The 57,671-nt window shown below is 36.9% G+C and carries 53 protein-coding genes (1 of these 53 running past the window's edge); 27 read left to right on the top strand and 26 right to left on the bottom strand.

All coding sequences use genetic code 11. From position 1 onward, the window contains the following. Positions 1-16: 16 nt before the first annotated feature. From G7050_RS13040 to G7050_RS13070, 7 genes are all read right to left on the bottom strand, one after another. Positions 17-835 carry a hypothetical protein gene (locus G7050_RS13040; RefSeq protein ID WP_166116102.1) on the bottom strand — a complete coding sequence of 273 codons (819 nt, stop codon included), beginning with the start codon at positions 833-835 and terminating at the stop codon, positions 17-19. A gap of 510 nt (positions 836-1,345) precedes the next feature. Further along, positions 1,346-1,933, bottom strand: coding sequence for an outer membrane beta-barrel protein (locus G7050_RS13045; protein ID WP_166116104.1), 588 nt, complete (start codon positions 1,931-1,933; stop codon positions 1,346-1,348). A gap of 165 nt (positions 1,934-2,098) precedes the next feature. Beyond that, positions 2,099-3,079, bottom strand: coding sequence for a 6-phosphofructokinase (pfkA, locus tag G7050_RS13050; RefSeq protein WP_166116106.1), 981 nt, complete (start codon positions 3,077-3,079; stop codon positions 2,099-2,101). 116 nt (positions 3,080-3,195) lie between these two features. Beyond that, positions 3,196-4,077 (bottom strand): 4-hydroxy-3-methylbut-2-enyl diphosphate reductase, encoded by an 882-nt coding sequence (locus G7050_RS13055; RefSeq protein ID WP_166116108.1) that lies wholly within the window; start codon positions 4,075-4,077, stop codon positions 3,196-3,198. Beyond that, on the bottom strand, positions 4,074-4,766 hold the full coding sequence (gene cmk / locus G7050_RS13060) for a (d)CMP kinase (protein WP_166116110.1): 693 nt from the start codon (positions 4,764-4,766) through the stop codon (positions 4,074-4,076). The genes G7050_RS13055 and cmk overlap by 4 nt, the downstream gene beginning before the upstream one ends. A gap of 90 nt (positions 4,767-4,856) precedes the next feature. Further along, entirely contained in the window at positions 4,857-5,861 is a 1,005-nt protein-coding gene (porQ, locus tag G7050_RS13065; RefSeq protein WP_166116112.1) for a type IX secretion system protein PorQ, read from the bottom strand. Positions 5,862-6,122: 261 nt separating this feature from the next. After that, positions 6,123-6,596 carry a hypothetical protein gene (locus tag G7050_RS13070; RefSeq protein WP_166116115.1) on the bottom strand — a complete coding sequence of 158 codons (474 nt, stop codon included), beginning with the start codon at positions 6,594-6,596 and terminating at the stop codon, positions 6,123-6,125. Between the two features lie 263 nt (positions 6,597-6,859). Here G7050_RS13070 and G7050_RS13075 point away from each other — a divergent pair, with 263 nt between their 5' ends. The 8 genes from G7050_RS13075 (at position 6,860) to G7050_RS13110 (ending at position 16,257) form a co-directional block, all read left to right on the top strand. Further along, positions 6,860-8,104, top strand: a complete 1,245-nt coding sequence (locus G7050_RS13075) for an ABC transporter permease (RefSeq protein WP_166116117.1) — start codon at positions 6,860-6,862, stop codon at positions 8,102-8,104. A 168-nt stretch (positions 8,105-8,272) separates the two neighbouring features. Further along, complete coding sequence (locus G7050_RS13080; protein ID WP_166116119.1) at positions 8,273-8,743, top strand: PepSY-like domain-containing protein; 471 nt, start codon at positions 8,273-8,275, stop codon at positions 8,741-8,743. Between the two features lie 82 nt (positions 8,744-8,825). Next, on the top strand, positions 8,826-9,803 hold the full coding sequence (locus G7050_RS13085) for an aminodeoxychorismate synthase component I (protein ID WP_166117726.1): 978 nt from the start codon (positions 8,826-8,828) through the stop codon (positions 9,801-9,803). Then, on the top strand, positions 9,800-10,405 hold the full coding sequence (locus G7050_RS13090) for an aminotransferase class IV (protein ID WP_166116121.1): 606 nt from the start codon (positions 9,800-9,802) through the stop codon (positions 10,403-10,405). The genes G7050_RS13085 and G7050_RS13090 overlap by 4 nt, the downstream gene beginning before the upstream one ends. Positions 10,406-10,488: 83 nt before the next feature. Next, positions 10,489-11,088, top strand: coding sequence for a hypothetical protein (locus tag G7050_RS13095; protein WP_166116124.1), 600 nt, complete (start codon positions 10,489-10,491; stop codon positions 11,086-11,088). A 20-nt stretch (positions 11,089-11,108) separates the two neighbouring features. Continuing rightward, positions 11,109-12,545 (top strand): DUF5723 family protein, encoded by a 1,437-nt coding sequence (locus G7050_RS13100; protein WP_166116126.1) that lies wholly within the window; start codon positions 11,109-11,111, stop codon positions 12,543-12,545. A 710-nt stretch (positions 12,546-13,255) separates the two neighbouring features. Beyond that, entirely contained in the window at positions 13,256-13,726 is a 471-nt protein-coding gene (locus tag G7050_RS13105; protein WP_166116128.1) for an AraC family transcriptional regulator, read from the top strand. Between the two features lie 749 nt (positions 13,727-14,475). Further along, positions 14,476-16,257 (top strand): hypothetical protein, encoded by a 1,782-nt coding sequence (locus G7050_RS13110; RefSeq protein WP_255499145.1) that lies wholly within the window; start codon positions 14,476-14,478, stop codon positions 16,255-16,257. 94 nt (positions 16,258-16,351) lie between these two features. On the opposite strand, the gene G7050_RS13115 is transcribed toward G7050_RS13110, so the two are convergent. After that, positions 16,352-16,918: a flavin reductase family protein gene (locus tag G7050_RS13115; protein WP_166116133.1), complete on the bottom strand. Its 567-nt coding sequence runs from the start codon at positions 16,916-16,918 to the stop codon at positions 16,352-16,354. A 131-nt stretch (positions 16,919-17,049) separates the two neighbouring features. Then, entirely contained in the window at positions 17,050-19,311 is a 2,262-nt protein-coding gene (locus G7050_RS13120) for an excinuclease ABC subunit UvrA (RefSeq protein ID WP_166116135.1), read from the bottom strand. Positions 19,312-19,628: 317 nt separating this feature from the next. Between G7050_RS13120 and G7050_RS13125 the strand changes: the two genes are divergently transcribed. The 4 genes from G7050_RS13125 (at position 19,629) to G7050_RS13140 (ending at position 23,098) form a co-directional block, all read left to right on the top strand. Further along, positions 19,629-19,985 carry a helix-turn-helix domain-containing protein gene (locus G7050_RS13125; protein WP_166116137.1) on the top strand — a complete coding sequence of 119 codons (357 nt, stop codon included), beginning with the start codon at positions 19,629-19,631 and terminating at the stop codon, positions 19,983-19,985. Positions 19,986-20,564: 579 nt separating this feature from the next. Next, on the top strand, positions 20,565-21,368 hold the full coding sequence (locus tag G7050_RS13130) for a hypothetical protein (protein WP_166116140.1): 804 nt from the start codon (positions 20,565-20,567) through the stop codon (positions 21,366-21,368). Positions 21,369-21,404: 36 nt separating this feature from the next. Then, the gene (locus tag G7050_RS13135) at positions 21,405-22,271 is read left to right on the top strand and encodes a hypothetical protein (RefSeq protein ID WP_166116143.1); all 867 of its coding nucleotides are present in this window, start codon (positions 21,405-21,407) and stop codon (positions 22,269-22,271) included. Between the two features lie 14 nt (positions 22,272-22,285). Continuing rightward, the gene (locus G7050_RS13140; RefSeq protein WP_166116146.1) at positions 22,286-23,098 is read left to right on the top strand and encodes a hypothetical protein; all 813 of its coding nucleotides are present in this window, start codon (positions 22,286-22,288) and stop codon (positions 23,096-23,098) included. A gap of 87 nt (positions 23,099-23,185) precedes the next feature. Here G7050_RS13140 and G7050_RS13145 read toward each other — a convergent pair whose 3' ends face one another. From G7050_RS13145 to G7050_RS13165, 5 genes are all read right to left on the bottom strand, one after another. Further along, on the bottom strand, positions 23,186-23,629 hold the full coding sequence (locus G7050_RS13145) for a DUF2118 domain-containing protein (RefSeq protein WP_166116148.1): 444 nt from the start codon (positions 23,627-23,629) through the stop codon (positions 23,186-23,188). Positions 23,630-23,647: 18 nt separating this feature from the next. Continuing rightward, complete coding sequence (locus G7050_RS13150; RefSeq protein ID WP_166116150.1) at positions 23,648-23,824, bottom strand: hypothetical protein; 177 nt, start codon at positions 23,822-23,824, stop codon at positions 23,648-23,650. A gap of 25 nt (positions 23,825-23,849) precedes the next feature. After that, a complete protein-coding gene (locus tag G7050_RS13155; protein ID WP_166116153.1) occupies positions 23,850-25,409 on the bottom strand; it encodes an acyl-CoA carboxylase subunit beta in 1,560 nt (519 codons plus the stop codon). 107 nt (positions 25,410-25,516) lie between these two features. Further along, the gene (gene mce, locus G7050_RS13160; RefSeq protein ID WP_110308908.1) at positions 25,517-25,927 is read right to left on the bottom strand and encodes a methylmalonyl-CoA epimerase; all 411 of its coding nucleotides are present in this window, start codon (positions 25,925-25,927) and stop codon (positions 25,517-25,519) included. 255 nt (positions 25,928-26,182) lie between these two features. After that, a complete protein-coding gene (locus tag G7050_RS13165) occupies positions 26,183-26,734 on the bottom strand; it encodes a DUF4251 domain-containing protein (protein ID WP_166116155.1) in 552 nt (183 codons plus the stop codon). A gap of 873 nt (positions 26,735-27,607) precedes the next feature. Here G7050_RS13165 and G7050_RS13170 point away from each other — a divergent pair. Next, positions 27,608-28,762, top strand: a complete 1,155-nt coding sequence (locus tag G7050_RS13170; protein WP_166116158.1) for a PAS domain-containing sensor histidine kinase — start codon at positions 27,608-27,610, stop codon at positions 28,760-28,762. Between the two features lie 125 nt (positions 28,763-28,887). Here the strand turns inward: G7050_RS13170 and G7050_RS13175 are convergent, their stop codons facing one another. From G7050_RS13175 to dnaK, 6 genes are all read right to left on the bottom strand, one after another. Further along, a complete protein-coding gene (locus tag G7050_RS13175) occupies positions 28,888-29,712 on the bottom strand; it encodes an epoxyqueuosine reductase (RefSeq protein WP_166116160.1) in 825 nt (274 codons plus the stop codon). Between the two features lie 54 nt (positions 29,713-29,766). Then, positions 29,767-30,498, bottom strand: coding sequence for an ABC transporter permease (locus G7050_RS13180; RefSeq protein ID WP_166116163.1), 732 nt, complete (start codon positions 30,496-30,498; stop codon positions 29,767-29,769). 1 nt (position 30,499) lies between these two features. Then, the gene (locus G7050_RS13185) at positions 30,500-31,510 is read right to left on the bottom strand and encodes an aliphatic sulfonate ABC transporter substrate-binding protein (protein WP_166116165.1); all 1,011 of its coding nucleotides are present in this window, start codon (positions 31,508-31,510) and stop codon (positions 30,500-30,502) included. Between the two features lie 52 nt (positions 31,511-31,562). Beyond that, a complete protein-coding gene (locus tag G7050_RS13190) occupies positions 31,563-32,366 on the bottom strand; it encodes an ABC transporter ATP-binding protein (protein WP_166116168.1) in 804 nt (267 codons plus the stop codon). Positions 32,367-32,744: 378 nt separating this feature from the next. Next, positions 32,745-33,944: a cation:dicarboxylate symporter family transporter gene (locus tag G7050_RS13195; protein ID WP_166116170.1), complete on the bottom strand. Its 1,200-nt coding sequence runs from the start codon at positions 33,942-33,944 to the stop codon at positions 32,745-32,747. Positions 33,945-34,445: 501 nt separating this feature from the next. Continuing rightward, complete coding sequence (gene dnaK, locus G7050_RS13200; protein WP_166116172.1) at positions 34,446-36,347, bottom strand: molecular chaperone DnaK; 1,902 nt, start codon at positions 36,345-36,347, stop codon at positions 34,446-34,448. A 389-nt stretch (positions 36,348-36,736) separates the two neighbouring features. Between dnaK and G7050_RS13205 the strand changes: the two genes are divergently transcribed. Further along, the gene (locus G7050_RS13205) at positions 36,737-37,153 is read left to right on the top strand and encodes an ester cyclase (RefSeq protein ID WP_166116175.1); all 417 of its coding nucleotides are present in this window, start codon (positions 36,737-36,739) and stop codon (positions 37,151-37,153) included. Positions 37,154-37,229: 76 nt separating this feature from the next. Here the strand turns inward: G7050_RS13205 and G7050_RS13210 are convergent, their stop codons facing one another. Then, positions 37,230-37,838: an OmpH family outer membrane protein gene (locus G7050_RS13210; protein ID WP_166116177.1), complete on the bottom strand. Its 609-nt coding sequence runs from the start codon at positions 37,836-37,838 to the stop codon at positions 37,230-37,232. Positions 37,839-38,150: 312 nt separating this feature from the next. Here G7050_RS13210 and G7050_RS13215 point away from each other — a divergent pair, with 312 nt between their 5' ends. The 3 genes from G7050_RS13215 (at position 38,151) to G7050_RS13225 (ending at position 41,953) form a co-directional block, all read left to right on the top strand. Next, the gene (locus G7050_RS13215; RefSeq protein ID WP_166116180.1) at positions 38,151-39,611 is read left to right on the top strand and encodes an aminoacyl-histidine dipeptidase; all 1,461 of its coding nucleotides are present in this window, start codon (positions 38,151-38,153) and stop codon (positions 39,609-39,611) included. A 127-nt stretch (positions 39,612-39,738) separates the two neighbouring features. Next, positions 39,739-40,470 (top strand): DsbA family protein, encoded by a 732-nt coding sequence (locus tag G7050_RS13220; RefSeq protein WP_166116182.1) that lies wholly within the window; start codon positions 39,739-39,741, stop codon positions 40,468-40,470. A gap of 22 nt (positions 40,471-40,492) precedes the next feature. Continuing rightward, complete coding sequence (locus tag G7050_RS13225; RefSeq protein ID WP_166116184.1) at positions 40,493-41,953, top strand: choice-of-anchor Q domain-containing protein; 1,461 nt, start codon at positions 40,493-40,495, stop codon at positions 41,951-41,953. Positions 41,954-42,040: 87 nt separating this feature from the next. On the opposite strand, the gene G7050_RS13230 is transcribed toward G7050_RS13225, so the two are convergent. Then, entirely contained in the window at positions 42,041-42,793 is a 753-nt protein-coding gene (locus G7050_RS13230) for a creatininase family protein (RefSeq protein ID WP_166116185.1), read from the bottom strand. Between the two features lie 840 nt (positions 42,794-43,633). Here G7050_RS13230 and G7050_RS13235 point away from each other — a divergent pair. The 4 genes from G7050_RS13235 to G7050_RS13250 all read left to right on the top strand — a co-directional run bounded on the left by G7050_RS13235 (position 43,634) and on the right by G7050_RS13250 (position 48,715). Next, positions 43,634-44,062, top strand: a complete 429-nt coding sequence (locus tag G7050_RS13235) for a dCMP deaminase family protein (RefSeq protein WP_166116187.1) — start codon at positions 43,634-43,636, stop codon at positions 44,060-44,062. A gap of 124 nt (positions 44,063-44,186) precedes the next feature. Further along, on the top strand, positions 44,187-45,905 hold the full coding sequence (locus G7050_RS13240; RefSeq protein ID WP_166116190.1) for a S41 family peptidase: 1,719 nt from the start codon (positions 44,187-44,189) through the stop codon (positions 45,903-45,905). Positions 45,906-45,945: 40 nt separating this feature from the next. After that, complete coding sequence (locus G7050_RS13245; RefSeq protein ID WP_166116192.1) at positions 45,946-46,506, top strand: 5-formyltetrahydrofolate cyclo-ligase; 561 nt, start codon at positions 45,946-45,948, stop codon at positions 46,504-46,506. A 139-nt stretch (positions 46,507-46,645) separates the two neighbouring features. Beyond that, positions 46,646-48,715 carry an alpha-L-fucosidase gene (locus G7050_RS13250; protein ID WP_166116194.1) on the top strand — a complete coding sequence of 690 codons (2,070 nt, stop codon included), beginning with the start codon at positions 46,646-46,648 and terminating at the stop codon, positions 48,713-48,715. 90 nt (positions 48,716-48,805) lie between these two features. On the opposite strand, the gene G7050_RS13255 is transcribed toward G7050_RS13250, so the two are convergent. Further along, the gene (locus tag G7050_RS13255; RefSeq protein ID WP_166116196.1) at positions 48,806-49,177 is read right to left on the bottom strand and encodes a carboxypeptidase-like regulatory domain-containing protein; all 372 of its coding nucleotides are present in this window, start codon (positions 49,175-49,177) and stop codon (positions 48,806-48,808) included. Between the two features lie 762 nt (positions 49,178-49,939). Between G7050_RS13255 and G7050_RS13260 the strand changes: the two genes are divergently transcribed. The 4 genes from G7050_RS13260 to G7050_RS13275 are packed head-to-tail and all read left to right on the top strand — an operon-like array spanning position 49,940 to position 53,143. Further along, positions 49,940-50,530, top strand: coding sequence for an RNA polymerase sigma factor (locus tag G7050_RS13260; RefSeq protein ID WP_166116198.1), 591 nt, complete (start codon positions 49,940-49,942; stop codon positions 50,528-50,530). Further along, entirely contained in the window at positions 50,517-51,788 is a 1,272-nt protein-coding gene (locus G7050_RS13265) for an energy transducer TonB (protein ID WP_166116200.1), read from the top strand. Before G7050_RS13260 ends, G7050_RS13265 begins: the two co-directional genes overlap by 14 nt. Positions 51,789-51,832: 44 nt before the next feature. Further along, complete coding sequence (locus G7050_RS13270; protein ID WP_166116203.1) at positions 51,833-52,459, top strand: viroplasmin family protein; 627 nt, start codon at positions 51,833-51,835, stop codon at positions 52,457-52,459. 24 nt (positions 52,460-52,483) lie between these two features. Further along, on the top strand, positions 52,484-53,143 hold the full coding sequence (locus G7050_RS13275) for a DUF2461 domain-containing protein (RefSeq protein ID WP_166116205.1): 660 nt from the start codon (positions 52,484-52,486) through the stop codon (positions 53,141-53,143). 90 nt (positions 53,144-53,233) lie between these two features. On the opposite strand, the gene G7050_RS13280 is transcribed toward G7050_RS13275, so the two are convergent. Further along, a complete protein-coding gene (locus G7050_RS13280; protein ID WP_166116207.1) occupies positions 53,234-53,737 on the bottom strand; it encodes a DUF4252 domain-containing protein in 504 nt (167 codons plus the stop codon). 81 nt (positions 53,738-53,818) lie between these two features. Continuing rightward, complete coding sequence (locus tag G7050_RS13285) at positions 53,819-54,469, bottom strand: HAD family phosphatase (protein WP_166116209.1); 651 nt, start codon at positions 54,467-54,469, stop codon at positions 53,819-53,821. A 356-nt stretch (positions 54,470-54,825) separates the two neighbouring features. Between G7050_RS13285 and G7050_RS13290 the strand changes: the two genes are divergently transcribed. Next, positions 54,826-55,722 carry a diaminopimelate dehydrogenase gene (locus G7050_RS13290; RefSeq protein WP_166116211.1) on the top strand — a complete coding sequence of 299 codons (897 nt, stop codon included), beginning with the start codon at positions 54,826-54,828 and terminating at the stop codon, positions 55,720-55,722. Positions 55,723-55,740: 18 nt separating this feature from the next. Beyond that, positions 55,741-56,553, top strand: a complete 813-nt coding sequence (gene ispE, locus G7050_RS13295) for a 4-(cytidine 5'-diphospho)-2-C-methyl-D-erythritol kinase (RefSeq protein WP_166116213.1) — start codon at positions 55,741-55,743, stop codon at positions 56,551-56,553. Positions 56,554-56,693: 140 nt separating this feature from the next. On the opposite strand, the gene dnaJ is transcribed toward ispE, so the two are convergent. Continuing rightward, positions 56,694-57,671 carry the 3' portion of a molecular chaperone DnaJ gene (gene dnaJ, locus G7050_RS13300; RefSeq protein WP_166116215.1) on the bottom strand. Its footprint extends 165 nt past the window's final position, so 978 of the gene's 1,143 nt are visible here — the last part of the coding sequence; the start codon falls outside the window, past its right edge; it ends in the stop codon at positions 56,694-56,696.

Genomic DNA, 57,671 nt, shown 5'->3' on the forward strand with positions numbered 1-57,671 from the left:
TTTTAAAGAACATCTTTTATAGATTTTGTGGTAAACGGTAAGCAATTATATTGTCTTCGCCCTTTGTGCCACCTATTTGAGCCCATAGAACCGATGGGTCGGATGTGCCGTAGACAGTAGCCCTCCCCATATAATAATAGTAGGTTGTACTTGCCAGAGGGTTATTGATGATAAAGGTTCCATAGAGTATACCACCTGATCCGTATTTCCAGAATATACCCGAAACATACTTTGCCCCTTCGATATGTGCAGAAGCGATATCGGCTGTAGTCTGAGCTATTATTGTTTCAGAAAACGTAGTGCTAAGAATTATACGATCATTAAACTGTGCTGCAGGAGCACCGCCAAGAACAATATACATAGCCACTTGTACAAGCCATTTCCCTTGAGGTAAAGTCAAATTGGTACTCGAGTTATAAAGAATATTATTGGTCACTGCAGGTTGAGTAATACCTACACTCGATTTAACGGCTGATATTCCTCCTTCGGGTACAACATCGCCCCAAGTTGCCAAACCGTTGGCGTTAGATATCAGAGCACGTCTGTCTGCCTCGTTTCCATCTGCCAATCTCAAACCATATGCCGGAGTTGAAGTCGGTATACCCGCCGTTGCAGTTTTTATATGCAAATAGGTTGAAGGCGTACTGGTTCCTATGCCCATGTATCCATCTTTGGTGATTATCACATCATCGGCATCTCCACTACCGTCGGATTGCGTATCAGAGTTGGGATCTATGTGCAATGCTCCCAACGGATTTTTAATGTTTATCCCGACTTGTGCATTACACCAGCCGATAGATAACAGACTAAGAATAAATATTAAGCTCTTTTTCATTGTTAGGTAATTGATATAGTTAGTTCTTGTCTTAAAATCAAAGAAAGCAGCAGCATGTAATCGCTACACACTACTGCCGGGCATAGTTGTGCCTTAGGGGATTGATTTATTTGTTCGGATTCTGAACGACAACAAAAAAACAAATTGTCCGAACAAACGCCCTTGTATGCACAGCTTGAATTATATTTATTGGGGAAATATATGAAAATGAAGATGAATGCGTCTTTGGTACGCACAAATAAAAAAAGACGGAAAATTCCGTCTAAAATATTTTTATTACTAACGTGTTTGCTAGTTAACTCTCTCTCTCTCTCTCTCTCTCTCTCTCTCTCTCTCTCTCTAATATTTCAACGCAGATAACCAAGCTTAAATGGTTAAAATTTAAGCTGTTGATGTTAGTTATGTTTGTTAATTCGATTGTCATTTTTAGTGTAAAGAGTTATTTTACAGGGGCAAATATAATAAAGTTATTCTTAATACAATGAATTTGTATGTAGTATTTCGTTTTTTCTATCGTACCTGAAATAAATATCCAAAGGTCATACATGAGTTGTAATAGTTACCTCTTCTGTCATCCCAAGCTTTGATCATCCCATATTGAAACGAGTAGCCTAAGTATAGACCATAAACGATCACACTGAACCCGACTTGTGGGCCAATGTCAAATCTTTTCTGATGGTCAAATATATTAGGTCTGGTTCTTTCTCCGGTGGTAAGGTCATCTACCCAATATCCGCCATGTAGACCATATTTCATAAAAGGACCGAAATCGAGTCCGAAACTGATATCATCGTCTCCAAAACGGCGCGATACAATAAGTGGAACTTCCAGATTATAAGTGTATCCTGAATAAGCAGGCTTGAATTTACTTACCGATTTACTACCTGAGAGATTGTATAAGATGGCAGGTTGAAAATACCAATAATCAGATAGATGGGTACTATACATAGCTCCTACACTAAATCCGGGTCTGCTTTTTGCACTTCCTGTACTTAAGGATGATATGTTGAAACTACCTCTTACTCCCAGATAAGATTGAGAATTAGCACTTGCGTATGTTAAAACGGATAGCAGAATAATAATAATGGTCTTTTTCATGCCTTTGTTTAATTTCGAAAGTTACAAAAATAATCAAAATAGAACGATTGGAGTGTGAAAATCTCTTAAATGTTTTTCTTTCTTAACTATTCAGATACAAAAAGGGAGGCATTCTTCAATGACTCCCTTTTCCGTAATATTCTAAAAATCTATTAAGCAGATGTCTTAAATAGATAGTATTTTTAAAGTATTCACCAAATTTTCATTTATCGGTTTATTCTTTTTGATTGCTTTAGAGAATGGAACATATACTATCTGATCGTTTTGCATTCCGATCATAACATTACGCTGATCGTCAAGTAAAGCATCGATAGCTGCTGCTCCCATACGGCTGGCAAGTATACGGTCGTTTGCCGTTGGAGAACCTCCTCGTTGAACGTGTCCTAAGATAGTTACACGTACATCATACTGAGGATATTCTTTTTTTACACGCTCAGACATGGCAATGGCTCCTCCTGTGATATCACCTTCGGTAACAAGAACAAGACTACTGTTTTTACTTTTTCTGAATCCGTTGGAGATTAACTCTCCCAGCTGATCGGTTTCAAACATTCTTTCGGGAATGATAGCTGCTTCTGCTCCTGTTGCAATAGCCCCGTTGAGAGCTAAGTAACCACATTCACGTCCCATCACTTCGATGAAGAACAGGCGTTCGTGTGAGCTGGCTGTGTCTCTGATTTTATCAACAGCATCCATTATTGTATTCAGCGCAGTATCATAACCGATGGTTGTATCGGTTCCGTTGAGGTCATTGTCTATTGTACCAGGTAAGCCTACGATAGGAATATTGTGCTCCTGAGCTAAAATACGTGCACCTGTTAAAGATCCGTCTCCTCCGATAACTACCAAAGCATCTATCCCTTCGCGTTGCATTGCTTCATACGCTATCTGACGTCCTTCGGGTGTCATGAATTCTTTACAACGAGCCGTTTTCAGGATGGTACCGCCTTGCTGGATTATATTACTAACACTGTTGGTTTTAAAAGAGACGATCTCATCAAATATAAGACCTCTGTAGCCTCTCATGATTCCCTTAACTTCGATGTTATTGTATATAGCAGCACGAGTGACAGCACGGATTGCTGCATTCATTCCAGGGGCATCGCCTCCCGAGGTCAAAACACCAATACATTTAATATTTGCCATAATTCTTAAGACTATATCATTTTAAATAATAGTAATCATTTCATTCAATATTATTTAGTAATAACTGTCACTAGAACCTGTACCTGCCAAAGTAATAAACCGGTCTGCAACCTTAGTTATTCAGCTAAATGTGATGAAATTTCGTCGATTTTCTTTTCAACTTCTTCCATTTGCCATTTAGGGGTCGAAGTGGCTCCGCATACCCCAATGGAAAGTCCTTTCTTGATAATCGCCGGATCAATTTCGTCAGGCGAAGATACGAAATAAGAATTTGGATTGTATTTTTTACACTCAGAAAAAAGCACTTTTCCGTTAGAACTTTTTTGTCCGGCTACAAAAAGTATGATATCGTGCTTGGTTGCAAACTCTTTGATGTTGGGTATTCGGTTCGAAACCTGTCTGCAAATGGTGTCTACATACTCGAACTGAGCACCGTTTTGCATTCTTGATTCGATAATGTCGATAACTTCTCTGAATCCGTCAAGCGGTTTAGTGGTTTGAGAGAATAAGCAAATATTTCTTGAAAAATCTAATTTGTCCAGTTCTTCCTTCTTCTCGATGACGATGGCTCGAGCGTCGGTTTGCCCCATTAGTCCGTTTACCTCGGCATGTCCTTTTTCTCCATAAATAACAATTTGTGTATCGTTATCTATTTCGTTATTGTGCTTATCCTTTATTCGTCTTTGCAAACGAAGCACTACAGGACATGAGGCATCAATAATTTCGATATTGTTCTTCTTTGCTATCTCGTAAGTACTGGGTGGTTCGCCATGTGCACGAAGCAGTACTCTTGCATTTTTTAATTCGGCAAACTGTTCGTGGTTAATGGTTTTTAAACCTAACTTTTCGAGGCGCTCTACTTCCAGATTGTTATGTACAATATCGCCCAGACAGTACAATGTACCGCCTTTGTCCAACTCTTCTTCCGCTTTTTTTATGGCATTGACTACACCAAAGCAAAAGCCCGATTTTGAATCTATTTCTATTGTATTCTTCATTGTGATGTGATATGATTGAATTTATCAAGGAGCCATTTCATTTGTTGCTCCTTGGTTAGTGTTGAATTGTCGAGCACCAAGGCATCTTCGGCTTGCGTCAAAGGACTTTCGTCGCGGTGCTGATCAATGTAATCTCTTTGTTTTATATTATCTAAAACGTCATTAAACGTTGTTTTAGTATCTCCTTTAGCATGCAACTCGTCCAAACGGCGTTGTGCCCTGATGTCGGGACTTGCTGTAACGAAAAATTTAAGTTCGGCTTCAGGAAATACAACTGTACCTATATCCCTGCCATCCATTACTATACCCTTCGCTTTTCCCATTTTCTGTTGTTGCAGTACCATCGCTCTGCGTACAAAGCCTACTGCACTCACATAACTAACTTTGTTGGAAACTTCCATTGTACGGATCTCCTTCTCTACATTTGCACCATTGAGGTATGTTTCGGGAAGTCCTGTTTGCTCATTTAATTTGAAGCTTATATGTATATTACTGATTTGCTGACTTAACTTTTCGACATTTAACTGATCACCGTCAAACAGATTATTCTGAATACAATACAGCGTAATAGCTCTGTACATGGCTCCGCTGTCGATGTATATGTATCCAATTTGTTTGGCTAAATCCTTAGCCATTGTACTCTTTCCACATGACGAAAACCCGTCAATTGCAATTGTAATCATTTTCATATATGCTATATTTACAACAATAGTGTCTTTAAAATGTTCGTTGATTTGATATCGGAGCCACCAGCCTTTTATATTAAATGGTCTGAGACCTTAAAATTTAGAGATATCGAAACCTACGCTAAAGTGATATGTAGTAGCCGATGGGTGGTACTGGGCAAGTGAAAAACCTATATTGAACTTTTGAATTCGGACTCCTGCTCCCGCATTAAATCCGCCGAATTTATTACCATCCTGCAAAGCCATATCATAATGAACTTTAGGATTAAAACCCACACCTATCCAAAAGTTTTCGGAAGGAATAATATCTACACCTAATATAGTATGTTTGAATGCGGTTTTGAGAAACCCATCGTCACTCGTGTCTATGCCATTTGCCTCATTTATGTTGGCGAAATTCCATTGAGTGAGATACACCGCTGTAACAGAAAAGCGTATAGGAGCACTCCGTAATCTTTTACTCACCCCCAATTGTATATCCCAAGGTAAACCCACTCGCTTATCGTTGTAGGATGATATTTGGCTTCCCATATTTTTAAGTACCAATCCTGCCGAAAATTCTTGATCTTCATTGTAATAACTCAATCCCACATCAAATCCTATGGCAACTGACGAGTAATCTTCGTACGAAGATGTTATAAATTTGGCAGTAACACCTCCTCTTAATCTGTTGGTAAGCACGTGGCTGTACATTCCGTTTACAGCAATGTCTTTAGCTGAGAAATTTCCGATAATTTCATTCTCAGAGGTGGTTTTTTTGAAGTCACCGTAGTCAATATAATTTACACCTACGGCAAACGAATTATTGTCGCGAATCGATTTCCCGAAAATAGCACTACCTACTTTAATGTCGGCTATATAAGACAGAAAATTGACATTGGCATTCATATTCATCTCACGTCCTAGAGCAGCCGGATTGAGGAATACGAGAGAAATATCGTTCTCGATAACCGAAACATTGTTTCCTCCCAATGCATTGGCACGAACCGAGGAAGGCAGTTCCAGAAATCGAAATACCTTTTCACCTTCCTGAGCGGAAGCCTGAAAAAAGGTTATTGTACAAATAATACTCGCAATGCAAGCTCTTATTATGTTCATGCACTATTCAGTTAAGGTACAAGACCTTTTGATTGCTTTGGTAACGGATATAACCAGACGCAGTTATAATTGTAAAATAAAGCAATATTTTTTTATATTGTTTAATAAAAGAGGTCGTTGACCTTTTGCAAAGATAATTTTATTCTTTTGAATATGTAGCTCCTTTTTATGTTAATGAATTTTTTCCTTTTTTGGAGATAAACGAAAAAAGCAGGATTCATCTTTTTTTAATGTCCTGCTTTCTATCTATTTTTTATCTACTTAATATTCCTGATCCGTATCGTCTTCTGTCTGATGACTTAAATCGATCATCGTACGAATGAGTCCGACCGTAGTAAAATAAATACCTTCTTTGATTAGCTCTGCATCCTCAAAGGTTGCCGAATATGTGCCTGTCGAAACAGAAGCTGTTAACTCTGCATCCTCACTTTCTAGCATCTGAGTACATATTTCTTTTTCTATAATTAAAACTTCTTTCAGATACGTGTCAATCAGATTTGTCAGATCATTTACTGTATATATTTCAGCGATTTGTAGATCGTCATATAGATCTTCGATATCTTCCTGATTGTCGGCATTTCGGTTTTCAGTAGGCAGTTTTTCTAATAATGTGCTTCTAAGCAGATTGGTGTCAAATGTAACAGCCTCCTGCGAAAAACCATAACAAGTGATACCGAAAAAGAGTATAGTTGCAGTTAGTATTCTTAATTTATAAACATTATTAGTTGTGTACATGTTGAGTATAAATAATTTTATTGTTAGCAATTTTAAATATAGATGAAAAAATGACTATTAATTCCATATTTACTGTTTTCTTTTTTGAAAGAATTTTATAATGGTCTTACTAAAGTAGATAAAAGATAACTGCCTATAGCTTTTCACTAGCCAAAGCAATATATGGTTCGGTGAAGTTACTTGGCAAAATATTTAAAAGCTCTGAAACCTTAAGAGATAATTTTATACCTTTGTTTCAGTACAAATTTATTCAATAATATATTTTGAACTTAGAACTATTTATAGCCCGAAAAATATATTTCGGAGGAGGTATAAAACAAAAAGTATCGTCTCCGGCTATAAAAATAGCAGTTGCGGGAATTGCACTCGGACTGGCTGCTATGGTGCTGTCGGTTTGTATTGTGGTGGGTTTTAAAAAAGAAATACGCGACAAGGTTATTGGCTTTGGTTCACATATTCAGATAACCAATTTTGGCAATAATATGTCGTACGAGGTTAGTCCAATTAGTATGACAGACAGTCTTGCCGTAGAATTGGAGAATAATCCGGAGATAAAACATATAGAGGTTTTTGCTACTATACCGGGTATTGTAAAAACAGATACCGAATTTCAGGGTGTAGTGTTAAAAGGTGTAGGAGCCGACTATGACTGGACTTTCTTCAAACAAAATATGATAGAGGGAGACATCCTTCACAAATCGGATACCTCAACCGTAAATCAGACGATCATCTCGAAATATATTGCCGACAGGTTGGACTTGAAGCTGGGAGATAGTTTTATCACTTATTTTATACAAGATCCGATTAAAGCCCGAAAATTTGTAATTACAGGTATTTATAGTACCAACTTTGAGGATTATGATAAACTTTTTATTGTAACCGACATTAATATGGTTCAGCGATTAAATGGCTGGACTAAAAATCAGGTGAGCGGTATCGAGTTGACAGTCAAAGATTATAATCGCTTGGCTGAAGTGAAAAACGATTTGTTTTATCAAATGGCAGGTTCACACGATGGGGACGGGCAAGCCTTGTATACCCGTTCGATTGAAGAAATGAACCCGATGATTTTCAGTTGGCTCAGTCTGCTCGACATGAATGTATGGGTGATAATTATATTGATGTTAGCCGTATCGGGCTTTACCATGATATCGGGGTTACTGATTATTATTCTTGAACGTACCAACATGATTGGTATACTAAAGGCATTAGGTGCCCGCAATTTCAGAATACAAAAGGTATTTCTTTACATATCATCGTTTCTTATTCTAAAGGGAATGCTTTGGGGTAATATTATAGCTTTAGGAATTTGTATATTGCAAAAATTGTTTGGTATAATCAAACTCGATCCGGCAACCTATTATGTTTCAGAGATGCCGGTTGACCTGAACCCATTGTATATTATTTTGATAAATATAGGAGCATTGGTTATTTCGTTGGCAATGATGATAGGACCCTCTTATCTTATAGCCAGAATATCCCCTGCAAAATCGATTAAATTTGAATAAAAATAAATTATTACTTTTGAACACAGATAAGTTGGTATAACTATTTATTGCTTTGGCTGTAGGGGTGAACCTGTGTGTTCATCTATTTCGGACAGACACAGAGGTCTGCCCCTACCAACAAAGATGTATCATTGAATATTTTCTTTTACTTACACAAAAATATTTCTTATGAAAAAATTATTGAAGATTAGTTTATTGTTGGTAATTGCGCTTTTTACATTTAATGCGTGTACTGAAGATGACGATTCTGAAGATTTTATTGTAGATTATGAATCTTTACCAACAGCAAGTAAAGCGTTTGTATCAACCCACTTTCCGGGTACAACAGTAAGTCTGGCCAAAGAACGCTATGTAGCCGAAACAGATGGTACTTATTACATGGTTTATCTGAACGGTGGTTATGAAATTGATTTCAAAAAAGCAGGAGACTGGGTGAGTGTAGAACATGCTACTAATGCCTTGCCTCAATCAGTAGTGAAATTGTTACCTAATGTAACTCAAAAGTACTTATCGGATAATTATGCAACTTCTATAGTTATTGAAATAGATAGATTGGTTTCCGGTGGATATGAAGTCGATTTAAATAACGATATTGATTTAATTTTCGATTCGAATGGTAATTTTTTAAGTAAAAAATAAAAAATCACCCATAAAGATATTGGAAACTGTTTGTTGTTATTATAGCAAGCAGTTTCTTTTTTATTTTAATTTATATAGAATGATGTTTTATCGGAATATAGATGATATTCGATTGGATATGAATAAATCAGGTTCTGTTCATGAACCTTTCTTGTTTGGCATTAACTATGAAATGTCGGAAGGCTTTTTTGTGCCGAATCCTCTCTTGCAAACCGACATATTATTTCAAATAAAAGAGGCAGGAAATAAGTCATCAGATGAGTCTGAAAAGGTAGAAGCACATCTTGGTTCGAATCCCATTTCTTATCTTGAGTACGAGAATAAATTTAATGTGGTACATAAAGGGTTAAGGCGTGGCGATTCGTTTTTGACCAATCTAACTATAAAAACACCGATTGAAACGAACATTTCATTACTTGATATTTTCAAGAGAAGTAAGTCTCCTTATCAACTCTGTTTGCCCGATCGTTTCGTCTGTTTTTCACCCGAACGATTTGTGAGGATAACCAACGGAGCGATATCATCTAATCCGATGAAGGGTACTATAGATGCCGGCATTGAAAATGCGGAGCAACTAATTCTCAATGATTTTAAGGAAACTGCCGAACATAATACAATTGTTGATCTGATTCGTAACGATCTGAGTATGGTTGCCGATAATGTTCGGGTGGAAAGATTCAGATATATAGACCGTATAAAAAGCCGAGATAGGGAGATATTGCAGGTCAGTTCCGAAATTACAGGCGATTTGAATGACGATTATCATTCGCATCTCGGTGATATTATCTTTAAACTTTTGCCTGCCGGCTCTATTTCGGGTGCACCCAAAGCGGCTACCGTGGATCTGATACGTTCGGCAGAAAGGGAGGATAGGGGATACTATACAGGTATTTTCGGTTATTACGATGGTACCGATTTCGATTCGGCAGTATTGATTCGCTTTATAGAACAAGAAGGTGACCGGATGTACTTTAGAAGCGGAGGTGGAATTACTGCTTACAGTAAGTGTGAGGACGAGTATCAGGAGGTATTGAATAAAATATATTTTCCATTTATATGAATCAGCCCTTATTTATAGAAACCATAAAGGTAAAGGATGGAGTTTTTTACAATCTACCTTTACATATTGCCCGTCTCAAAAGAACCGCAATTCATTTCTTTGGAGTTGCACCTTCTTTAGAATTGTCACAAAGCATGATTCCCGAGGCATTACGCATCGGAATCGTAAAGTGTAGAGTAACTTATTCATCTCAAATAATCTCTGTTGAATTCGAACCTTATGTTTTTCGGCATTTATCAAGCCTAACATTAGTAGAGGATAATGATATTGATTATACGTATAAAGCGGTTAACAGAAGTTCTTTAAACTCACTTTACTCCCGAAAAGAAGATGGTGATGACATTCTTATTGTGAAAAATGGACTGGTTACCGATACGTCTTATGCAAATGTTGTGTTTGAAAATGCCAACGGATTGTATACCCCCAAAAGTTATCTTTTGGGAGGAATAAAGCGTCAGTTTCTTTTGCAAAATGGCATCATTAATGAATTAGTTATTAATCACGAGGATATACGACTTTTCTCTAAGGTTTACCTGATTAACGCAATGATAGATCTCGAAGATGCAATTTGTGTTTCGGTGTCAGCTTTGAGAACATTATAGCTCTAAGATTTGTTAATAAATTGAAATATGTATTTTTGCATCGTGACACATTTAACTTATTCACAGAAATAAAACGCATAGGTATGAGATCCTCAGTTTGTTATATGCTAATCGGAATTGTTTTTCTGATTTTATCTATGCAATCCTGTATAGAAAAGGAGTATGATTCAGATAATTTAAATACAGAGGTCGAACTCAATATTCCTCCTGTTCCATTGGGAGGGTTTGATACGATTCATGTAAATTTTTTGCCCTCTGTACCTCCTGAAATTGTTCTTGGAGCCAGAATTGCTTTGAGTGATACGATCAGAGGGTTGTTTAATACTTCTACGATTTCTAGATTCTTTTATGTCGGATCAACAGGAGTGGTTATTTCTGCAAAAGTAGATGCAATGGTAATGCCTCTGGAATCAGGATTAGAGATAGAGGTTATTCTGAATGTAATCAATAGGGATCGTACCAGAAACGAATTTGTGAAGATACCACCACAGAAATTAGTATCGGCTAAGAATCAGAATTTTGAGATACGAATAGGGCCTGAGTATATGAAGTATATGAAAAATGCGCGTGATTTACATTTTATATTCGGAATAAAAGTAGGTGCTATTAATTTTACTAGACAAGATTATATTTATTTGAGGCAGGCAGTTCTTTTTGCCGGAGGTATGCAGCTTGAGCTTTAATAACAGATCAAAGAAACAAAATGAAACTAAATTCTATTTCTTCGGGGCTTATTATAGCTATGGTATGTTGTTTGCTATCGTTAGATGGTACAGCACAATCGTCGCGTACTTCTTATTTTATGAAGACGTCTTATGCCCGTACCAGCCTTAATGCCGCTTTGAGACCCGACCAGTCCTATATAGGTATTCCGTTTATGTCTAATATTTATTTAGATGCACGGACCAATACTTTTAATCTTAACAATTTGACTTTTCCGCTGGATGGGGAGAGGGTAACATTTATGCATGCCCAGATTCCGGTAGAAAAAGTGATGGAGAATATTTCTAATAACAATTATGTAACAGCAAATATAGGACTTAGTATATTTTCGGCAGGGTTTTTCAGAGGCGATTCGCATTGGAGCTTTGATTTGGGGGTAAGGACAGATGGAGATGCCAATGTTCCGAAATCAGTATTCGAACTATTGAAAGTTGGATTTAAAGAAAATGAAACTGTTACACATGATCTTTCAGATCTGAGTCTTGATCAAAATGCTTTTATTGAGATAAGTGCTACTCATTCACGCGTATTTCTGAACAATAGCCTTACAGTAGGAGCCAGAGCTAAACTACTTTTAGGTCTTTCATATATTGATTTGGATGCTAAAAGTTTAAGCATAACGGCGGGAAACGAGTTTTGGACAGCAAAGTCTCGTGTTAAATTAAAAGGTGCAGGCCCCGGTATATATGCCTATTATTCAGATAGTGATTATAATCCTGAAAGACGAAATTTTGACGGTTTTCATTATGGAAGTTTCAATATTCCCGGCTATGGAATGGGACTTGATGTAGGTGGTGTATATGACTTGAAAGATGTTCCTGTTGGTTTTCTGCAAAAACTAAAAGTCTCATATGCTTTAAACGATATTGGTTTTATATCATGGACTAAGAGCAATGTTGTACAGTTGAGCTCTCAGGAAACAGAAGTAACCGTATCTCCACATAATTATACGATAATAGGCGGAAATACATCCATTAACGATATATTTAATAATGCAGTTGACGATATCAGACAGGCAATCAATTTACATGAAGATGCCTCTCCCGGAGGTTATACGACCTCGTTACGTGCCAATATGAATGTAGGACTGGAATATGAAGTTTGGAAAGACAAAATGACAGCAGGATTTCTCTATTCTACCAAATTCGGTAAATATATTACCACTAATGAGTTTACTTTTTCGGCAAACTACATGCCTAAATCGTGGCTTGCCACCAGTTTTAGTTATTCTGCTGCATACAGTGCATTCAATACATTTGGTTTGGCAGTTCACATTGCTCCAGCCAGAGGGTTGAACTTTTTTCTGGCAAGTGATTATACTGTTTTTAAAATTTCACCTCAATTTCTGCCGACGTCAAGCAATGCTCTGAATTTTCAGATAGGATTATCTGTGCCATTTGGAGGAAAAAGAAGGTAAAGATATTCTTCAATTGTATTTTATGGGTTGTATATAGCAAACCGACTATTGTAGGCAATGCGTCATTTTTTACTATTTATCCGACCTTCGATCCAATTACATCAATTTGTTTTTGTAATTTTATCGCCAGAGATGGTTTTAGTCTCTTATATCCTCAAGAACGACAACAAATATAAATACAGAATAGAGCAGTGAATACTGATTTACTTGAATTAGATAGAATACGGAAAAATATATCCATTGGATATTTTTATGCGATTATTGCCATTTTTATTATATTTTCAGGCTACTATTGGTCTGAATCCATAGGTCCTTTTAAATATATAATGGCCGTAGGTCTTTTTTTCCATTGTTTTTGTTTTTTTGTGCCTCTGATGCTAAATTATAATGTATTTAGACCTTTGGTGACGGTATATTTGTTTTCTATTTCGGTTATAGTATATCCCTTGGTGCTTTTATTCTGGCAACTTGGGCAGATAACCACATTTTTGTGGTTCTTTCTAATTCCTACCGCCTCTATGATATTCTATTCTGTCAGAGCGGTTATGTTTTGGAGTATTTATATTTTTGTATTGATATGTTCGGTTTTTCTGGTATCACTTTTTTTTCCTGACCTGCCTATTATATCCGTAACCAGTAAACAGGTTTCTACCATAAATATTCTTACTATTATATGTTTTTTGGCTTTGTTCTTTTATTTCTTATACTGTATGAATATTATAAATCAGGTTAAGATCACAAAGTCAAACTCATTAGGATCTGATAATGTTGTTGAAAATATTCATACTGACCAAGATATAGAGAAGTTGAATAAATTATATGATAACATTACTACGTATCTGCATAAGAAAAAACCTTATTGTGATCCTGATTTTACAATATCACAATTATCAGAGGCAATAGATAGTAATATAACTTATATTTCGAAAGCTATAAAACTAAATAAGGATGTCAATTTTAATATTTTTATCAATTCTTATAGGATAGATATGGTAAAAGAGATGCTGAATAATGATTATCAGAATAAATATACAATGCGATATATTTATACATCTTCAGGATTCAGGCATCAATCAACATTTAATAAGGTATTCAAACAAATATCGGGTGTTACCCCATCTGAATACATTAAAAAACTGGAGTTAGATCGCCATAAGGGCGAAAAAGCAGCATTGGATTAGCAATTGTTAATACTGCTCTTGTTATAGAGTGGCTTTACAATAATACTATCATAGAAGTGGTTGGATTTTTATCCGATCACTTTTTTGTTTTAATGTATCTATGTATGTCTTTAATTTGATCTGATACGCTATAACTATTTTATATATGAGGTATACTCTAATCATTTTTTATTATAGAGTTAAAGTATAGGTAAAAACATAAATTTATAAGTGATATACTGTATTTTACTTCTTTTATCTCCTTATTATTAATTGTTTATGTAGTTTCTTTTTTCGTCTTGTTTTCCTTTGTTTTAAAGGGATATCACTTATGCGTTACATCTAATTTTGGAATATAAAACTCTTTGATACTACTTTTGGAGGAGAAAAGGATAACGACATCAAAATAAAACTATCAAGACTATTTTATTTCATTAAGAGTCTTTTTGGGTAAATACAGAGACATAATGTTTCTATTGAAGATAATTTTTCTGAATAATATTTTTAAGATAAACGCATTATATGTGATGATCAGTCAGAAAACAAAATTAGCCTCTATTAATTCATACTATACTAGTTGTGAAGGTAAGACCTATCGTGTAATTTCATTCTTGAACTGTTGTTGTTGTTTAGCTGTTTCACGATTAAGGGCTTATATCCGGATCAATTATTTCCGGCAGCAGTCTGTAGTGATTATATTCTGCTGCCTTTATCTAAGGATATACATTAACTAATATATTAGACTTTACTTTTTTAAATTAAAAATGACAATGAAGAAGATCTTATTATTTTTGATATTTTCGACGCTTGTGAATACGCTTTATTCTCAAGTTGGTATAAATACCGAAAATCCGAATGCACTAACAGAATTGGATGTCCGTAACTTAATTAATGGAACTGATACGATCCCTAAAGGGATTATGATACCACGTATGACAGAGGTTCAGAGAGACCGGATTGATGTCTCTAATGCGTCTTCCACAAATAGTCTGATGGTATATAATATCGATGAAGACTGTTACAATTATTATTCTAAAATTGAGGGAGAGTGGAGGAGCTTATGTGGTAAATTGGGAAAAGCTCAATTTGATTTCGACTGTTCGGCTGTAGTTGTATTGGGTACTTATATCGAAAACCAAGAGTTGACTCCCTCTAATCAGTTGAAGTTTTTGGTGACTGTCACTAAACCGGGAACATATGATATTACGGGAACAACTTCTAACGGATATTTCTTTAACGTTTCGGGCACTTTTGTTGAAAATGGAACGTACACTGTTTATGCTCAGGGTATAGGAACGCCTTTGGCTGTAGGGGTAGATGTTGTCGCTCTTACAAAAAATGGAGAAGATGCAAAGTGTGCTAATTTGGTAAAAGTTCCTGTGCTGAGTTCAATTGCTGTTTATTCAATAAACTGTTCAAGCATTGTTGTTAACGGGCAATATATAAAAGGAACCAACCTGACTTTAAGCAATACGATCAGGTTGAGTGTGAATGTCTCAAGAGCCGGATCGTACAGCATTACTACACCGCTTACAAATGGTGTTAGCTTTAGTGCAAGCGGAAACTTAACGGTAGGAACCCAATTGATCACTCTTATTGGTACAGGTGCTCCTACTGTAAACTCTGATTTTCCAATAACGATCAATACGAATTCACCTTCGGGTAATAATATTTGTACTACCACAATACCACTTACGCTACCTCCGATGACTTATGGCATTATAGGAACAGGAGATTATTCTTGGGCTTCGACTCAAAGACTCAATGCTTTGACCAATGGAGGGTTAAGTTTTGGCCCCAATGGTAATGTGAAGATTGTAAGCTTTAAACAATTGTGGAGTACATCTAATGTTAATACAGCAGCTAATTATCTGAATGGTAGTTTTACGGGAGGGCAACAGCCTGATGTCGTATTATATTTTGCTTATGGTGCAGCCCCTAATGCAGCGATAACAACAGCATTAATAAATTATATAAACCAAGGGGGATGTGTGATCTACGGATCTGCTGATAATACTTCGGCTGCGGTAAATATTCTCATGAATGGAATATTTGGTATGTCAACAGCACAAGCTCAAATAGCAGGTAGTGGGACGGTAGATGATAATACTTATCCGGTTGCTAACTTACCCAATGATCCGATAGTTAACGGTCCGTTTGGTAATGTATCCGGCAGGCATTGGGGGGAAGATAACTCTTCTACAGGCTCTGTAATAATGACGGCATTACCGCCAAATTCGATACAGATAGCTTCGGCATATAATCCGTATGGTAAACCAACCGTAAATCCCGAATATTCTATAATATGGTATAATGACAGTAAAAATTTCTTGTATTTCGGGGATAGCGTCGCTACTACTACAAGTATAAGTCAGCAGAATGATTATCCATCATCATATACTACAGGAGGTTTTCCTCAGTCTAAATTTTATGGTAATTATCCTCAGCCTGCGGGTGCTCCATCGCAGTACGTTTATAATTCGGCTTTAGAGTTAAACGGAGTGGCATGGGCTATCAAAAAAGCAGCAGTGAGCGGAATAAATCCTCATTAAGCCTTTATGTTATAATTATACAGGATGTTATATAAAAATAAAAGGGTATTCACAATATAGTTACTGAATACCCTTTTTTTATAATCCGAAAGTTTTATTTCTTTTTTACAGACCATCCGAAGCGACCTATCTTTTCGGCTAAAGCATAGTAAAAGCCATGCGAATAAGCTATAATTCCTGACTTATCCAGCTCGAATCTACCGGTTTGAGGATCAATATATCTTTCATCAGCTTTTACATTTACCACATCAGCAATAAACATGTGATGAGAGCCTAAAGGAACAATCTCTTTTACCTTGCATTCAATCGAAAGTGGCGATTCTTCGATGATAGGAGCCTTTACTATAGAAGCTTTTCCGGCTGTAAGTTTCATTTCCTTAAATTTATCCACATTCTTGCCCGATTTAACTCCGCACCAATCGGTGGCATATGCCAGATCCTCAGTCGTGATATTAATGACAAATTCCATATTACGCTTTATGATGTCATACGAATGTCTTTCGGGGCGTACCGAAATATAACACATGGCGGGATTAGTGCATATAGTTCCGGTCCAGCTTATGGTTATGATATTGTATTCATCGGGAGTACTGCCGCAACTCACCATTACAGCGGGTAGGGGGTAGACCATTGTTCCGGGTTTCCAGTCTTGTTTTGTCATTACGGAAGGTTTAAATCAAATTGAGTGCAAATATACGAATTTCATTCGTGTTGCTTCTTCCAACAGGGCTGTAGTATTTTTTGATTGATATTCGTTTTACTAATATACCTTTAAATAACAGATTTATGGATTCATTTTTTTATGTATGTGCTTAAATATTTACTCGTTAAAGACTTCTTTTCGTTTATAATTTCTATTGGATAGCCTTCGAATATTACTTTACCTCCATTCTTACCTGCTCGTGGTCCCATCTCTATTATCCAGTCTGCTTGACTGATAATATCCAGATTGTGTTCGATGATAATAACCGTGTTATGGGTGATGTCAATTAATTGATTGAATAGCTTTGACAGTTTCGAAATGTCGGAGCCGTGTAAACCCGTGGTTGGTTCATCAAAAATATAAATTTGTCCCCGTTTTCCTAATTCTATTGCCAGTTTGAGACGTTGTCTTTCTCCTCCCGAAAGAGTATTTAATGCTTGTCCGATAGTTAAATAACCCAAGCCTACATCGTCCAGATTTTCAAGTATGCGCTGTATGTCGTTTTCAGAAAAGAATACTTTAGCCTCCGATATAGTCATTGACATTACCTCTTCAATACTTTTTCCTTGCAGTTTATATTGCGAAATATCAGGTTTGTATCCGCTGCCGTTGCAGACATCGCAACGAATTTCGACTGTATCCATAAAAGCCAGATCGGTTGATATAATGCCCAATCCCTTACATGCAGGGCAAGCTCCTTCAGAGTTGGTACTGAATAGAGAAGATGCTACGTTATTTGCTTTGGCAAACAATTTTCGTATTTCGTTGATAATTCCCGTATAAGTGGCGGTGTTAGATCTTTTAGATCCTCTTATGGCACCTTGATCTATCATTACAATCTGAGGATAGTTTTTTTGTAATGCCTTAATCAGCGAACTTTTACCGGAGCCGGCAACACCCGCTATCACGGTCATTAGCTTTTTGGGGATTCGGACTGATATATCTTTTAAATTATGCAACGTAATATTATGCAACGAAAGAAAATCGGTGGCGACTCTGTAAGTCTCTTTAAGGGATGCTTTTTGAGATAGATATTTTCCGGTTAAGGTACAGGAGGATATTAATCCGGATAAATCACCTTCGTACACAATTTTACCTCCGTTTCTCCCTGCACCTATTCCCATATCCACAATATGATCGGCTATCGCAATTACATCAGGGTCATGCTCTACAATCAGTACAGTATTCCCTTTATCCCGAAGCTCAATCAATAATTTATTCAGCCTGTGCACATCACTGGGATGAAGTCCTATGCTTGGCTCATCAAAAATATAGCAGAGATCGGTAAGGCTACTGCCTAAATGACGTATGAGTTTTACCCGTTGCGATTCTCCTCCCGATAATGTTGATGTTTCTCTATTGAGGCTGAGGTATTCCAAACCGATTGATCTTAAACTCTCTAAATGTGTAATGATAGAATCTAAAACCGGACGTATGCCTGCTTGATCAATACCTCCGATGAATTTAATCAATTCGTCAATTTGTAAATCGCAGCAATCTGCTATATTTTTCTGATTGATTTTACAGCTTAATATAGTTGGGTTTAAACGAGCTCCTTTACATTGTGGACACGTATTCTTCATGACGACTTCTTTGAATCTGTTTGAATTCTTTCCCGTAATTTCTTTTGAGTCTTTTTTGAAGAAGGTCCGTTCAAATCTGGGTAATAATCCTTCATAAGGTGAAGTTTTCGGAAATCGGGGATCGGGATTGGTCAATTTAATATTATCAGCATAAATAAGGTTATACCACTCTTGTGTTGTATAGTCTTTAACTTTTTTGTCATTATCAAATAGTCCGGAATAAGCGTAGCGTGTCCACCTCCAGCCATTAACTTCAAATGTCGGGAAATTGATTGCTCCCTCATTAAGAGACTTGTTTTTATCGATAAGTTTATCAAAGTCAAGAGTGTTGACATTTCCCAACCCTTCGCAATGGGGGCACATCCCTTGCGGATTATTGAATGAAAACGCATTTGAATAGCCTACAAATGGTTTACCAACTCTTGAATATATTAATCTGAGCAATGAGTAAATATCTGTAACGGTACCTACTGTTGATCGTGCATTACCTTCGATACGCTTCTGGTCTACAACAATAGATACAGATAAATTTTCCATGCTGTCTACATCGGGTTTACCATATTGTTGCAGCCTATGTCTGATAAAGCTATTGTAGGTTTCGTTGAGCAAGCGTTGCGATTCAGCAGCAATTGTATCGAAGACGAGAGACGATTTACCCGAACCTGAAACTCCTGTAAATACAGTGATTTTCTTTTTGGGAATGCATACTGAAATGTTTTTCAGGTTGTTTTCTCTAGCTCCTTTTATGATAATATATCGATTGTCCATAACTGTTTTTTTTCTATCCTATAAAAGCAAAAGTACATCTCTTTTATCTTCTTGACAATAAGGGATTAATAAGTCATGGGGTGATAAATTAATCGCTATTTGGATTTGAAGAGATTAGATTTTTCTAGCCATTATTATACGAATATAAGTAAGGCTTTCTTATTCATTTATCGGTATCTATCGGTTTGAAAAAACAGCTTTCGTAATTGTAAAATACTATAGAACGTCTTATCATTAATTTAGTAAAGTATTGCTGTTGTAGAGTTTCCTGCTGACAAATAAATACTTAACTTTGATTAAAACCGAAATTGAAAGTTATGTATAAAAGAAAGAATCCGATGGATTATTCTGATTGTTCGATTCGTATTCCAGTTGACATTATTTCAGGAAGTTGGAAGATATGGCTTATTCTCGAAATAAATAAAGGGGTAGCCAGACCAAGCGAATTATATCATAGTATTGCCATTGCTCCCCGACGAGTATTAACGAAACAATTAAAGGAGCTGGAGTTGCAAGGTATAGTCGGTAAAACGGTATATCCTGTGTTACCTCTTCGGGTTGAATATTATTTGACTGCTGCCGGAAAAGATTTGATTCCTATTCTTGAGCAATTGGAAAGATGGGGTGATAAACATAAAAGTGCTTTTATAAATGTAATAGAAGGTTCTGAATAAAGCATTACCTAAAAGATTCTAAGCAGTGTTTTTAGATTATCCTTCATACTTTCTTTTATTAATTAAAATTCTATTGACTGAGTAGCGATATTAAAAGTATTTTATATCTTTGCCCTTGTAAAATAACTATTTACTCTAATAATGATAACAAAATTAACAAACATATCTGCTGATAACAAACTAAATTTTAACTATTTAGGTTTGTCTATGTGCGTTGAAATATTAGAGAGAGAGAGAGAGAGAGAGAGAGAGAGAGAGAGAGAGAGAGAGAGAGAGAGTTAACTAGCAGATACATTATTAATAAAAATATTTTAGGCAGATTACTCTGTCTTTTTTTGTTATTGTGTTCTAATGACATATTGTTTTTCATTTTAGAGTATTTCCCCAATAGATATACTAATAGTTGTTTCGATAAACATCTTCGTGTTACCGATTTGTTTTTTTGTTGTCGTTCAAAATCGATACGAATAATCTGTTTATCTGTGCCACAACTATGTCAGGCAGTAGTGTGTAGCGACTACATGCTGCTGCTTTTTTATTTGACTAAAACAACTAACTATATAAATTAATTTGAAGATAATGAGGAAGATAACTTTTTTATTGTTAATTGGTATTCTTTTCTTTAGTCTGTTGCAGGCTCAGGTAGGAATAAATACTCAAAATCCCAAGGCAGCACTAGAAATTATCTCCGAGGGGAGTACCAGTGCAACACAGGCTCTTTCGGTCAGAAATACATCTAATACGGAGATACTTTCGCTGCGTGATCATGGTTACCTGGGATTGGGAGTGACGAACCCTGATATTCGGCTCGATTTGCGAAATGGGGCCAATAATGCCATTATCGGCATCGGTAATAGTAATCAAACGGCAGCAGCAGCTGGAGCCGGATCCTTAAAATATGATACAGGGTCTCAGGCTTTGTATCTGTCTGATGGAACTGTATGGAATAAGCTTAGTGCTTACCTGATACGTACATATGTGGTTGCCGATATTATCAATACCAGCCAGTCTTTTCCGGATAATGCTTCTACAACGGTTATGAACTGGCGTAAGAAGGAGGATCTGCTCGGAACATTTAATGCTGCGACCGGAATATTTACAGCTCCTCGGACGGGTACGTACACCATCTCGGTAATTGCCACATTCGACAATGGAGCGGTTGGTACTAACAGTTATATGCAAATGGAACTGGTATCGCCTGTAGCTACAGTTAAATGTCAATCGACTTATTATGATGCAGCTACCTTTCAAACTTCAGTGCTATGTTCGGGAAGCTTTCAACTGATAGCTGGACAAACATTGCGATCTGTTATTTCTCATAATATGGGATCACTTAAATATCTTAAGGCAGGTTATTGTAATTTAAGTATTTTAGAAAACTAAGGTTCTGAGAGTATGATATTAAAATATAGTTTATGTATGAAAAATAAAATGTTTAGATATCTGATGGTTATAACTTTTTTATTATCTCTGCCAATAGTAATGGTGTATGCACAGAGCGTAGGAATAAATACCAATAATCCAACAGCTACGCTTGATATACTCTCACAAGGAGATAATGGTTTGACTGAAAATATAAGGATAAACAACTCAAATAATATCAATCTTTTGACATTGCTCAACAATGGTTATATGGGGTTGGGAACAATAAGCCCTGCTGTACGCCTTGATTTGAGAGCCGATTTAGCCGGGAATAATATTATAGGTATAGGTAATACCAATTTGGCAGCATCAACAGCTCGAGCCGGAGCAATAAAGTATGTTTCTGATACAAAGGAGTTGCACTATTCGGATGGTTCACAATGGTTGATATTAGAGGCCGATATGGTCAGAGATTGTGTGATTGCTGATAATTCCTATAACCTGATGGTATGTCCGGACAATACTACGACTCAACTTGGAAACTGGAATACAGTATATGATCCTACCGGAACATTTAATGCATCGACCGGAGTATTTACTGCACCTAAAACAGGATTATATACAGCTACATTCAGTGTACACATGGCTATTACTTCAGTCGGAGCAGGAAGCTACATCGAAGGACAATGGATAGCCAGTAACGGAGAAACTATTAAATGTACCAATTCTTTTCCTCTGCCGGGCGGTTTTATGGCATCTATTATTTGTAGCGGGACAGTTTTTTTAGATGCCGGCGATACTCTATATCCTCAGGTATTTCACAATACAGGAACAGATAAGCATCTCCGTATCTATGGGGATTCAGGGCCAGTCAGTGCCGCTTCAGATATGTACTTCAATAATATATCCATCGTTATACAATAAAGTATTATACTAATATGAACAGAAAAATTATTATTCTATATATACTTCTTCTTTTACCCTTTTATATCCCTGCTCAGATCGGGATAAATACCGAATCGCCAATTGCTACTCTGGAAGTGAAGTCTGAGTTAACTACAGTACCTGCAATTTTAGCTCGTAACTCTGCTAACGTAGAGTTGATCCGCTTACTCGATAACGGGAATTTAGGTATAGCAAAAGCCAATCCAGCGGTTAGAGTAGACTTAAGGGGAGCCCTTTCTAATGGAGAATTGGGGTTAGGTACAACTACAATGACAGCTGCTGCCGCCAGGGCTGGAGCTATAAGGTATAACAACGGAATAGAATATTCGGATGGGGATGTCTGGATAAAGTTAACAGCTTTGCCTCCCAAAGCATATGTGATAGCTAAGAATACAGTACAAATAGGGGTGCCTGCGTCTAAAAGTGTTATATGGAAAAACTGGACTGAAGCTGTAGATGTAACAAACAGTTTTGATGCTTCTACGGGAGTATTCACTGCTCCGCGGGCAGGTATATATTCGGTCTCATGCACAGGTATGGTCGAAAATATTGTAACCACATCGGGTGTATTGCGTATCGAGTTAAACTTGATGGTTACCAGTGTTACGGCTTCACAAGTAAAGAGCGCGTTTGCAGCTCCTAATAACTTCTTGGGAGCGTCTGTGAATATGACATTTGTAAATAAAGCATTTTTATATCTTCAGACGGGTGACAAGTGTTATTTTACAATCTGGAATGGTATGAATGTCGAAGTAAAGACAACCACAGATGGATCGTACAATACTCTGACTATATCGGAGATGTAATATATTATTATGGTTCATATCATAAAGTGAAGCCCCGGCTATGAATTCTCATAGCCGGGGCTTATCTAATAATACGTTTATCGTATATTATTCTATGGTAAGAATAGTAACACCTTCGAGAACAGAGTCTCCGGGGTTTACACTTATAGAAGTTACTTTACCGGCTTGAGGTGCATTAATGGCATTTTCCATTTTCATAGCTTCAAGAACGGCAACAGTTTGACCTTTTTTTACTTCGTCACCAACATTTACATTGATTGCAACAACAATACCTGGTAGTGGAGATTTTACAGCTCCTGCACCGCTTTTGGCAGGTGCACTTGGTGCTGATACTGTAGCTGTTTTTTGAGCAGCAGGAGCAGCAGTTGTTTTTGCTACCGGACGAGAAACAAGAGTTACTTCTTCCTCATTACTTACTAATTCTACCTCATAATTGCTTCCGTTTACTGCAACTTGGGCAATAGAGTTTTCTAATTTATTTACGGCAACTATATAGTCTTGACCGTTAATTCTATATATGAATTGTTTCATGATAAATTTCTCTAATTTTTATTTTCTTATTGGCATTTGAAGCATGGTAGCGCTTCTGTCAACCCAAGGAAGATGATCTTGAGACTCATGCTTAATGGTCAGAACATTACTTTCTGCATCATGCTGATGTTGAAAGTCATATATAGCCATAGCTATAACAGCTAATACATCTGTGGGTATGTTTTTATCACTCATAATTTCTATGTGTTACAGTTGAAAATTATAGAGGTAAATTATCGTGCTTTTTAGCAGGATTTACCTGATGTTTAGTTCTCAATTGCTCCAATGCACGGATTACACGGAAACGTGTATTGCGAGGCTCAATTACATCATCGATATAACCGTAACGAGCTGCATTGTAAGGGTTACAGAACAATTTGTTATACTCATCTTTTTTCGCTGCATAAGCTTCGGCTTGTTTTACAGGATCTGGATCAGCTTTAATTTCTTTTGCATACAATACTTCAACAGCACCATCAGCACCCATAACTGCAATTTCTGCACTAGGCCATGCATAGTTGATATCGCCACGTAGTTGTTTACAACTCATTACGATATGAGAACCTCCGTAAGATTTACGAAGAGTAACTGTTACTTTAGGCACAGTAGCTTCGCCGTAAGCGTAAAGAAGTTTAGCACCGTGTACAATTACACCGCCATATTCTTGTCCTGTTCCTGGAAGGAATCCGGGTACGTCTACCAATGTTACTAAAGGAATGTTGAAAGCATCGCAGAAGCGAACAAAACGTGCTGCTTTACGAGATGCATTGATATCAAGCACACCGGCCATGTATTTAGGTTGGTTGGCTACGATACCTACCGATTGTCCGTTGAAACGAGCGAAACCGATAATTATATTTTTAGCATATGCTGAGTGTACTTCAAGGAACTCACCATTATCGATCAATGAGCCGATTACTTCATACATATCGTATGCTTTGTTCGGATTGTCAGGGATAATGTCATTCAACAAATCATCCATTCTTGCGATTGGATCAGTACATTCTTTGCGTGGAGCCTCTTCTCTGTTATTAGAAGGTAGGAAACTCATTAGGTGACGGATCAATTCTAAACCATCATCTTCGTTTTCTACCGAGAAGTGAGCAACACCCGATTTGGTTGTATGTACGCTTGCACCTCCTAGTTCTTCTTGAGTAACGTCTTCACCTGTAACTGTTTTTACTACTTTAGGCCCTGTTAAGAACATATAAGAAGTACCTTCAGTCATGATATTGAAGTCGGTAAGAGCAGGAGAGTATACAGCACCACCGGCACAAGGTCCGAATATTCCCGAAATTTGAGGAATCACACCTGATGCCAATATATTGCGTTGGAAAATTTCAGCATAACCTGCCAATGCGTTGATACCTTCTTGGATACGAGCACCACCCGAATCGTTGATACCGATACAAGGCGCACCCATTTTCATTGCCATGTCCATTACTTTACAGATTTTCATTGCCAATGTTTCAGACAACGAGCCTGCTATAACAGTAAAGTCTTGAGCAAAGATATAAACAAGGCGTCCGCCAATAGTTCCACATCCGGTTACTACACCGTCACCCAGAAATTTAGTTTTCTCCATTCCGAAGTTTGTACAACGATGTTCTACAAACATATCAAACTCTTCGAAACTACCTTCGTCAAGTACAATCGCGATACGTTCGCGAGCAGTGTATTTTCCTTTTGCGTGTTGAGCTTCGATTCTTTTTTCACCACCGCCTAGGCGTGCTTTTTCTCGAAGTGCAATAAGCTCTTTTACTTTTTCAAGTTGGCTCATGTTTTTATATTTTGATTCTTAAATTTAATACTGAATTGGTCAGGTCACAGACCTGTTGATAACGCAAAAAAAGACCTTACATTGTAAAGCCTCTTTTAATGTATATCTTATTTGCTTGGGTGTTCACAAAACTCGGTTAGTACACTGCAAGTCGATTTTGGGTGAAGAAAAGCAATGTTCAGACCTTCTGCACCTGCACGAGGAGCTTTGTCTATCAGTTGTACTCCTTTACTTTCTGCTTCAGCCAATGATGCAGCAACACTATCAACCGAGAATGCAATGTGATGGATACCTTCTCCTTTTTTTTCGATGAATTTTGCGATAGTACTGTCTGGGCTTGTAGGCTCAAGTAGTTCTATTTTAGTCTGACCGACTTTGAAGAAAGCAGTTTTTACTTTTTGATCTTCTACAACTTCTATGTTGTAGCATTTTAAGCCTAAAACGCCTTCATAGTAAGGAAGACTGTCTTCGATACTTTTTACAGCAATACCAAGATGTTCGATGTGCGAAATATTCATGATCTCTTATAAAAAAGTTAGTAATTTTAGATTGAATACAAAATTAGCAATATAAATTAGAACGAGAAGAATATTTTAAGATAAAAAAAGAATCTGTCTATGTGATATTGGTTTTATTGATGGATACACGTGTTTAAAAAAGCAAACTATAGAAAACCCGAATCACAATAAAAATACAAAGACCGGCAAGATTGATTTTGCCGGTCTTTGTTGAAAATAAAATGTTTTTTTACTATTGAGTAGTTATGTATTACATTATTGGAATACTCCCTTGTAAGTAACATCTTGTCTATTCTCAGCCGAAACTTTTAATGTAGTTTCCTGAGTTTGCTTGTTTATAGTAAAAAAGAATTTTATACCTTGGTTAAGGATACTGGCAAGATCCGAAGGTATAATTGTTACTTCAAAAGTAATCTCGTCATCTGTATGCACAAAATATACAAATTTTGTAGATGTCAGATTTATGGGTTTGTTTTCAGGAGAAATAGGAGTTACATAAAAACGTCCTACATAGGGCAAATTCATGTTCATAACATCCTTGTCGATAGTGAAAAAATAGTCGCCAGTACCATCCAATTCTATTGGCAATCCAAATTGAGGCTCAACCGAATTTGGGTAGAACGAAAAATTTAGACGTTCAATGCTTGCAATGTTTTTTTCTGCTTGCTCTGCTTGTTTTACCGCTCGTCGATCTTTTTTCTGTTCTTTTCTTTGTTCTTTACTTTGAGAATTTTGAGCTTGTGAGGATTGGACGCTTGACATAAAGAATATGCCGCATAAACCTAATGTAAATAAAAAGATTTTCATGATTTCGTTTTTTTTAGTTGAATACTTTTGTTTTTATTTTAATTACAACAAGTTAATTGTAAAAAAAGTTTTACTGGAAGACGTATTTTCAATAGTAATTTTATGTGGTTCTAAAGCTCTATTTGTGTGTTCTGTGGGTGTATAAAAAGAAAAGGTTGTCATCCCGACAACCAATCTTTATTGTTAACCTTAAAATCTAATACCATGAAAAAACACAGTTCAAAGATATGCGATTCTAAAATAAAAAGCAATCTATTTGATGTTAAATGTTGTTTTTTAACAAAAAAGTGGTATTATGTTGTTTGGAGGTGATTTTTTTTAATGTTTTTTTAGTGGTTTTGAGATAATATTGAGATATTATTCAGGGGAATCTTGATTGTGTGTTCTGTGGGTATGTAAAAAGAAAAGGTTGTCATCCCGACAACCAATCTTCATTGTTAACCTTAAAATCTAATACCATGAAAAAACACAGTTCAAAGATATCTTATTTTAAAATAAAAATCAATCTATTTGATGTTAAATGTTGTTTTTTAACAATAATGTGATATTGTGGGTTTGTTGTATTGTGAATTTAATATTTATTTAAAATTTTAGAGGCGATATTCGATTTAGTTATGATCAAAGAAGGTTTGGTGATATAAAAAGAAAAAGGTTGTCATCCCGACAACCAATCTTCATTGTTAACCTTAAAATCTAATACCATGAAAAAACACAGTTCAAAGATATACGATTCTAAAATAAAAAGCAATCTATTTTATGTTATATAGCATACTTTAACGAATTTATAACATTATTGAGTCCTTGTAACGCGATTTTAATATCTGATAAAGATTATGTACCTTTCCTACTCTAAAATTGACTTAATTTAAGAAAATGAGATCTTTTGATAAGAAAGTGTTGGCGAAATATATTTTTATTGCTGTAGCTATAGCCATTGCTATTAGTTTCCTCATTATTTCGAACCAGATGGCAGGAGATATGGCGAAGGATGAGAGGCAAAAGATGGAATTGTGGGCAGATGCTGTTAATATGGCTGCAAATAACGATGTGGTGGATGAATTGGACTTGACTTTAAAAATCTTATCAAGCAATAAAACTATTCCCGTTATATTATGTGATGAGTTTGATAACGTTATGATGACGGCTAATCTTGATATACCGGTCCAAGATAGTGTTGAATATCTGGCTGATAAGGTAGCGTCATTTAAGAAGTCGAATACTCCTATTGTTATTGAATCTCCTAATTTTAAGCAGTATGTTTATTATGGTGATTCGTCAACATTGCAACGTCTCCAATATTATCCCTTTATTCAGATCGGGGTGATGACTTTCTTTATATGTGTATCATTCCTGGCATTATTGAGTACGAAAAATGCAGAACAAAATAAATTGTGGGTGGGATTATCAAAGGAGACTGCTCATCAATTGGGTACACCCATATCGTCTATGCTTGCCTGGGTAGAATATCTGAAGAGTAAAACGACAGATGTATCGACGCTTAATGAGATGGAAAAAGATGTCATGCGTTTACAGGTAGTTGCCGATAGGTTTTCTAAGATTGGTTCTACACCTGCACCAGAGACACGGCAGGTTGGCGAAGAAATGATGCAATCGGTAGCTTATTTGGAGAAGCGGATTTCGAAGAAAGTCAAATTTGAATTTAATATTCCGGCTGAGCCTTTATATGCGAAAATAAGCACTTCTTTATTCAGTTGGGTTATTGAGAACCTTACGAAAAATGCGGTAGATGCTATGGAGGGGCAAGGACATATAACCTTCACTTTATCACAACGTAACGGTTTTGTTTGTATTGATATAACCGATACGGGAAAAGGGTTGCCTAAAGCCATGTTTAAAAGTATATTTTCTCCCGGATTTACCACTAAAGAAAGAGGGTGGGGACTAGGTCTTTCATTAGCTAAACGTATTATCGAAGATTATCACAAAGGTCGTATCTATGTAAAAAGTTCCGAAATAGGTGTTGGTACTACCTTCAGAATAGAGTTGATGAGGGTGCCTATAGCCTGAATAGGGATATAGGATGCTTTTTTTTAAGATTACGGATATCGATAATATAATTGCATTGCTGTATCCTAATGAAATATACAATAAGTGTAGAAACAGAAAGGGAATTTTCTATCCTTATACCAGTATTATTTTGACCCAAAACTCCGAAGATGTATCCAACTTGAATATCCTTCATCCTGCGGGTTCTTTTCTAATGCCTCTTTTTCGTCCAAGTATTTTTTCGTGGTCATACCATAGAGTTTACGGTCTTTACCTATCGGACAAACCTTTATGCATACTCCGCAAGGATAATGATAATCATCTTTGAGAGTTTTATGATATGCTGCACATTTGTACTTGTCCATGTCGGCAATCAGATTGCCTGTTGTTGTAAATGCCGAAGTCGGGCAACATTTATTGCATAATTCGCATTTTATGCAAAGCTCCTCCGTCAGCATATTGTCCGGCTCTATCTCTGCATCCGTCAATATAGAAACGAGTCTTACTCTCGGACCAAATTCTTTAGTCAGTAGTGTGTGATTGTAGCCGATTGTTCCAAGCCCCGCATACTTTCCTGCTAAAACATGTGAGAAAGCCGCTTCGGGCTTTTTTACCAATACGGATATATCGCCATAAGCATCGCGAGGAAAGAAAACAGCACGATGTCCTTTTCTGTTTAAAAGTGCCGAGAGCTGATAGGAGATGTCATCCAAGAGCCGATTTGTTGTGTTGTATAATTCTGAGTAAACGATAGAGGGAGTTGTGTCAAGTATGGGAATCATTATTTGCAACCCTAGTACAATAACAGTTTTGGAAAAGGGAAATATACTTTGTGGAAAATAAGATGGGGGAGTTTCGCCGTACTGTTCCCATCTGTCAACAGATGCGAAACCGATGATATCCACTCCCGATTGTTTTACTTTACGGATAATCTGTTGTTTGAGATTTGTATTTGTTTGCTTCTTTTCCATTCTCTTTCCTGTTTGATATTGTTTCTTTTATAGAATTGTCGTGTGTATGTATTGTTAAGCACGCTGATAGCGTAAGATATATCTGCCTGTGCTGGCAATTATCGAGTCGCTCAGTTTACCGAGAATGGCAAAAAGAACAATACAAGCAATGATTACATTGGCACGGCTTGTTTGCTGAGCATCATACATCAAAAATCCAAGTCCTTGTGATGCACCCATCAACTCAGCAGCTACAACAAACATCCATCCCAATCCCAATCCATTGCGCAATGCTGTAATCCATGTTGGAAAGACAGCCGGCATAATTATTCGGGTAATTTGCTGCTTTGCACTCAAAGAAAAGACTTCTCCCACTTCTATTAGTTTTTTATCTACCTGTTCAATTCCTGTTGACAATGTGAGGTACACTGGGAAAAATACACCTGTGGCGATAAGAATAATCTTGCTTTCTTCAAAAATACCAAACCACAGCAAAAACAAAGGAACCCATGCCATGGACGGGATATTTCGAAGCGATTGAAGAAGAGGGTCAAGCAGATTTCTTATTGTCTGCGAATAGCCCGTAATAGCTCCTGCGAGTGTTCCTGCTGTGGCTCCAATAAGGAAGCCGATTAGTACACGTAGTAGTGTAATGAGTACATGCCCCCACAATTCGCCGGTCATAGCCATCAGGTAAATTGTTTGAACGATTTCGAAAGGTGAAGGCAGCCAATCGGAGGGGATAAATCCTTTGAGTGAACTAATCTGCCAAAAGACAATGATAATTATCGGTAGAATCCAGCCCATATTAGTTGTTGTTTAAATATTTATCAAAATAAGTTGTATTGAATAATTCGGAGATAGCGTTATCGATATTTTTGTCCACATCAAGTAGATTTGCCTTTTGTAGAGCTTTTCCGGCTTTGGTTATATTTTCTTTTTGCTTTTCTGTTAACCGGTTATCACTAAGCCCTGTTCTTTGTAACATCAGGCTAGCAACCGGTATATCCAGTTTCGTTTCTTTAGCTATAAGCTCTAAATATTCATCGGGGTGATCAATAGCCCATTGCCGCCCTTTTTCATAAACAGCAAGTACTCTGGTTACAAGTTGAGGGTGTTTTTCTCCAAATTCTTTGCGAACACTGATTACATTGTATGAGTTAAAGTCGACATTTCGATAAAGGAATTTACCTTGTCGGCTGTATTCCACTTGTGCCATTAATGGGTCTAACCCTGCCCATGCATCCACACGATGGCGTATCAATTCGTTTTTGCCATCCGGATGTTGCAGTGTAACAACTTTTATATCCTCTAATGATAATCCTGCTTCGGACAGTGTACGCACCAAAAATACATAGGGATCTGTTCCCGGTGTTGCTGCAATTGTTTTTCCTTTCAATTCTTTGATTTCTGTAATTTTGCTGTCTGATGGAATAACAAGAGCTGTCCATTCGGGCGTTGAACTCACATACACAGTTTCGATAGGGTTTCCGTTTATAAAGCTCACTAATGCAGCCACTCCTGCTGAAGAGCCTATATCGATACTCTTGCTTCGGAGCAGTTCCATTGATTTATTACTCCCCTGGCTGAATACCCATCGTACAGATATATTGTCTTTTTTTAATTCCTCTTCGAGAAATCCTTGATTTTTTAAGACTAGGCTTATAGGGCTCCAGTTAGCATAATCGAGAATAATTTCTGTTATCTTTTCTTCCGTAGTATTCCCTTTTTGTTTTTTGCTTGGTAGGGCAATGAGTACAATTAAGGCTATAAAAACCACTGCTCCGGCGTAAATGAAATTCTTTTGTTTCTTGTCCATATTTATGAGTGCGTTATGCTTGTTTTAATTGTAGGTCAGTAGTTTTTCATGATTAAATGCTATATTCAATTTCTTGTTTCGGTGGGGTAAAGAATTCATTGTAAATATGTTTTCTGATTTCTACAAAAGCCGATTCATTTCGATTCCTCGGATGATAGAGATGTACAGGTATAATTTTGTGAATTTTGCCGGGGCGTGGAGTCATTACGATAACGCGGTCTGCCAGGAAAATGGCTTCTTCAATATCATGGGTGACCAAAATAGTCGTTGTTTTGTCTTTCTCGTGAATTTTAAGCAACTCTTCCTGCAATGTAACTTTAGTCATTGCATCAAGAGCGCCAAAGGGTTCGTCAAGCAATAGTATTTCGGGGTGATTTATTAATGCTCTGGCGATTGCACATCGCTGAGCCATTCCGCCGGATAGCTGTTGAGGATATGCTCTCGAGAAGTTTGTTAAACCTACAAGGGTTAATAGCTCATCTATTTTTTTTGAATTTTTTTCATGCTTATTTTTACGCCCGAAACTTATATTCTCTTCAACAGTCAGCCAGGGAAAAAGGCGTGATTCTTGGAAAACAAAACCGCGGTCACGTCCGGGTGCGTGAATATCTGATCCATTAATTTGTGCTTTACCAACATAATCCTGTATAAATCCTGAAACAATTCTTAAAAAGGTCGATTTTCCACAACCCGAACCGCCGACAATAGCTACAAATTCGCCTTCATAGATTTCTAAATTAATATCGGAAAGTACAGAAATTTCCACACCCTTCACCTGATAGGTTTTCGATAGGCTTTTTATGGATAATTTGACTGATTGCTTTTCTTTTGGATTCGCAAGATATTGTTCGTTCATAGTTGATAGACGTTGAGTAATTAAATTAATATTTGTGTTTTTATCTGATGAATGGTTGAAAGCTAAATGTGTTAATAACCTATATATTTATTTTGTTTTGATAGACAATAGCCATCATCATTGATAGTTAATGTGGTGCAAAGTTAGGGTTTGCTAATAACAGCGAAATACCATATATATGGCATTTTTATACCTTACTTTTGATATTATAAGGTAATGGGATGCTGTGCCTATACTCTTTCGCCCCCTGCTAAAAATAAAACTACGATTTGTAATCAGTGATGAAACCTAAAAGTCATGTAAAAAACGATTTCAATCTATTTTTCTAATTACCGTTTTTTTTGTTTTTGTCTGCTCTGATAGGAATATCATTTTTTATTATTCGACAGACACTTCTGTCTTTTCAGCATCGCTTTTTATATTATTTTTATCCGAATTTGCTGATAGAAATAAGGTGAGTGCTCCATCACTCGTAATATTATGAGTTGTGCCAAAGCTATCCAACAAAGCAAAGATTGTAATCATTAATGCGATACCTGCATCGTCTATTCCCAGAACTGCATGAATTAATCCAAGAGAAGTAATTAGAGTTCCGCCCGGCAATCCCGGAGCTGCTATGGCGAAAATTCCCAGTAGCGGGATAAAGATGAGCATCTTGCTCAAGTCGGGCATTGTTCCGTATAACAATTGAGAAACTGCTAAAGAAAGGAAAACAACATCAAGAATAGACCCGGGGAAATGTATGTTTCCAAAAAGCGGAATCGCAAAATCTCTTACATCACTCTTCAATACAGGTATTTTCTTGGTCTGTTCGATAGCAACCCCTAAACTTGCCGCAGATGATTGTGTTCCTAACGCGGTTAGTATCACCGGTCCGTAATATTTAAGTACCTGCCATGGATTAACCTTGGCATATAATCCGGCCGAAACATAAAGAATGGTCATCCATAATATATGGCATAATATAGTTATAAGTAAAATTGCCAGGAAGATAGGTAATCTTGATGCTAAGGCTCCCTCATAAGCCAATATCGAGAAATTAGCAGCTATGAAAAAAGGAAGTATGGGGATCAGTATTTTTTTTACCATAACGAAAACCAGATCCTGAAATTCATATAATGCCCCCTCTATTTTATCTGATTTTACCCAGATGATAGATAAGCCCAGAAGAAAAGCAAAGACTAAAGCGCTCAATACGGACATCAAAGGGGGAATGTCTAATTGGAACAAAATATCAGGTAGTTTTTGTGTAGTATCTGTAGTCGGGCTGATATTCAACAAAGGTATCATCTTATATCCGACTAAAGCTGCTAATGATGCACTCCCGATACATGAGCCATATGCTAACAACAATGAACGTCCTAATAATTTCGACGCATTTTTCTTCAATCGGGTTATTGCCGGAGTGATAAACCCGAAAATCAGAAGTGGAATAAGAAAAAATATAACTTGGCTCAGTATATGTTTCAATGGAAGTATTACTGATATGATAGTTTGATTGGCTACAAGACCTATGACTATTCCGCCAATAACACCAAGAAGCAGCTTTACTGTAGTATTCGATAAAATTCTTTTCATAAGAGACTAAAATTGAGGTCTCAGACCTTTTATTTTTTAATTCTGTAATCGAGTGCCGGCTTTCTATCGTCTAGCAAATCAATATAATTGAAATTGCCGAAGCAGCGTTTTGCCAGCTATTTTTATCCTACAAAATTAAGATTCGCATTCTCCCTAAGAAATACCATATATATGGTATTTTAATCGCATATTTTAGCTAGTGCTAATCTTGACTATCTATTATGTTATAGACTGAGTTATTATCTTATTATTTTTGTGTTTACTTCTTTTCGTATTGGATGTTGAGATATCCGGATTTCGGCGATTTGTAAATAGTTATTATAGCTCTCACTTTTTTTGAATAAGATATCATACACTCTGAAATGTTTAAGATAGTATAAAGAGATGTTTTTTTTCAGAATCAGTTATTTTGTGTGATATCTAAAGTTGTGCAAATTTATTATATACAAAAAAAAGGATGACTTCTTTTAGAAATCATCCTTCTCTTATATGAAAATAATATTACTTCACTTCTTCAAAATCAACATCGGTCACATCTCCGTCATTGTTTGGTTGTGCGCCTCCTTGATTTGGGTTAGCTTGTTGATTTGGATCAGCTGCCCCACCTGTTGCATTGTACATTTCTTGGCTCAAAGCTTGAAATAATGTATTTAATTCAGCCATTGCTGTATCCAATGCAGGGATATCTTGTGCTTTGTGAGCATCTTTTACTTTGTTCAAAGCAGCTTCGATAGGAGCTTTTTTGTCAGCAGGAATCTTATCTCCAAGTTCAGCTAATTGTTTTTCTGTTTGGAAAATCAATGTATCAGCTTGATTCATCTTGTCGATTCTTTCTTTTTCTTTTTGATCTGATTCTGCATTAGCCGCAGCTTCGTCCTTCATTCTTTGGATTTCAGCATCGCTTAATCCCGAAGAAGCTTCGATACGGATAGATTGCTCTTTTCCGGTTGCTTTGTCTTTCGCTGATACTTTCAAGATACCATTTGCGTCAATATCGAAAGTTACTTCGATTTGAGGTACACCACGTTGTGCTGGTGGCAGACCGTCAAGGTTGAATACCCCGATTTGTTTGTTGTCTTTAGCTAACGGACGTTCTCCTTGCAATACATTGATTTGTACTGATGGCTGATTGTCTGCTGCTGTAGAGAATGTTTCGCTCTTACGAGTTGGGATAGTTGTGTTAGACTCGATTAATTTAGTCATTACACCACCCATTGTTTCGATACCTAACGAAAGTGGAGTTACATCAAGTAACAATACATCTTTTACATCTCCTGTTAATACACCGCCTTGGATAGCTGCACCTACTGCAACCACTTCATCGGGGTTAACACCTTTTGATGGAGCTTTTCCGAAGAATTTTTCTACTTCAGCTTGTACAGCAGGAATACGAGTCGATCCACCTACTAGAATAACTTCATCGATGTCTGAAGTTGAATATCCTGCATCTTGAAGAGATTTGCGACATGGTTCGATACATGCACGAATCAAGCTGTCGGCCAATTGTTCGAATTTAGCACGAGTCAATGTTTTAACCAAGTGTTTTGGCATTCCATTAACAGGCATAATGTATGGTAAATTGATCTCAGTAGATGTTGCACTCGAAAGTTCGATTTTGGCTTTTTCAGCAGCCTCTTTCAAACGTTGAAGAGCCATAGCGTCTTTGCGTAAATCAAGACCTTCATCTTTTAAAAATTCTTCAGCTAACCAGTCGATAATAACTTGGTCAAAATCGTCACCACCTAAGTGAGTATCTCCATTAGTCGATTTCACTTCAAAAACACCATCACCTAATTCTAGGATCGAAATATCGAATGTACCACCTCCAAGGTCAAATACAGCGATTTTCATTTCGTGTTTTTTATCCAAGCCATAAGCAAGAGCAGCAGCAGTAGGTTCGTTTACGATACGTTGAACTTTAAGACCTGCAATTTCTCCGGCTTCTTTAGTTGCCTGACGTTGTGCATCGTTAAAGTAAGCTGGTACAGTAATAACTGCATCTGTAACTTCTTGACCTAAATAATCTTCGGCAGTTTTCTTCATTTTTTGAAGAATCATAGCCGATATTTCTTGAGGAGTATAAAGACGACCGTCAATATCTACACGAGGTGTATTGTTGTCTCCTTTTACTACTTGATATGGTACACGGTGTACTTCACCGGCTACCTGATCCCAAGTTTCTCCCATAAATCTTTTGATAGAGAAGATGGTTTTCTCAGGGTTTGTGATAGCTTGACGTTTAGCGGGATCTCCTACTTTACGTTCTCCACCTTCGATGAACGCAACAATAGAAGGTGTAGTTCTTTTTCCTTCGTTGTTAGCGATAACGATTGGTTCGTTACCTTCCAATACAGCAACACAAGAGTTTGTGGTACCTAAGTCTATTCCTATTATCTTTCCCATTTTTAAATTATATATTTATTGTTATTTTATTATTTCTTTACTTATAAGATGTCGTTTTGTGACGACACTAGAGGATAAACAAATGTTGTGCCAAAAAATGAGAAAGAACGAAGTGTGACAAAGTGACAGAATGTTTTTTTCTATTAGTAAAGCAAGTGTATGACCTAGTTTGGAGGTAGGTCAGAATGGAAAGAAGCATACATTGGAAAGGTTATATGCAATACTTATCTTATTCAATAAGGGTTGAATGGTTAAATGATAGTTAAATATGTTGTTTTAAAGTGTTGTTTGTCAGTATTACTAACAGGTATGTATGTTAGGAACTAGCTTGTAAGAGAATTTTTGTATATATACATTTGCCCACACAATGATAAACAAAATCAAACATTATGACAACAGAAATAAATAAAGCGAAAATGTATCGTTTTGTAGAATTTATAAATACTGCAGACGAGAGACTTTCAAAGGAGTTGATTTCGGAGGATGCTATATTTTATGCACCAACAAGTCCTGATCTTATAAAAGGACCGGCAGGTTATATTTCAATTATTGAATTGATGCGTAGCGGTTTTCCTGATGTTCAATGGTTATTGGAAGAGATGGTTGCGGAGGGAAATACTGTTGCTGCGCGTTTTGTTTTGGAAGGAACGCATCAAGGGGTGTTTTTTGGAATAGCACCCACGGGAAAAAAGATCAAAGTTCAGGCATTGAATTTCTATTATTTCTTGAATGGTAAAATCATTAAGGAATATGGACAGCCTGATTTGCTCGGTTTATTGCATCAGATAGGAGCAACTTCTGTATAGGATTAATAAAAAAAGGTTGTGTCAAACGTATTGACACAACCTTTTTTTCTATTTAAAACTTTAGGGTCTTGTGACCTTATTTTTTAGGAGAGGCCGCATGTCTTGCATTCAGCATCTCAATAACTTTGTTCGTGATATTATATTTTTCTTTAGCATAAAGAACATTATCTAAACCTGAATTGCTAAAGATGATATGATAATTAGCTGTCTTGTTAAATTCTTTTATGCAAAGTCTTACAGAATCTGCCAACTGATTGTTAACTCTGATTTGTTCCATAGTCAATTCATTATCTAAACGACCTGCGGTTTGTTCAAGTTCCGCTCCCAGTTTTTGGATGCGTGCAGCTTCTTGTTCGGCACGTTCTTGACTAAGAAATGCGTTATTTTGGTATTTACGTTGAAACTCTTGTTGTTCGCTAACCAATTGTTTTTGTTTTTGATTGATGGAAGCTCTCGAAGCTTCAGTTTTTTTCATAAGTGCATCACTTGCTTCTTTAGCATATTGGTAGTTTGTTAAAACACTATCAATATTTACATAAGCAATAGGTAAAGTTACAGTAGTGTCATTTTCAAATTTAAGAGATGTTACATTCTCTGAATTTGTTTTGGTCTTAAAGAATAGAATAAAAAGTATTATGATAGCAACAGCTAAAATACCATTTATTACAAGAGAAAGATTTTTCATATAAATAACTTAATGTTGATGACTAAAATATAATGTTACTAGTATCTATTATTATTTTGTTCCGCAAAAATAGAATCAAATTTTAAATTTCTATCATTTTATTCCACAATAAATGAAATTAAGACCTAAAAATCTTTATTGCAGCACAAAAACTGTTTTTTATTCGAAGCACAAAGATAGACCTAATAGTTGGAGATGGTATTCAGACTAACTATAAAAGATGTGAAAAAGTTTGTGTATGCTTGTGTATTTCTCTACTTTTATAGTAATAAATAAGGTGTATTACATGAAAGATTTAATAAATTAGATAGTATGACAATAAATGATCTGAAACCCCATATTGTTTGGAAATATTTTCATGAACTGACTCAGGTTCCAAGACCTTCTAAAAAAGAAGAGAAAGTAATAGCCTATTTGCTTGACTTTGCAAAAATACATAACCTTGAAGTTAGAAAGGATGATGTAGGCAATGTGCTCATTACCAAACCTGCAACTAAAGGAAAAGAAAAACTTCCTACTGTTATTCTTCAAGGACACGTTGACATGGTGTGTGAAAAGAATAGTGGAACGGTACACGACTTTGATAATGACCCTATTGAAACGTATGTGGATGGAGATTGGCTAAAGGCTAAAGGTACAACCTTAGGTGCAGATAATGGCGTGGGGGTAGCAGCTGCGTTAGCTATACTTGCTTCGGACGATATAGAGCATGGAAGGTTGGAGTGTCTGTTTACTGTAGATGAAGAAACTGGTCTTACTGGAGCTTATGCTTTGGGGCAAGATTTTCTGACAGGAGATATTCTGATCAATCTTGATACTGAGGAAGAAGGCGAGCTTTACATTGGTTGTGCCGGAGGAAAAGGTACAAATGCCACTTTTAAATATACAGAATGCGAAACTCCAATGAATCAGTTCTGGTTTAAGTTGGATGTCAAAGGATTGAACGGAGGTCACTCGGGTGCAGAAATACATAAGGGACTTGGCAATGCTAATAAGATATTGAACCGTTTCTTGTGGACTATCTCCCGTAAGATGGAAGTGCGTCTAGCTACTATTTCGGGCGGAAACTTACACAACGCAATTGCACGTGAGGCTTCGGCTGTGGTAGGTGTTCCTGTTGGAGATAAAGATAGAGTAGTAGCATTATTGAATGTATTTATTGCTGAAATCGAAGACGAATTGAAAGTGGTAGATCCTAATGTTCAGATTCAGATTGAGTCTACCGACGAGCCTCAAACTGTAATAGATGAGAAAACTACTTGTGGCTTATTAAACTCTATTTGTGTATGCCCTCATGGGGTTTTGGCTATGAGTCACGATGTGCCGGGTCTGGTTGAAGCATCTACAAATCTGGCCTCAGTGAAAATGAAAGAGAATAATACAATTGTAATTGGTACCAGCCAACGTAGTTCTACAGAATCTCTGAAAAATTATGCTGCCAATATGGTGAATGCCGCCTTTACTTTAGGAGGTGCAAAAGTGGAACATAGCGAAGGATATCCGGGATGGAAACCTAATCCCGATTCTCAGATTTTAAAAGTAGCACAAGAATCATTTAAAAGACTATATGGTAAAGATCCCGAGGTAAAAGCTATTCATGCCGGTTTGGAGTGTGGTTTGTTCCTTCAGAAATATCCTCATTTGGATATGGTTTCCTGTGGTCCTACCATTACTGATGCTCACTCTCCTGCCGAGCAGGTAAATATTCCATCGGTAGATAAGTGGTGGAGGCTGTTGCTTGATGTATTGAAAAATATTCCTGAAAAGAAATAAGGGGTCGTAAGCTTTACGGTCAACAAATAATAAAAGGTCTGAGACCTTCAATATATGTAATAAGATATAGGACAAGGTAAACTTTGTCCTATATTTGTCTATTATAGAAATAAAAAATTAAAATGTTATGGGAAAAATGAAAGTAGAAATATGGTCGGATATAGCTTGTCCGTATTGTTATATAGGAAAACGTAAATTTGAAAATGCTTTGGCTAAATTTCCTCATGCAGATGAGATCGAATTAGTATGGCACAGTTATGAGTTGAATCCCGATTTACCTAAAAAGCCATTCGGAAAATCGTATTATGAATATTTTGCCGGTATACATCATTCAACAGTGGAGGAGGCAAAAGCCGATTTGCAGGAATTGGTCGATCTGGCAAAAGAAGTTGGCTTGGATTACCATTTCGAAAAACTAGTGGTTGCCAATACTTCGGATGCTTTAAGGTTGATCAAGTTGGCTAAAAAACATAAACTGGCTGATGAGGCAGAAGAAGTTCTCTTTAAAGCTTATTTTGTAGATGGTGAAGATATTAGTGATAAAGCTACTTTGGTGCGTCTCGGAACGGGTATTGGTTTGCCTGAAGACGACATAATGGCTTTGTTGAATGGAGATGAGTTTATTATAGATATTGAAGCTGATATCAGATTCAGTGAAGATGAATTGGATCTCGAATATATTCCTTTTTACTTGTTTAATGGCAGAGACATCATACAAGGTTCCTTAGCTGACGAAGAGTATGCGGAGGTCTTGAACAAATCGTATGACTTCTGGAAACAAAATGGAGCTTCTAAAGGTGGAGGTGGTGACAGACACAAAGGTCGTGCTTGCTCTCCCGATGGAACATGTAGTATTTAATTTGAGACTATTGATATAGAATATGAAGTTAGTTGTTTATATCATAGCGCTCATTACATCACTCTCCTTGTTTTTTGCATGTAGTAACGATGATAATTTTTCGAATAGTAGCAGCCTTCGATTGTCTTTTTCTACCGATACCTTGCGTTTCGATACTGTTTTTACGACAATTGGTACAGCTACCAAGCGTTTGAAAATTTACAATCGAAATAAAGATGCACTAAACATTAACTCTATTGAATTGATGAATGCGGCAAATACCGGATTCAGAATGAATGTAGATGGTGTAAGTGGTAACAAAATAAGTAATGTAGATATTTTAGGGAAAGACAGTATTTATATATTCGTAGAGGTAACAGTTGATCCGCTGAATCAAAATAAACCGATGCTTGTAGATGATTCCATCCGCTTTCAATTCAATGGAGTGACCCAGTATGTACGTCTCGAAGCCATAGGCCAGGATGTAATTCTCTGGCGAGGGAAGACTATAAATGCGGATACTACGCTTACTTCCGAAAAACCATTTCTTGTATTTGACGGATTGACTATATCGAAAGGAGCAACTTTAAATATTCAGAAAAATGTGCAGATGTTTTTCCACAGTGGAGCAAAAGTGTTAATTAACGGTCGCATAGATGCTGTTGGTACAATTGCCGAGCCGGTTGTATTTAGAGGTGATCGCTTGGATAATTTATATCAGTCGGGTAATGTGCCTTTTGATCGAGTTCCTGGACAATGGGGTGGGATAGAAGTTGCAGCCGATAGTTACGACAATAATTTTGAGAATGTAAGAATACGTAATGGTATTTATGGTATATTTTTCCATGATTCAGACCCTACAAAGCAGAAGGCTACATTTATGAATACAGTTATCCAGAATTCGAGTAAGGAAGTTCTTTGGGCTGTCAATTGTAAAATAACCGCAAAGAATACTTTGTTAGCCAATTCGGGCGGATACACAGTTCGATTGTTAGGTGGTAGTTACGATTTTCTACAATGCACCATTGCTAATTATATGGATGCCAACTGGGGATTTTTACCTCGTAGGAATGCTATGTTATTATCCAATACGGGTTCGAATGTTGTCGAAAAGCAGGTAAGCTATCCTTTGATAAATACTTCCTTTACAAATACTATAATTGCAGGAAGAGGAAACAGCGAACTTGAACTGAAAAAAAATAATGAGCTTGGCTTCAACTATTCTTTTTTGAATTGCTTGATAAAAAATAAAGGAACGGATGACACTGTTTTTGTAAATACAGTATGGAATGTCGATCCGGCTTTCAAGTATATATATTCGTTTGAGTCGGCTGGCGGAAATACAAGCCTGTATTACTTTTATAACTTCAGATTATCCGAAAATTCGCCGGCTATACATAAAGGTTCGCGTCAGGCGGCAGTCTCCCTTCCATTTGATTTGGTTGGTGTTTCACGTCGTAGTGACGAAGGTCCTGATATAGGTTGCTTCGAATGGGAAAAATAATAGATACTGTAAGGGGCGAATAATTTTCGTCCCTTACGTTTTTTTGTAATTGAAAGTATTTAATGATATACCCCCTGCTTTGAAGGCTTAGTATATATCTTCCTGTACCAATTCTATAAATAATTCAGCAAGTTTATCTGTTACAGCTTCGGCATATTTCCGACCCTTTTCGGCAGTTGATTTATGAGGATTACCAATACCTGTATCTTGTGAAACTTTAGACCAATTGCGTGGAGTCCATGCAATACCTTCCCGAAGAGTTTTTGCTTTAAATGGTGTGTAAGTTCCATTGCCCGCTACCGTTAAATTAACCAGATCGGGGCGGTAATGCATCAATACCGAAGTTTCCAGTTCGTCCGCATGATCTCCCGGCTCATCAAAATAATCTTTAGTAGGAATTACCTTAAACCAGTCTGCAGCCACAATCAAAAAGTCAGGATAATCTACTGCTAGATCACGGATCATATTCTTGAAGTTATTCCCACCATGTCCGTTTATGATTATCAGCTTATTTATTTTTTGTCTGTAAAGCGATGCCACTATGTCTGACAATATTGCCTTTTGAGTTTCGTAACTTGCATGTAGGCAGAAAGGTAAATTCAATTGTCCCGGGTTTTGTGATCCAAAAGGAACTGGCGGTAATATCATTCCTAGAATATCAGTTTGTTCGTATGCTTTCTTTACACCATCGAAAGCTGTATCGTGTGCCAGATAACAATCGGTTAAGTAAGGCAAATGATAATTGTGGGGTTCGGTAGCCCCCCATGGCAAAACAGCATAATCGTATTTTAGGTCTTGGGTATCGTTATACGAAGCTGATAATATGTCTAATTTATTCATAGCGAAAAGTGGTTTAATAATAAAGTTTTAATCTGTTCATGCAATTGTAAGTAAATCGAATTATAATTTTGATTATAATTCCGGCAATGAAGTTACAGCTATTTAACGAGTAATCAACCATGCAATATATTTTTATACCCTCACAAGATCCATATATTCTATTCAGTTAATTATGTCAATCAGTAGTTGGGATTATATGTTCAATTAAATTGTCTTTTACTACGCGCAATCACAGATTGCTTGTATTCCTTTTGCCCAAATCCGCAAAAGGAATCAAAAAGGCTTTGTGCGGCGTGGCTCACCTGTCTGACTAAAGCATGCAGGCTAAACTAAACCTACTGCCTTTCGGCACGTTTAGTTTTACGCCCGCTTCGCTTATCAGCCAACGGCTGCACCACTGATGCACTGGGGCTGACGCCTGCAAATGGCTTTGTCCGTCAGGCTTCTCGACCTTGGCGTTTGCACGGGGTACCCGCAGGATGAAGAAAGCGTTAAGAAACAAAAGGATATCAATAGTAAACGTTTTTCTTTTGTTTTAGCTTTCGAGACCGTAGCGGGTCGGGCAAAAGGCACAGTCTTGATCTTTTGTTTCGTTTTGCATCAAGGCAAAATGAAAAACAAACCCAAAGGGTGCGTTAGAATAATTGAACATTAAACATAACAAATCAACTACTTATTCGAGTAAAAGACAGTTTTCTTCTCCCTTGCATATATTTTCTTTAAAATTTAAGAAATCTCTTGATATTTATGCATAACTTATTGACTTTCGCTATTAAAATAAACTTTAAATGTGTATTTTTGTAAAATTCGAAAATCTTTATATTTTTAGATAAGAAAGGCATGGATACTGAGAAGCAGCATTTGTTGGACAATCGTTATTTGCGTATGGCGATGATTTGGGCCGAAAATTCCTATTGTAAAAGACGCAAAGTGGGTGCTCTTATTGTAAAAGATAAAATGATAATTTCTGATGGATATAATGGAACACCGTCCGGATTCGAGAATATTTGCGAAGATGAAAATTATTTGACAAAACCTTATGTCTTACATGCCGAAGCTAATGCTATTACTAAGGTTGCCCGTTCGCATAACAGTAGTATGGGAGCTACGATGTATGTTACAACATCGCCTTGCATGGAGTGTTCGAAACTTATCATACAGTCGGGAATAAAAAGAGTGGTATATAGTGATAAATATCATAATATGGATGGTTGCGAGCTTCTCGAAAGAGCCGGTATCGAAACCATTTTTATAGATTTGACAGAATAAACAAAAATAAACTATAAGTACTAAATATAACATGTCGAAGACAGAACCGACTGTTGTATTTGTACTTTCAAACTAATAAAAAGGCCTGAAGCCTTAATATCAACACATATAATTTTTGATTTCAATGAGATCAACATCTAGTAGTAAGAGATACTTTGTTTGGTTACCCTTGTGGATTGCTTTTGGTATTGTAATTGGCATTATTATTGGCAACGGGTTTTCAATATTCACATCACAGAAAACTATTTTTAGTGGAGGTAATAAATTTGATGCAGTACTTCAATACATCAATGAAGCATATGTAGATACCGTGAATACCGATGAATTGGTTGAAAAAGCTATTCCCGGCTTGATAGCCGAGCTTGATCCACATTCGGCATATTTTACCGCAAAAGATATGGAACTGATGGGCGATGATCTCGAAGGCCATTTTAGTGGCATCGGTGTTCAGTTCGTTTTACGTAACGACACCATAATGGTGGTAAGTGTTATCACCGGAGGACCTTCTCAGGCAGCAGGTATTCGTCCCGGCGACCGAATTGTATATGTTAACGATAGTCTGTATGCCGGTAAGGATATGACTAACGAAAAAGTAATGAGGAGCTTAAGAGGAGCAGAAGGTACGGATGTGAAATTGGGTATCGTACGATTAGGTAATGCTAAGCCCATAGATATTACTGTCAGACGTGGCGATATACCTGTTAATACAGTAGATATATCTTATCAGCCCGTCGAAAAAGTAGGATATATAAAAATCAGTAAATTCGGTGGAACTACTACTCAGGAGTTTATTTCGGCTATATCGAAACTTAAAAAACAAGGAAGCGAATCATTTATTATAGACTTGCGTCAAAATACAGGGGGTTACCTCAATGCTGCTATCGATATGGTAAATGAATATCTGGATAAGGGTGAACTAATTGTTTATACTCAAGGTAGAGCCTTTAAACGTGAAGATGCTATTGCCAACGGTTCGGGTACATCCAAAAAAGATCAGTTGATTGTATTGATGGACGAAGGCAGTGCTTCGGCCAGTGAGGTCTTTGCCGGAGCCATTCAGGATAACGACAGAGGATTGATAGTTGGCCGCCGTTCATTTGGTAAAGGCTTGGTTCAGCAACAACAAAAATTTACAGACGGATCGGCTCTAAGGTTGACTATTGCACGCTATTATACACCTGCAGGACGTTCGATTCAAAAACCCTATGAGCTAGGAAAATCGAAAGATTATAATGACGATTTAATGAATCGCTACTTACGAGGCGAATTTGATTCACAAGATAGTATCAAGCAAGAAAACGAACCTGTGTTCCATACTTTAGGAGGTCGTTTAGTGCATGGAAACGGAGGCATAATGCCCGATGTGTTTATTCCCAGAGATACCGTAGGAGTTAATTCTTATTACATATCGGTGATGAATAACGGTTTAGTGTACGAATATGCATTTATGTATACCGATAAAAACCGTCAGCGTCTTGAGAAATTTACCAACTGGAAAGATATGGATGCTTACTTGTCGTATCAGCCTTTGGTTGCGAACCTTATCAGCTTAGCCGATACTAAGGGTATTCGTTACAGGCCTTATTTGGTAGCAGAATGCCGTAACTTATTGACTCTACAATTGAAAGCGAATATTATCCGTAATTTCTTTGGAGACGAAGGCTATTACTCGATGATTCTTCAGGATGATATTGTTCTGAAAAAAGCGATAGAGCTTATACAGGAAAAGAAAGCATATCCGGCTGCTATAAAAGCACAGGCATATAAAAAAATAAGTTACCAGTTAACTCCATCCAATATCCCTGATTGGAGGGAAACTTTTCCTTCTCTTTGGTGGGGGTGATGGTGCTATAACCTACTTTTAACTTGTAAATTAAGAAATATTGAATTCGAAACTAGATTCCGCTAAGGATAAATTAAGAAAAGAAATTGCTGCAGAGAAGCGTCAATATACATCAGAACAATTACTTCAGATGTCGGATGAAGTATTCTCTGTACTCGAAATAACAGGGATGTTCAGAGATGCATCTACCATATTTATATACAATGCGATGGCAGATGAGGTATCAACACAAGCTTTCATCGAAAAGTGGAAATCGGAGAAAACTTTCTACCTGCCTGTTGTTAAAGATGAGCATCTGGTCTTTCGTAAATTAGAAAATAATACCTCTTTCGAAAAATCGAAAATAGGAGTTGATGAACCCATTGGCGATGATTTCACAAACTTCTCGAAAGTGGATTTGATAATTGTTCCCGGAACGGCTTTTGATCGGAAATGCAATCGGGTGGGGCGTGGTAAAGGATATTATGATCGTTTTTTGACAAATATAAAGGCTCCTAAAGTTGGTGTTTGTTTCGACTTTCAATTAAAAGATCAAATACCAGCCGATGAAAGAGATATAAAGATGGATATGATTGTAGGCGAAAATGAATTGATTTGGTAAGCCATTACTATTCATTCTAATTTGTGACTCTCAAGGTCTCGTGTCTATTTATTATCCATCCGAGTACAATAACGATTGATCGTTATAACCTTAAAATGCAGCATTAAATACTTTTTGTTACTTTAAAAAATCTGATAAAATGAAACGTATAAGAACTTATCAGGCAGGTTTACTTTCTTTAAGTCTGCTGTTGAGTGGGATGTTTTCATCCTGCACTAATGATGATCCCCCCAAACCTTATGGAGTATTGCCTTCTGCAGATCAGCTCGAATGGCAAAAAATGGAATATTACATGTTTATTCATTTCGGACCCAATACATTTACCGATGTAGAGTGGGGAAATGGAAAAGAAGATCCAAAAGTATTTAACCCTACTGACGTTGATTGCCGCCAATGGGCAGCGACAGCTAAAGCAGCGGGTATGAAAGGTATAATTCTCACCGCTAAACATCACGATGGATTTTGTTTGTGGCCCAGCGAATATAGTACACATACCGTGCGTGAGAGTTTGTGGAAAGATGGAAAAGGCGATTTGTTGAAAGAATTGTCGGAAGCCTGTAAAGAGTATGGTCTTAAATTCGGAGTTTACCTCTCGCCGTGGGATCAAAACCATCCTGCATACGGAACACCCGAGTATAATCAGATTTTCGCAAATACTTTAACCGAAGTTTTGTCGAACTACGGTCCTATATTCGAACAATGGTTTGATGGTGCTAATGGTGAGCATGAAGGCGGAAAAAAGCAGGTTTATGATTGGAAAATGTTTCATGATATAGTATATAAAAATCAACCTCATGCAATAATATTCAGTGATGTAGGTCCCGGCTGCCGTTGGATGGGTAACGAACGAGGTGTTGCAGGCGAAACCAATTGGTCACGCTTGAATATCGAAGGTTTCGGACCCGGAAAAGCTGCTCCGCCTACAGATACACTTAATATCGGAAATGTACATGGTGCTGCATGGGTGCCTGCCGAAACAGACGTATCGATACGTCCGGGATGGTTTTTCAGCCCCTCTACAAATGATAAAGTAAAAAGTATCGATCAGCTAATGGATATATATTATACATCAGTTGGACGGAACTCTAATTTATTACTGAATGTCCCACCGGATAGAAGAGGGCGTATACATGCCAATGACTCTACCCGTTTGATGGAATTTCATAAAGAGATAGAATCTATCTTTAGTAACGATCTATCAAAAGGAGCAACTGTAAAAGCGTCTAAGACCAGAGCTAATTCGTCTAAATACGCTGCTTCGAACTTATTGGACGATAATTATGATAGTTATTGGACTACAGACGATGATGTTCTTACAGCTTCATTAGAAATAGATCTCGGACAAGCAAAATCGTTTAACAGATTAGTGCTTCAAGAATATATTCCACTGGGACAACGTGTGGCAAAATTCAATGTTGAATACTTGAATGGCGATAAATGGGAAGAGGTTGCTCAGGCTACCACTATAGGTTATAAACGTATATTGAGGTTTCCTACTATTACGACCCAAAAGTTGAGAATCAATATTCAAAGTTCGCTGGCATGCCCGATATTAAACAAGGTCGGATTATTTGCCGCTCCTGAAAAGCTGTCATCTCCTGTTGTTATGAGGAATAAAGAAGGAGTTGTTTCTATTGCATGTGCCACCCCTGAGCCTGTTATTTATTACACAACAGATGGCAGTGAGCCTACAACTTCATCTAAAGTGTATAAAGGAGAGTTTAAGTTGTCTGAAGGCGGTACTGTAAAAGCTCTTGCAACCATAGATAAGGGAAAGAACCAGAGCGAAGTTGTATCTGTTGTATATGATATTGCACCCGTTCTGTGGTCGGTTGTATCGCCTGTAGCAGATAATCTGTCGTTTATAGTGGATGGTAACCCCAACTCTTATGTGGCAGTTAAAGATAATACACCTGTTGTTATAGACTTAGGCAGTAAACTAAACCTTAAAGGGTTTTCTTACGATCCATTGAAAAGCGAGACTGCTAACAATGTTTATAAGTATAATTTATATACTAGCTTGGACGGTAAGACTTGGACTAAGGTGCAAAGTAATGCTGCGTTCAATAACATAAAGAATAATCCTATAAAGCAAAATGTGTTGTTTGATAAAGCGGTAGAAGCGAAGTTTTTGAAGTTTGAACCTTTGCAGACGACAGCTTCATCGAAAGATTATATTGTAGCCGAATTAGGTGTTATAACTAAATAAGATTATTTATAATCTCAATAAAAAAACAGGCAAGTCATTAAATGACTTGCCTGTTTTTTTATTGCTAAAGGTTTTATCGTTTTTTATGTCTTACTTTGCTTTCTCAAAATCTTCTTGTAGACGTTTTACATCATCCGGATTTGTTGCTTCCATCTTTATAGCCTTAGCGTCTTTTGCAACTATTACAAGCGATTTGTATTTTGGATGTTTAAATACCAACTCTTGATCGCCTCTTGCCATAATAGCATATTCGCCATTGGCATTCGAAAGAGATTTGGGGTTAGTGCCTTGTATGGCGATTGTAACACCTTCGATAGGTTTGTCATCCGCAGTATTTACAATTTTACCATTTATGAGTACTTCTTTTTCCTGCTGCTTTGTCTTTTTTATGTCTTTTGAATCATAAATGTAAAATGATACAACACATAATAAAACCAATATTATACCTAATTTAGATTTCATGATTATCGTTTTATTTGTTATTTAATTTTTAAAGAAACGGATTAACCTTTTTTACTTGCTCAAAGTTACTCACTGTTAATACAAATTGATATTCGAAGATACATCATTTTTTTTATTTCTTAAAACAGCCGGTTCTATCTTTGCACTTATTCCATTTATACGTCACTCTTAATACAATTTTAGGGTCAATGATTCGGGCAAATGAGCAGTAAGATGTTTTTATTAGATTGTTCAGCTTTTCGGGTGTTTTAAACTGTTAGCATTTCAAGTGATTTTATTTTTACTTCCATGTTTTCGTATTTCTAAAATAAGTATGCCATGTTATTGTTTGGTTATATTGAGGTACTGTAATTGCTTTTTATATAATACAATAGCTTCATTGTTTCTTTTATTAGAATTGATAATAAGGTTGTTTGTTAACATCTGAGTAGTACTTTTTTAGAGTATATAATAAGGCTGTAAAAGCTATTGTAAGTAAGGCTTTTGATGTTTTTCATTGTTGTCTGTTTTTAGATTTAACATTTTTTACTCATTTTATTTTTGATATTTTTAATTTTTGCCTCCAATTCGTCTAGATCCTAGTAGATAAAAGGAATTTCAATAAATGTGTCTATCTGACCCTGTGGTCAATTGTTACATTGTATTCTCTTATTTATAGAGAATGTGTCAGCAAAAATTCCATAAAAAGAACATTTTTTTTTTATATCGTTGCACACTTTTATAAAATCATGTAGCTTTGCCCGCTATATAAAACAGCGAAAATTGAGATTTTTCAAACAAAATAGAGAACGGTCTGTAGATTATACAGATGAGGAACTGTTAGGGCAATATCGAGAGACTGGGGATTCCGAGTATTTTGGTCAGCTTTATAACAGGTATATTCCGTTGGTATATGGTCTCTGTTTGAAATATTTGCAAAACGAAGATCAATCTCAAGATGCAGTGATGGAAATATTCGAAAATTTACTTCCCCGAGTTGGCACTTACGAAATTAAAGTTTTTAAAACATGGCTATATAGTGTAGTCCGAAATCACTGTTTTCATCTGTTAAAGGAAAATAAAAAAGAAATAATTGTAGATTTTGATTCCACGGTTATGGAATCTGACACAATTTTAACTCTATTAAGTGAAGACGTGGAAAAAGAGCAGGAAGATGCATTAAATTATTGCATGGCGAAGCTCTCCGAACCACAACGAATATCGATAAATAAGTTTTTCTATGAAGAAATGTCTTATGCCGATATTGTTGCACTAACAGGATATGATCTGAAAAGCGTAAAAAGCTACATTCAAAATGGTAAACGTAATTTGAAATTGTGTATAGAAAGCAGACTGAACAATGAAGTTTCTTGATTACATACAAGGAGTCCGTAGAGGGAAAGGCGCTCATCGTATAGAACACGAAGCGATGAATGATCCTTTTTTGTCTGCTGCTATCGAAGGATATGATTCTGTCGAAGGGAATCATGCTGCTCGAATAGCACGCATGCAGGCATCTATACTTGCCCGTACTACTTTGCATGATACAAGGTCAGGAGCATGGAAAATAGCTGTTGCAGCTGTTGCCGTCATTGCTTTGCTTAGTGGATACTTTGCTCTTATGAATCATGAGTCATCAATGGCTCTTGCTCATGAGACCGAAAATTCATATATAAATCTATATGCTCCCGAAGTATATATAGAACAAAAAAGACTGGAGCTTACTGCAATGATGGAAAATGATCCATCACAAGATGCATCCGTAGAATCGGTTGTTCCTATTTCAAATCTCGATGATGTAATCAAGCCGGTAGAAGTACTTCCCTTATATTTACCAGGAACTTATGCTGATCTTAAGAAAGAAGAATCGCAAGAAATGTCTACTTCTACAGAAGATAATAAGAAAATATTTATTGCCGATGCTTCATCCTCTATTCTCGCAGAAGCTAAAGTTCCCGTAACTCAATCGGGAAACACTAAAGCACAGCAAATGCCAGAAAAGTTAAAAGATGCATGGACTACCAAAGAAGTAACTGAAGTAACCCGAAGCAGAATAGTTGAGGTAAATAAAAGCACAGGAAAAGGTAAGAATGAACGTGTTATGGAGATGGCTGTTGCTGAAGAACCAACAAGGTCTACAGTAAAAGAAACAGAGGCGAAAGCAATGCCAAAAGTTGATAGTCATGAAGCTCGTTTATTAGCTGAACAAGCCGGATTTGATAAAATTGAAGTGGTTGGTGCTGACGAATTGGGAGGAAATGCCCTTGAGTTGAATGAGGTAGAAACCTCTACCCGAAAAGTATCACGCGAATCTTTTTACAGACCTAAGGCAAAATCGAATTCATTTGCTTCAGGATCAACTCAACGAACTGAACCCGAGCCACTAATCGGCAAAAAAGAATATAAGAAATATTTGCAAAATAATATGGTTCGTCCACAAGATGATGATTGTAAAAATGTAAAAGGTAAAGTTGTTTTGCAATTATCCGTTGATAAAGATGGTAATCCTACCAATATTATTGTAACAAAAGGTCTCTGCCGATCGTTGGATAGAGAAGCTGTTCGCCTTGTGAAAAGCGGTCCGAAGTGGAAATACGGAACTTTGCGTGCAAATGTTGAAGTACAATTTTAGATAAATACTTATCTTTGCTATCTAAACATTCTTCCTTTAGATAAATGGCAAAAAAAAACTTCTATGTAGTATGGAACGGCGTTATTCCGGGAGTGTATAACTCATGGGATGAATGTAAGGCTCAGGTTTCGGGCTACGATGGAGCAATCTATAAATCATTTCCTTCGTTAGAACAAGCAAAGAAGGCTTTCGATGAAAGCCCTTGGTTGTATGTTGGTAAACAAGCAAAAAAAGAATCACCCAAGAAATTACTTTCTAATCCCGCTATAATAAAAGATAGCCTGGCGGTAGATGCTGCTTGCAGCGGTAATCCGGGCTTAATGGAATATAGAGGAGTCTATGTGTTAACCGGTGAGCAAGTTTTTCATCAGGGGCCCTATGAACAGGGAACCAACAATATCGGAGAGTTCTTGGCTTTGGTGCATGGATTAGCTTTGTTGAAACAAAAAAAACTGGCTATGCCTCTTTATTCAGATAGTGCGAATGCCATTAAATGGGTAAAAGACAAAAAGTGTAAAACAAAACTGGAGAAAACATCTGTGAATCTATCTTTGTTTTATATGATAGAGCGAGCCGAAAATTGGTTAAAGGAAAATACCTATACCACTAAAATTATAAAATGGGAAACCTCGGAATGGGGTGAAATTCCTGCTGACTTTGGTCGAAAATAAATATATAGTTATAACAGCGAAATTATGGCTTTTAACGGATTTACACCTGCTACAATACAATTTTTCAAAGATCTGAAAGATAACAACTATAAAGAGTGGTTCGAAGAACATCGTTCGGTTTATGAGAATGAACTTGTAAAGCCATTTAAGGGGCTTATAGCAACGCTGACTCCTACGATGTATAATATTGATCCGGAATTCGAACTACGTCCTCACAGGGTACTATCTCGTATCTATCGTGACGTGCGTTTTTCTAAAAATAAAGACCCTTACAAAACTTGTTTATGGATGAGTTTTCAGTCTCCGACACCCGATTGGGTAAATATTCCCGGTTTTTTTATGGAGCTTAATGCCGATACCTATTTTTATGGTATGGGATTATTCGGACCAAAGAAAAAAACAATGGATGCTCTACGAGATAGTATAGCATATGATGCTAAAGAGTTTCAGGCTCAAACACAGAAGATACTTGATCGAGGATTTGTGGTATACGGTGATGAATATAAACGTCCTATTCCGAATGAGTTATCGGAGTATTTTCAGCCATGGATACAGCGTAAGAATTTGTATGTTGGTAAAAATCTGCCTATAAATAAGGATGTTTTCTCTCCTAAGTTTGCCGAAGTTATTCGAGAGGATTACGAATCGTTAGTTTGGCTATACGAGTTTCTAAAAGACGAGTGATTGCTTTACATTTAAAAGTATTTATTCCTCAATAACATAGAAAAAGCTCCAATCATTCGATTAGAGCTTTTTTATATTTTGGTCATTTTTTTACTTCTGTTGTTGCTTAATGATGTCGGTAATATCAGATTCATCCATTTTGCCATTCATTCTTACAATTACAATTTCGTTGTTTTCACCATCTATCGCGAAAACAAATATCTGAGGGATTACTGTTCCATCTCTCCTTGCAATGATACGTACCTTATCGTTTTCGTCAATTACATTGATTAAAGTTTCATAACCATTTCCGTCTTGTATATTGTCCAGATCTTTTAAGAAGAGGTCTTTTACTTCAGAAGAGCAAGAACTTAAATTGATTACATCTATGGATTCAAGTTTTTCCATAAAGGGAGGAGCTTGTGATGAAATCATCCCTGTAGAGTCAGCTGCTTTAGCGGCTGCCAACGAAGCTTCGAGCATAGGTCGGTCTACCAATTGATATTCGGCGTTCTCGACCAATGCGAGCCCCGATACCCAATTGCTTAAATCTTGAGCCGAAACAAGTTGGCTCGTAGCAAAAATCAGTAATATAGAGAAAATAAGTTTTTTCATAAATGTTTCTTTAATTGATTGGGTCGGAGACCTTTTTCTTTTTTATTGAGTAGTTTTATTGTAAAATTGTAATCTTCAGATTTAATCGGGAATAAATAAATCGGTTATTCTTTCGCCTCCTGCCAAGTGATATGCTTGTAATCCAAAATTGCGAGCTTCGGTTATGTTAAGTTCATTATCGTCGATAAATAATGTATTTTTAGGATTGAGACGTATGTCTGCCATTACCTGCCTGTATATTTCGTGATCAGGTTTTCTTAGTTGCATTTCATCCGAATAGAAACATTTGATAAATAAATCATCAAAATTTTCGCCGAATTGCTCTCTGTACATTGCTTTGAATTTAACTCTGTGAGGAAAATTGGTATTGCTAAGTAGATAAGTTCTGTAATTTTTCTTTATACTTTCAAGTAAAGCTATGCGTTCGGGTAAATAAGGTTGCAGTAAAGCATTCCATGCATCCCATATTTGTTTTTCGGATACATTCTTTGCTGCCGGATAATCTGTATGAATTGCGTCTATAAACTGTGATGGGGTAATGAGACCTAATTCGAGATCGAGTAGAAATTTTTTGTGGGCAGATATAATATCATCGGAGTCTAACCCTTCGATACGCAGGCTGCTAAAAGCAGCTATAGTCCGTCCTATGTTTATATCCATAATGACTCCACCAAAGTCGAATATAATATTTTCGATCTCTGATACAGGAAAATTCGGTATATTTAATTTCATTTCAACAATTTTTATAAACTACGAATATAGGTAATTTTTTTTTATAGAAACTCTTGTTAGCAAGGGAAAAAGGTGAAAAGTAAAGTAGCAGACACTTTTATTACTGTGTCAAACATATAGGAGCCTATTGGTTGTTATTACGGAGTATATCAATATGGATTTATGTTAATTATTTCATTATTTTTCTATATTTTTGCACACCATTAAATAGCGTGGACTAATTAAGTAACAGAAGATAGTTGATGTTACGTTTTAAAATGGTAATTGTCTGTTGTTGTGGCGCTAGCCAAAGCAATGGGTAGTTTTGTGAACTCAATCCGATTGAAAAAATACTATTTTCTAAAAATAACAAACATATGAGTAAAATAAAAGCAGCAATCGTAGGGTATGGTAATATTGGCAAATATGTACTGGATGCGATTTTAAGTTCTCCTGATTTTGAGGTGGCAGGTATCGTGCGTCGTAACCCCAGTGATGTTCCTGCAGAACTGAAAAGCTATAAAGTAGTAGCAAGTGTTAAAGAACTGGGCAAAGTCGATGTAGCTATTTTGGCGACACCAACCAGAAGCGTTGAAGCTTATGCTAAAGAGTGTTTAGCTTTGGGAATTAATACAGTAGACAGCTACGATATACATGGTGGTATTGTAGACCTTCGTCGTAGTTTGGATGCAGCTGCAAAAGAATACAACGCAGTATCTATTATATCGGCAGGATGGGATCCGGGTACAGACTCGATGATTCGGTCTATGTTCGAATTTATGGCACCTAAAGGTGTTACGTATACAAACTTCGGTCCGGGTATGAGTATGGGACATACAGTAGCGGTAAAAGCTATCAAAGGTGTTAAGGCAGCATTGTCTATGACTATTCCTTTGGGAACAAGTATACATCGTCGCATGGTATATATCGAAGTTGAAGAAGGACACAAGTTTGCAGATGTAGCGGCAGCTATTAAGGCCGATGACTATTTTGCACACGACGAAACGCATGTAACTCAGGTTGACTGTGTGGATGATTTGAAAGATATGGGACATGGTGTAAATATGGTACGTAAAGGAGTTTCGGGTGATACACAAAATCAATTGCTGGATTTTAATATGAAGATTAATAATCCTGCCCTAACGGCTCAGGTATTGGTTGCTTCGGCTCGTGCTTCTTTAAAACAAAATCCTGGGGCATATACAATGATAGAAGTCCCAATTATTGACTATATTTACGGAGAGAGAGAATCTCTAATAAAGAAACTGGTATAAAATTTACTTGAATAAACTATGATTTGTTTTCCGAACGCAAAGATTAATCTGGGTTTGAATATTGTTTCGAAGAGAGACGATGGATACCATAATCTGGAGACTGTCTTTTATCCGATAATGATAAAAGATGCTCTGGAAATTATTATATCTGAGCGACAAGAGCAGGATTCTTTTATCGAATCGGGATTAAAAACTGGTGTATCTTCTGAGAATAATTTGGTGATGAAGGCTTTGAAATTAATGCGGGCACATTACGAAATTCCTTTTCTGGATGTTCACCTATTAAAGAAGATTCCTTTTGGTGCAGGAATTGGTGGAGGATCGGCAGATGCCGCCTTTATGCTGAAATTATTGAGGAATAAATTTTCATTGGATGCAACAGATGCTCAACTATCTGCATTAGCAGCTCAGTTGGGAGCCGATTGTCCGTTTTTTATTTACAACCGTCCGTGTTTTGCAAGTGGAATAGGGGAGGTGCTCGAAAATGTAGACTTATCGTTAGAAGGCTATTATTTGATGCTTATAAAGCCAGATATTAATGTTGCCACAAAAGATGCCTTTGCATTAATAAATCCGGCACAACCTGAAGTCTCTTTAAAAGAGATCATAAAGAAACCGGTTTCGGAATGGAAGAATCTGATGATAAACGATTTCGAAAAAAGTATTTTCGCAAAACACCCTGCCATAGAACAGATTAAGTTGAAATTATATGCTTTAGGAGCGGTATATGCTTCGATGTCGGGATCGGGATCGTCGGTATATGCTATTTTTAATAAGAAAACCGACTTAAAACATCATTTTGCAGACTGTTATGTCTGGGAACAAGAATGATCTTACGATTTTAATAATACAGTGTAAGGGAAGTCCGTAAATGGCTTCCCTTATTTTTTTGTATTTGCCAACAATACGTAAAAAGGGAGCATCTAATTTAAAGATGCTCCCTTTCCTTTTTATTTATACGTATTCCGTTATTAATCAAACATACGTCTGAAATGACTGAATATTTTTTCTTTAACTGATTTGTTTGGTTGGAAATTAGGCGAATTTTCGAGTCCCGAAAGAATATTTTTCTCGGCATCATCTAATTTCTCAGGTATGTAAACACTGATGTTTATCAATAAATCACCCGTACCATAACGATGAACGCTTGGTAATCCTTTATTTTTCAGGCGAAGTACTTTTCCGGGTTGAGTTCCGGCATCAATTTTCACTTTAACCTTTCCGTCTATAGTGGGTATTTCTATATTACCGCCCAAAGCAGCAGTCGAAACACTTAACAATAGATTATAAACCACATCGTTTTCGTCACGAAGTAACTCCGGATGCGGTTCTTCTTCAACAACAATCAAAAGGTCACCGTTGACACCTCCATGACGTGCGGCATTACCTTTTCCGCTCATCGACAGTTGCATACCTTCGGCAACTCCCGCAGGGATGTTTATTGTAATAACCTCTTCTTCGCGGATGATACCTTCACCCGAACAGTGAGGGCATTTTTTTGTGATATTTTTACCTTCTCCGTTACAAGCCGAGCAAGTTGTTTGCGTTTGCATTTGCCCCAGCATGGTATTAACGATGCGGGTTTGCGTTCCCGATCCGTTACAGGTTGAGCAAGTAGTGTATGCAGTGCCGTTTTCAGCGCCGTTTCCATTACAGTGCTGACAGGCAACATACTTCTTTACCTTTATCTTTTTCTCAACACCTGTGGCTATTTCTTTAAGCGTAAGCTTTACTTTGACACGCAGGTCAGAACCTCTGTTGGTACGTCTGCCGCCACCTCCGCCGAATCCTCCAAAACCGCCACCGAAGTGACCGCCGAAAATATCGCCGAATTGCGAGAAGATATCGTCCATAGAGAATCCTCCGCCGGCATGACCTCCAAAACCACCGGGAGCTTCGTGCCCGTATCTGTCATATTTAGCACGTTTTTGCTCGTCACTTAGTATTTC

Source organism: Dysgonomonas sp. HDW5A (assembly GCF_011299555.1).
In the GTDB taxonomy this organism is placed as follows: domain Bacteria; phylum Bacteroidota; class Bacteroidia; order Bacteroidales; family Dysgonomonadaceae; genus Dysgonomonas_A.

What these genes read in the sequence shown, in the direction of transcription:
- G7050_RS13040 (WP_166116102.1), bottom strand. Translation starts at nt 835, where the DNA reads ATGAAAAAGAGCTTAATATTTATTCTTAGTCTGTTATCTATCGGCTGG.
- G7050_RS13045 (WP_166116104.1), bottom strand. Translation starts at nt 1,933, where the DNA reads ATGAAAAAGACCATTATTATTATTCTGCTATCCGTTTTAACATACGCA.
- pfkA (WP_166116106.1), bottom strand. Translation starts at nt 3,079, where the DNA reads ATGGCAAATATTAAATGTATTGGTGTTTTGACCTCGGGAGGCGATGCC.
- G7050_RS13055 (WP_166116108.1), bottom strand. Translation starts at nt 4,077, where the DNA reads ATGAAGAATACAATAGAAATAGATTCAAAATCGGGCTTTTGCTTTGGT.
- cmk (WP_166116110.1), bottom strand. Translation starts at nt 4,766, where the DNA reads ATGAAAATGATTACAATTGCAATTGACGGGTTTTCGTCATGTGGAAAG.
- porQ (WP_166116112.1), bottom strand. Translation starts at nt 5,861, where the DNA reads ATGAACATAATAAGAGCTTGCATTGCGAGTATTATTTGTACAATAACC.
- G7050_RS13070 (WP_166116115.1), bottom strand. Translation starts at nt 6,596, where the DNA reads ATGTACACAACTAATAATGTTTATAAATTAAGAATACTAACTGCAACT.
- G7050_RS13080 (WP_166116119.1), top strand. Translation starts at nt 8,273, where the DNA reads ATGAAAAAATTATTGAAGATTAGTTTATTGTTGGTAATTGCGCTTTTT.
- G7050_RS13085 (WP_166117726.1), top strand. Translation starts at nt 8,826, where the DNA reads ATGTTTTATCGGAATATAGATGATATTCGATTGGATATGAATAAATCA.
- G7050_RS13090 (WP_166116121.1), top strand. Translation starts at nt 9,800, where the DNA reads ATGAATCAGCCCTTATTTATAGAAACCATAAAGGTAAAGGATGGAGTT.
- G7050_RS13095 (WP_166116124.1), top strand. Translation starts at nt 10,489, where the DNA reads ATGAGATCCTCAGTTTGTTATATGCTAATCGGAATTGTTTTTCTGATT.
- G7050_RS13100 (WP_166116126.1), top strand. Translation starts at nt 11,109, where the DNA reads ATGAAACTAAATTCTATTTCTTCGGGGCTTATTATAGCTATGGTATGT.
- G7050_RS13105 (WP_166116128.1), top strand. Translation starts at nt 13,256, where the DNA reads ATGAATATTATAAATCAGGTTAAGATCACAAAGTCAAACTCATTAGGA.
- G7050_RS13110 (WP_255499145.1), top strand. Translation starts at nt 14,476, where the DNA reads ATGAAGAAGATCTTATTATTTTTGATATTTTCGACGCTTGTGAATACG.
- G7050_RS13115 (WP_166116133.1), bottom strand. Translation starts at nt 16,918, where the DNA reads ATGACAAAACAAGACTGGAAACCCGGAACAATGGTCTACCCCCTACCC.
- G7050_RS13120 (WP_166116135.1), bottom strand. Translation starts at nt 19,311, where the DNA reads ATGGACAATCGATATATTATCATAAAAGGAGCTAGAGAAAACAACCTG.
- G7050_RS13125 (WP_166116137.1), top strand. Translation starts at nt 19,629, where the DNA reads ATGTATAAAAGAAAGAATCCGATGGATTATTCTGATTGTTCGATTCGT.
- G7050_RS13130 (WP_166116140.1), top strand. Translation starts at nt 20,565, where the DNA reads ATGAGGAAGATAACTTTTTTATTGTTAATTGGTATTCTTTTCTTTAGT.
- G7050_RS13135 (WP_166116143.1), top strand. Translation starts at nt 21,405, where the DNA reads ATGAAAAATAAAATGTTTAGATATCTGATGGTTATAACTTTTTTATTA.
- G7050_RS13140 (WP_166116146.1), top strand. Translation starts at nt 22,286, where the DNA reads ATGAACAGAAAAATTATTATTCTATATATACTTCTTCTTTTACCCTTT.
- G7050_RS13145 (WP_166116148.1), bottom strand. Translation starts at nt 23,629, where the DNA reads ATGAAACAATTCATATATAGAATTAACGGTCAAGACTATATAGTTGCC.
- G7050_RS13150 (WP_166116150.1), bottom strand. Translation starts at nt 23,824, where the DNA reads ATGAGTGATAAAAACATACCCACAGATGTATTAGCTGTTATAGCTATG.
- G7050_RS13155 (WP_166116153.1), bottom strand. Translation starts at nt 25,409, where the DNA reads ATGAGCCAACTTGAAAAAGTAAAAGAGCTTATTGCACTTCGAGAAAAA.
- mce (WP_110308908.1), bottom strand. Translation starts at nt 25,927, where the DNA reads ATGAATATTTCGCACATCGAACATCTTGGTATTGCTGTAAAAAGTATC.
- G7050_RS13165 (WP_166116155.1), bottom strand. Translation starts at nt 26,734, where the DNA reads ATGAAAATCTTTTTATTTACATTAGGTTTATGCGGCATATTCTTTATG.
- G7050_RS13170 (WP_166116158.1), top strand. Translation starts at nt 27,608, where the DNA reads ATGAGATCTTTTGATAAGAAAGTGTTGGCGAAATATATTTTTATTGCT.
- G7050_RS13175 (WP_166116160.1), bottom strand. Translation starts at nt 29,712, where the DNA reads ATGGAAAAGAAGCAAACAAATACAAATCTCAAACAACAGATTATCCGT.
- G7050_RS13180 (WP_166116163.1), bottom strand. Translation starts at nt 30,498, where the DNA reads ATGGGCTGGATTCTACCGATAATTATCATTGTCTTTTGGCAGATTAGT.
- G7050_RS13185 (WP_166116165.1), bottom strand. Translation starts at nt 31,510, where the DNA reads ATGGACAAGAAACAAAAGAATTTCATTTACGCCGGAGCAGTGGTTTTT.
- G7050_RS13190 (WP_166116168.1), bottom strand. Translation starts at nt 32,366, where the DNA reads ATGAACGAACAATATCTTGCGAATCCAAAAGAAAAGCAATCAGTCAAA.
- G7050_RS13195 (WP_166116170.1), bottom strand. Translation starts at nt 33,944, where the DNA reads ATGAAAAGAATTTTATCGAATACTACAGTAAAGCTGCTTCTTGGTGTT.
- dnaK (WP_166116172.1), bottom strand. Translation starts at nt 36,347, where the DNA reads ATGGGAAAGATAATAGGAATAGACTTAGGTACCACAAACTCTTGTGTT.
- G7050_RS13205 (WP_166116175.1), top strand. Translation starts at nt 36,737, where the DNA reads ATGACAACAGAAATAAATAAAGCGAAAATGTATCGTTTTGTAGAATTT.
- G7050_RS13210 (WP_166116177.1), bottom strand. Translation starts at nt 37,838, where the DNA reads ATGAAAAATCTTTCTCTTGTAATAAATGGTATTTTAGCTGTTGCTATC.
- G7050_RS13215 (WP_166116180.1), top strand. Translation starts at nt 38,151, where the DNA reads ATGACAATAAATGATCTGAAACCCCATATTGTTTGGAAATATTTTCAT.
- G7050_RS13220 (WP_166116182.1), top strand. Translation starts at nt 39,739, where the DNA reads ATGGGAAAAATGAAAGTAGAAATATGGTCGGATATAGCTTGTCCGTAT.
- G7050_RS13225 (WP_166116184.1), top strand. Translation starts at nt 40,493, where the DNA reads ATGAAGTTAGTTGTTTATATCATAGCGCTCATTACATCACTCTCCTTG.
- G7050_RS13230 (WP_166116185.1), bottom strand. Translation starts at nt 42,793, where the DNA reads ATGAATAAATTAGACATATTATCAGCTTCGTATAACGATACCCAAGAC.
- G7050_RS13235 (WP_166116187.1), top strand. Translation starts at nt 43,634, where the DNA reads ATGGATACTGAGAAGCAGCATTTGTTGGACAATCGTTATTTGCGTATG.
- G7050_RS13240 (WP_166116190.1), top strand. Translation starts at nt 44,187, where the DNA reads ATGAGATCAACATCTAGTAGTAAGAGATACTTTGTTTGGTTACCCTTG.
- G7050_RS13250 (WP_166116194.1), top strand. Translation starts at nt 46,646, where the DNA reads ATGAAACGTATAAGAACTTATCAGGCAGGTTTACTTTCTTTAAGTCTG.
- G7050_RS13255 (WP_166116196.1), bottom strand. Translation starts at nt 49,177, where the DNA reads ATGAAATCTAAATTAGGTATAATATTGGTTTTATTATGTGTTGTATCA.
- G7050_RS13265 (WP_166116200.1), top strand. Translation starts at nt 50,517, where the DNA reads ATGAAGTTTCTTGATTACATACAAGGAGTCCGTAGAGGGAAAGGCGCT.
- G7050_RS13270 (WP_166116203.1), top strand. Translation starts at nt 51,833, where the DNA reads ATGGCAAAAAAAAACTTCTATGTAGTATGGAACGGCGTTATTCCGGGA.
- G7050_RS13275 (WP_166116205.1), top strand. Translation starts at nt 52,484, where the DNA reads ATGGCTTTTAACGGATTTACACCTGCTACAATACAATTTTTCAAAGAT.
- G7050_RS13280 (WP_166116207.1), bottom strand. Translation starts at nt 53,737, where the DNA reads ATGAAAAAACTTATTTTCTCTATATTACTGATTTTTGCTACGAGCCAA.
- G7050_RS13285 (WP_166116209.1), bottom strand. Translation starts at nt 54,469, where the DNA reads ATGAAATTAAATATACCGAATTTTCCTGTATCAGAGATCGAAAATATT.
- G7050_RS13290 (WP_166116211.1), top strand. Translation starts at nt 54,826, where the DNA reads ATGAGTAAAATAAAAGCAGCAATCGTAGGGTATGGTAATATTGGCAAA.
- ispE (WP_166116213.1), top strand. Translation starts at nt 55,741, where the DNA reads ATGATTTGTTTTCCGAACGCAAAGATTAATCTGGGTTTGAATATTGTT.